General features: G+C 30.8%; 50 protein-coding genes (2 of these 50 cut by a window edge). 34 read left to right on the top strand and 16 right to left on the bottom strand.

What is annotated here, in order from left to right; all coding sequences use genetic code 11:
- Nucleotides 1-870: the 3' portion of a hypothetical protein gene (locus V9L05_RS03430; RefSeq protein ID WP_338814383.1), read on the top strand. It extends 462 nt beyond the left edge of the window; only the last 870 of its 1,332 coding nucleotides appear in the window; the start codon falls outside the window, past its left edge; it ends in the stop codon at nucleotides 868-870.
- Between the two features lie 131 nt (nucleotides 871-1,001).
- Here V9L05_RS03430 and V9L05_RS03425 read toward each other — a convergent pair whose 3' ends face one another.
- The gene (locus V9L05_RS03425; RefSeq protein WP_338790315.1) at nucleotides 1,002-1,460 is read right to left on the bottom strand and encodes a hypothetical protein; all 459 of its coding nucleotides are present in this window, start codon (nucleotides 1,458-1,460) and stop codon (nucleotides 1,002-1,004) included.
- A gap of 287 nt (nucleotides 1,461-1,747) precedes the next feature.
- On the opposite strand from V9L05_RS03425, the gene V9L05_RS03420 reads away from it, so the two are divergent.
- The 5 genes from V9L05_RS03420 to mscL (V9L05_RS03400) all read left to right on the top strand — a co-directional run bounded on the left by V9L05_RS03420 (nucleotide 1,748) and on the right by mscL (V9L05_RS03400) (nucleotide 4,968).
- Nucleotides 1,748-2,347: a NifU N-terminal domain-containing protein gene (locus tag V9L05_RS03420; RefSeq protein WP_338790316.1), complete on the top strand. Its 600-nt coding sequence runs from the start codon at nucleotides 1,748-1,750 to the stop codon at nucleotides 2,345-2,347.
- 163 nt (nucleotides 2,348-2,510) lie between these two features.
- Nucleotides 2,511-3,092 carry a sigma-70 family RNA polymerase sigma factor gene (locus V9L05_RS03415; RefSeq protein ID WP_338790317.1) on the top strand — a complete coding sequence of 194 codons (582 nt, stop codon included), beginning with the start codon at nucleotides 2,511-2,513 and terminating at the stop codon, nucleotides 3,090-3,092.
- Nucleotides 3,093-3,162: 70 nt separating this feature from the next.
- The gene (locus tag V9L05_RS03410; RefSeq protein ID WP_338814382.1) at nucleotides 3,163-3,810 is read left to right on the top strand and encodes a hemolysin III family protein; all 648 of its coding nucleotides are present in this window, start codon (nucleotides 3,163-3,165) and stop codon (nucleotides 3,808-3,810) included.
- A gap of 123 nt (nucleotides 3,811-3,933) precedes the next feature.
- Nucleotides 3,934-4,395, top strand: a complete 462-nt coding sequence (mscL, locus tag V9L05_RS03405) for a large-conductance mechanosensitive channel protein MscL (RefSeq protein ID WP_338790319.1) — start codon at nucleotides 3,934-3,936, stop codon at nucleotides 4,393-4,395.
- A 156-nt stretch (nucleotides 4,396-4,551) separates the two neighbouring features.
- Nucleotides 4,552-4,968, top strand: coding sequence for a large-conductance mechanosensitive channel protein MscL (gene mscL, locus V9L05_RS03400; protein WP_338790320.1), 417 nt, complete (start codon nucleotides 4,552-4,554; stop codon nucleotides 4,966-4,968).
- 120 nt (nucleotides 4,969-5,088) lie between these two features.
- Here mscL (V9L05_RS03400) and V9L05_RS03395 read toward each other — a convergent pair whose 3' ends face one another.
- The 4 genes from V9L05_RS03395 to V9L05_RS03380 all read right to left on the bottom strand — a co-directional run bounded on the left by V9L05_RS03395 (nucleotide 5,089) and on the right by V9L05_RS03380 (nucleotide 9,148).
- The gene (locus V9L05_RS03395) at nucleotides 5,089-5,658 is read right to left on the bottom strand and encodes a GNAT family N-acetyltransferase (RefSeq protein ID WP_338790321.1); all 570 of its coding nucleotides are present in this window, start codon (nucleotides 5,656-5,658) and stop codon (nucleotides 5,089-5,091) included.
- Between the two features lie 89 nt (nucleotides 5,659-5,747).
- Complete coding sequence (locus tag V9L05_RS03390; RefSeq protein WP_338814381.1) at nucleotides 5,748-7,613, bottom strand: sodium:solute symporter family protein; 1,866 nt, start codon at nucleotides 7,611-7,613, stop codon at nucleotides 5,748-5,750.
- 118 nt (nucleotides 7,614-7,731) lie between these two features.
- On the bottom strand, nucleotides 7,732-8,631 hold the full coding sequence (locus V9L05_RS03385; protein WP_338814380.1) for a glycosyltransferase family A protein: 900 nt from the start codon (nucleotides 8,629-8,631) through the stop codon (nucleotides 7,732-7,734).
- A gap of 100 nt (nucleotides 8,632-8,731) precedes the next feature.
- Nucleotides 8,732-9,148, bottom strand: coding sequence for a hypothetical protein (locus V9L05_RS03380; RefSeq protein ID WP_338790324.1), 417 nt, complete (start codon nucleotides 9,146-9,148; stop codon nucleotides 8,732-8,734).
- A 336-nt stretch (nucleotides 9,149-9,484) separates the two neighbouring features.
- Here V9L05_RS03380 and V9L05_RS03375 point away from each other — a divergent pair, with 336 nt between their 5' ends.
- Complete coding sequence (locus V9L05_RS03375; RefSeq protein WP_338811837.1) at nucleotides 9,485-10,285, top strand: IS5 family transposase; 801 nt, start codon at nucleotides 9,485-9,487, stop codon at nucleotides 10,283-10,285.
- A 378-nt stretch (nucleotides 10,286-10,663) separates the two neighbouring features.
- Here V9L05_RS03375 and V9L05_RS03370 read toward each other — a convergent pair whose 3' ends face one another.
- Complete coding sequence (locus V9L05_RS03370) at nucleotides 10,664-11,491, bottom strand: alpha/beta hydrolase-fold protein (RefSeq protein WP_338814379.1); 828 nt, start codon at nucleotides 11,489-11,491, stop codon at nucleotides 10,664-10,666.
- 78 nt (nucleotides 11,492-11,569) lie between these two features.
- Here V9L05_RS03370 and V9L05_RS03365 point away from each other — a divergent pair, with 78 nt between their 5' ends.
- The 5 genes from V9L05_RS03365 (at nucleotide 11,570) to rpsA (ending at nucleotide 19,345) form a co-directional block, all read left to right on the top strand.
- Nucleotides 11,570-13,060 (top strand): aldehyde dehydrogenase family protein, encoded by a 1,491-nt coding sequence (locus V9L05_RS03365; protein WP_338790326.1) that lies wholly within the window; start codon nucleotides 11,570-11,572, stop codon nucleotides 13,058-13,060.
- A gap of 142 nt (nucleotides 13,061-13,202) precedes the next feature.
- The gene (locus tag V9L05_RS03360; RefSeq protein ID WP_338814378.1) at nucleotides 13,203-15,227 is read left to right on the top strand and encodes a DUF262 domain-containing protein; all 2,025 of its coding nucleotides are present in this window, start codon (nucleotides 13,203-13,205) and stop codon (nucleotides 15,225-15,227) included.
- A 117-nt stretch (nucleotides 15,228-15,344) separates the two neighbouring features.
- Complete coding sequence (locus V9L05_RS03355) at nucleotides 15,345-16,640, top strand: serine hydrolase (RefSeq protein WP_338814377.1); 1,296 nt, start codon at nucleotides 15,345-15,347, stop codon at nucleotides 16,638-16,640.
- 75 nt (nucleotides 16,641-16,715) lie between these two features.
- Nucleotides 16,716-17,237, top strand: coding sequence for a gamma carbonic anhydrase family protein (locus tag V9L05_RS03350; protein ID WP_338790332.1), 522 nt, complete (start codon nucleotides 16,716-16,718; stop codon nucleotides 17,235-17,237).
- A gap of 275 nt (nucleotides 17,238-17,512) precedes the next feature.
- Nucleotides 17,513-19,345 (top strand): 30S ribosomal protein S1, encoded by a 1,833-nt coding sequence (gene rpsA, locus V9L05_RS03345; protein WP_338790333.1) that lies wholly within the window; start codon nucleotides 17,513-17,515, stop codon nucleotides 19,343-19,345.
- Nucleotides 19,346-19,493: 148 nt separating this feature from the next.
- Here the strand turns inward: rpsA and V9L05_RS03340 are convergent, their stop codons facing one another.
- Entirely contained in the window at nucleotides 19,494-19,994 is a 501-nt protein-coding gene (locus V9L05_RS03340) for a hypothetical protein (protein ID WP_338814376.1), read from the bottom strand.
- A 521-nt stretch (nucleotides 19,995-20,515) separates the two neighbouring features.
- On the opposite strand from V9L05_RS03340, the gene V9L05_RS03335 reads away from it, so the two are divergent.
- From V9L05_RS03335 to V9L05_RS03315, 5 genes are all read left to right on the top strand, one after another.
- Complete coding sequence (locus V9L05_RS03335) at nucleotides 20,516-21,682, top strand: AMP-binding protein (protein WP_338814375.1); 1,167 nt, start codon at nucleotides 20,516-20,518, stop codon at nucleotides 21,680-21,682.
- A gap of 86 nt (nucleotides 21,683-21,768) precedes the next feature.
- Nucleotides 21,769-22,764 carry a peptidoglycan DD-metalloendopeptidase family protein gene (locus V9L05_RS03330; protein ID WP_338814374.1) on the top strand — a complete coding sequence of 332 codons (996 nt, stop codon included), beginning with the start codon at nucleotides 21,769-21,771 and terminating at the stop codon, nucleotides 22,762-22,764.
- Nucleotides 22,765-22,813: 49 nt separating this feature from the next.
- Nucleotides 22,814-24,124, top strand: a complete 1,311-nt coding sequence (locus tag V9L05_RS03325; RefSeq protein ID WP_338814372.1) for a carboxypeptidase-like regulatory domain-containing protein — start codon at nucleotides 22,814-22,816, stop codon at nucleotides 24,122-24,124.
- A gap of 69 nt (nucleotides 24,125-24,193) precedes the next feature.
- Nucleotides 24,194-24,724: a hypothetical protein gene (locus V9L05_RS03320; protein WP_338814371.1), complete on the top strand. Its 531-nt coding sequence runs from the start codon at nucleotides 24,194-24,196 to the stop codon at nucleotides 24,722-24,724.
- Entirely contained in the window at nucleotides 24,721-25,233 is a 513-nt protein-coding gene (locus V9L05_RS03315; RefSeq protein ID WP_338814370.1) for a hypothetical protein, read from the top strand. The genes V9L05_RS03320 and V9L05_RS03315 overlap by 4 nt, the downstream gene beginning before the upstream one ends.
- A 67-nt stretch (nucleotides 25,234-25,300) precedes the next feature.
- On the opposite strand, the gene V9L05_RS03310 is transcribed toward V9L05_RS03315, so the two are convergent.
- The 3 genes from V9L05_RS03310 to V9L05_RS03300 form a co-directional block, all read right to left on the bottom strand.
- Entirely contained in the window at nucleotides 25,301-26,122 is an 822-nt protein-coding gene (locus V9L05_RS03310) for an SDR family oxidoreductase (RefSeq protein WP_338814369.1), read from the bottom strand.
- 124 nt (nucleotides 26,123-26,246) lie between these two features.
- Nucleotides 26,247-26,819 (bottom strand): TetR/AcrR family transcriptional regulator, encoded by a 573-nt coding sequence (locus V9L05_RS03305; RefSeq protein WP_338814368.1) that lies wholly within the window; start codon nucleotides 26,817-26,819, stop codon nucleotides 26,247-26,249.
- Between the two features lie 131 nt (nucleotides 26,820-26,950).
- Nucleotides 26,951-29,719: a DUF5686 and carboxypeptidase regulatory-like domain-containing protein gene (locus V9L05_RS03300; protein ID WP_338814367.1), complete on the bottom strand. Its 2,769-nt coding sequence runs from the start codon at nucleotides 29,717-29,719 to the stop codon at nucleotides 26,951-26,953.
- 248 nt (nucleotides 29,720-29,967) lie between these two features.
- On the opposite strand from V9L05_RS03300, the gene V9L05_RS03295 reads away from it, so the two are divergent.
- Entirely contained in the window at nucleotides 29,968-30,369 is a 402-nt protein-coding gene (locus tag V9L05_RS03295; protein WP_338790342.1) for a hypothetical protein, read from the top strand.
- A 336-nt stretch (nucleotides 30,370-30,705) separates the two neighbouring features.
- Here V9L05_RS03295 and V9L05_RS03290 read toward each other — a convergent pair whose 3' ends face one another.
- The 3 genes from V9L05_RS03290 to gatB form a co-directional block, all read right to left on the bottom strand.
- Nucleotides 30,706-31,218 carry an alpha-ketoglutarate-dependent dioxygenase AlkB gene (locus V9L05_RS03290; RefSeq protein WP_338814366.1) on the bottom strand — a complete coding sequence of 171 codons (513 nt, stop codon included), beginning with the start codon at nucleotides 31,216-31,218 and terminating at the stop codon, nucleotides 30,706-30,708.
- Between the two features lie 100 nt (nucleotides 31,219-31,318).
- The gene (locus V9L05_RS03285) at nucleotides 31,319-31,657 is read right to left on the bottom strand and encodes a hypothetical protein (protein ID WP_338814365.1); all 339 of its coding nucleotides are present in this window, start codon (nucleotides 31,655-31,657) and stop codon (nucleotides 31,319-31,321) included.
- A gap of 19 nt (nucleotides 31,658-31,676) precedes the next feature.
- Entirely contained in the window at nucleotides 31,677-33,179 is a 1,503-nt protein-coding gene (gene gatB, locus V9L05_RS03280) for an Asp-tRNA(Asn)/Glu-tRNA(Gln) amidotransferase subunit GatB (RefSeq protein WP_338815409.1), read from the bottom strand.
- A 232-nt stretch (nucleotides 33,180-33,411) separates the two neighbouring features.
- On the opposite strand from gatB, the gene V9L05_RS03275 reads away from it, so the two are divergent.
- On the top strand, nucleotides 33,412-33,774 hold the full coding sequence (locus V9L05_RS03275; RefSeq protein WP_338814364.1) for a hypothetical protein: 363 nt from the start codon (nucleotides 33,412-33,414) through the stop codon (nucleotides 33,772-33,774).
- Nucleotides 33,775-33,922: 148 nt separating this feature from the next.
- Entirely contained in the window at nucleotides 33,923-34,804 is an 882-nt protein-coding gene (gene hisG, locus V9L05_RS03270; protein WP_338790347.1) for an ATP phosphoribosyltransferase, read from the top strand.
- Between the two features lie 15 nt (nucleotides 34,805-34,819).
- Here hisG and V9L05_RS03265 read toward each other — a convergent pair whose 3' ends face one another.
- The 3 genes from V9L05_RS03265 to V9L05_RS03255 form a co-directional block, all read right to left on the bottom strand.
- Nucleotides 34,820-36,310 (bottom strand): SpoIIE family protein phosphatase, encoded by a 1,491-nt coding sequence (locus V9L05_RS03265; RefSeq protein ID WP_338814363.1) that lies wholly within the window; start codon nucleotides 36,308-36,310, stop codon nucleotides 34,820-34,822.
- Between the two features lie 237 nt (nucleotides 36,311-36,547).
- Nucleotides 36,548-37,210 (bottom strand): porin family protein, encoded by a 663-nt coding sequence (locus V9L05_RS03260; RefSeq protein WP_338790349.1) that lies wholly within the window; start codon nucleotides 37,208-37,210, stop codon nucleotides 36,548-36,550.
- Between the two features lie 49 nt (nucleotides 37,211-37,259).
- Nucleotides 37,260-37,946 carry a hypothetical protein gene (locus tag V9L05_RS03255; protein ID WP_338814362.1) on the bottom strand — a complete coding sequence of 229 codons (687 nt, stop codon included), beginning with the start codon at nucleotides 37,944-37,946 and terminating at the stop codon, nucleotides 37,260-37,262.
- 400 nt (nucleotides 37,947-38,346) lie between these two features.
- On the opposite strand from V9L05_RS03255, the gene V9L05_RS03250 reads away from it, so the two are divergent.
- The 14 genes from V9L05_RS03250 to V9L05_RS03185 all read left to right on the top strand — a co-directional run.
- A complete protein-coding gene (locus tag V9L05_RS03250; protein WP_338814361.1) occupies nucleotides 38,347-43,185 on the top strand; it encodes a gliding motility-associated C-terminal domain-containing protein in 4,839 nt (1,612 codons plus the stop codon).
- A 104-nt stretch (nucleotides 43,186-43,289) separates the two neighbouring features.
- Nucleotides 43,290-44,399, top strand: coding sequence for a PorP/SprF family type IX secretion system membrane protein (locus tag V9L05_RS03245; protein WP_338814360.1), 1,110 nt, complete (start codon nucleotides 43,290-43,292; stop codon nucleotides 44,397-44,399).
- A 444-nt stretch (nucleotides 44,400-44,843) separates the two neighbouring features.
- Complete coding sequence (locus V9L05_RS03240) at nucleotides 44,844-45,875, top strand: ion transporter (RefSeq protein WP_338814359.1); 1,032 nt, start codon at nucleotides 44,844-44,846, stop codon at nucleotides 45,873-45,875.
- Nucleotides 45,876-46,182: 307 nt separating this feature from the next.
- Nucleotides 46,183-46,941 carry a phenylalanine 4-monooxygenase gene (gene phhA / locus V9L05_RS03235; RefSeq protein ID WP_338790354.1) on the top strand — a complete coding sequence of 253 codons (759 nt, stop codon included), beginning with the start codon at nucleotides 46,183-46,185 and terminating at the stop codon, nucleotides 46,939-46,941.
- Nucleotides 46,942-47,061: 120 nt separating this feature from the next.
- On the top strand, nucleotides 47,062-48,156 hold the full coding sequence (gene hppD, locus V9L05_RS03230; protein ID WP_338794202.1) for a 4-hydroxyphenylpyruvate dioxygenase: 1,095 nt from the start codon (nucleotides 47,062-47,064) through the stop codon (nucleotides 48,154-48,156).
- A 285-nt stretch (nucleotides 48,157-48,441) separates the two neighbouring features.
- Nucleotides 48,442-48,585 (top strand): hypothetical protein, encoded by a 144-nt coding sequence (locus V9L05_RS03225; protein WP_338790355.1) that lies wholly within the window; start codon nucleotides 48,442-48,444, stop codon nucleotides 48,583-48,585.
- Nucleotides 48,586-49,073: 488 nt separating this feature from the next.
- Nucleotides 49,074-50,108: a lanthionine synthetase LanC family protein gene (locus V9L05_RS03220; RefSeq protein ID WP_338790356.1), complete on the top strand. Its 1,035-nt coding sequence runs from the start codon at nucleotides 49,074-49,076 to the stop codon at nucleotides 50,106-50,108.
- 477 nt (nucleotides 50,109-50,585) lie between these two features.
- Nucleotides 50,586-50,789, top strand: a complete 204-nt coding sequence (locus V9L05_RS03215; RefSeq protein ID WP_338814358.1) for a hypothetical protein — start codon at nucleotides 50,586-50,588, stop codon at nucleotides 50,787-50,789.
- Nucleotides 50,790-50,977: 188 nt separating this feature from the next.
- Nucleotides 50,978-54,133: a lantibiotic dehydratase gene (locus tag V9L05_RS03210; RefSeq protein WP_338814357.1), complete on the top strand. Its 3,156-nt coding sequence runs from the start codon at nucleotides 50,978-50,980 to the stop codon at nucleotides 54,131-54,133.
- A gap of 164 nt (nucleotides 54,134-54,297) precedes the next feature.
- The gene (locus V9L05_RS03205) at nucleotides 54,298-55,071 is read left to right on the top strand and encodes an ATP-binding cassette domain-containing protein (protein ID WP_338814356.1); all 774 of its coding nucleotides are present in this window, start codon (nucleotides 54,298-54,300) and stop codon (nucleotides 55,069-55,071) included.
- 204 nt (nucleotides 55,072-55,275) lie between these two features.
- Nucleotides 55,276-55,857, top strand: coding sequence for a hypothetical protein (locus V9L05_RS03200; RefSeq protein ID WP_338790360.1), 582 nt, complete (start codon nucleotides 55,276-55,278; stop codon nucleotides 55,855-55,857).
- 237 nt (nucleotides 55,858-56,094) lie between these two features.
- Nucleotides 56,095-56,478 carry a DUF1987 domain-containing protein gene (locus V9L05_RS03195; protein ID WP_338790361.1) on the top strand — a complete coding sequence of 128 codons (384 nt, stop codon included), beginning with the start codon at nucleotides 56,095-56,097 and terminating at the stop codon, nucleotides 56,476-56,478.
- 47 nt (nucleotides 56,479-56,525) lie between these two features.
- Complete coding sequence (locus tag V9L05_RS03190; RefSeq protein ID WP_338790362.1) at nucleotides 56,526-56,741, top strand: hypothetical protein; 216 nt, start codon at nucleotides 56,526-56,528, stop codon at nucleotides 56,739-56,741.
- Nucleotides 56,742-56,984: 243 nt separating this feature from the next.
- On the top strand, nucleotides 56,985-57,671 hold the 5' portion of the coding sequence (locus tag V9L05_RS03185) for a hypothetical protein (RefSeq protein WP_338814355.1). It continues 237 nt past the right edge of the window; 687 of the gene's 924 nt are visible here — the first part of the coding sequence; the start codon lies at nucleotides 56,985-56,987; its stop codon lies off the right edge, out of view.

Below are 57,671 nucleotides of genomic sequence, written 5' to 3'. Positions count from 1 at the left end.
AATAATATTTTAGATTATCAGTTATTTTCTAAAACTAACTCGCATGCTCAAAAACAAGCTGCTATTCGTTCAGAAATAGAAATTCAAAATTCGTTAAGAGTTATTTTACAAGAAAAATATGAACTTCAAGAAAGAGACTATGAGTTGAGCAAACAAAAATATATTACCGATTCATTATTGTATAAAAGTGAAGCAATTGCCAAACAAGAATTTTTACAAACAAAGAGCGCATTTCTAAACAAAGAAAGTAGTTTTTTGCAAAATAAAGAAGCAAATCTAAATGCCCAAATGCGAGTTAGTCAGCTCAATCAACAGCTTGTAGAAGTTTCTATTGCTTATCAAGAGCAAGCATTTAAGTATAAGCAACAATTACGAACTAGTTTTGCAACTCTAAAGAAAATGTTAGAAGATTGGAAAACCTCTTATCTGATTATTAGTCCGATAGAAGGTAAAGTTAATTTCTTTAATCCTCTTAATTTGTATCAATCAGTTGGTATGGATAAAGAGATTATTTCTGTTATTCCTCAAAAAAATGCTATTTATGCCTATACAAAAGTAGACTCAAAACATATTTCTAAGCTCAAGGAGGGAAAAGAAGCCAATAAAGCAAAAATAAAATTAGAAGCCTATCCTTTTGCTCGTTATGGTTGGATAGAAGCAGAAGTTGCACAGATAAGCCTTGCGCCACAAGAAAATAAATATTCTGTCCAACTAAAACTAGACAATGGTTTACAAACCAACAGAAAGGTCGAAGTAGATTTAGATTCTAAGAATGAAATTTATGGAACAGTAGAAATAGTTCTAGAGGAAAGAAGTCTACTAGATAAATTTTTGGAACAGACAGTCTATTCTGTTGAAGCCTTTGAATAATAATAATACAGATAATACAAAAAAAGCCTTTTTTCGTGAAAAAAAAGGCTTTTCAGTTTTATAATGATAATAATTTCTAGTTAGTCAAATTGTGATAGTTATAGTTAAAGAGTATAATATCTAATTTAAGATTAATTAGTCATATATTGACTCAAAATTGGGTTATCTCCCAAAATAGCGATTCCGACCATTAAAATTACGAGTACAACTCCCATTACAGTCATTGCACTTTTAAATTTGAATTCTTTCTTCATTACGTATGCAAAACCTGTAATCATTCCAACTGCGCCCCCTAAAAGTGCACTACCAATAGCTAAAACAGCTATTCTACGAGCTAAGTTTACATCTGGATTATCCATAACAGAGTGCATAACAAAAACTTCTAAACCCACAGCGACCAAAAATACAACCATGCTTGTTAACATAACACGCATAATAAATGAAGGTGCTTGACCTGCTGGTCGGGATTGTACTTCATCAGAATCCAATTGATTAAGTTTTGCTTGTGCCGTTTCTTCAGATTCAAATTTAGAATCTCTGTCCATTGAGGTATAAGAAGTATCTTCTTGATTTGCTTGATAAGTTGCCATAAAAATAAGTGTTCAAAAAAGTGAGGTAAAAAAAATAGACTACTATAAAATTTGTAATCTACCTATATAACATAGAAATATGTATATTGTTTTGGAAAATTAATTTTATTTGACTATAAGTTGATTTTATGGTTTTTTAGATAGATTATAGTTTCTATACTTAATTTTGGTTTTATTTTATGGTATCTTTGTAGTAAAAACAAATAAAAAGCGATTTTGATAGAACTCAAATGCTTTTTTATAGTTCGATAAATAAGTAACCAGTTAATTTTAATCTATAAATCATTATGGCAGTAATCACAGATAACAACCGTGCGCCCCACGTACATATATATGTAGAAGAAAATCCAAATCCTAATTCAATGAAATTTGTGATGAGCTTTATGCTCATGGCAGATGGAATAGTAAAAGATTATGCAAGTAAAGAAGACACAACAGATTCTCCTTTGGCTGCTGCTCTTTTTAATGAATTTGATTTTGTAGAGCGTGTATTTTTGAGTAAAAACTTTATTACAATTACCAAAACTGAAAATGTAGAGTGGGTAGAAATCAATTCTATCCTTCGTAATTATTTGAAAGATTATTTTGAAGCTCAAAAGCCTGTTTTTTCAGAAGATTTGCCAGACTCAAAAGTCGAACTCAATGATGATCCAACTATTGCAAGAATAAAAGATATTTTAGACCAATATATTCGTCCTGCTGTAGAAATGGACGGAGGAGCAATTTCTTTTTCTCAATTTGATAAAGAAACAGGAAAGTTGAGCGTTTTGCTTCAAGGTTCTTGTAGTGGATGTCCATCTTCTTCAATTACTTTGAAGGCTGGAATTGAAAATCTTTTCAAAAATATGATGCCTGAGGTAAAAGAAGTAGTGGCCGAAAATGGCTAAGTCAGTCAGCAGTAAAGTAGTAATCAGTTACCAGTTTGTTTCATTGTTAGATGTAATTATTCATTTTTATAAAAAATCTAAACAGTGTTCTAATTAAAAATCTGATGCTTACGTAGTTGTATTCATTTATCATTCATAATTAATAATTTACCATTCCTAATTTATGGCTAAATCACTTCCAGAAAAAGAAAAACTACATATTTTCAATACCGAATTTATGCCTCATGCAGATGCTATGTACAACTTTGCTTACAAACTTACCTTTGATGAAGACGATGCCAAAGATTTGGTACAAGATGCTTACATGAAGGCATATCGTTTTGCAGGTTCGTATGAAGTAGGTACAAATGCAAAGGCATGGCTTTTTCGTATTTTGAAAAATAGTTTTATCAATAATTACAGAAAAAAGACAAAAGAACCTTCAAAAGTAGATTATCAAGACGTTGAGAATTATTACAATTCGGCTTCGGTAGAAACGGCTGAAATGAATCATACTGTTGATTTACGTACTTCGACAATGCAAAATAAAATTGGTGACGAAGTTACGGGAGCTTTAAATTCTTTGCCTGTTGATTTTCGTACTGTGATTATTCTTTGCGATTTGGAAGGGTTTACGTATGAAGAAATGGCTGTAATTTTGGATATTCCTATCGGAACAGTTCGCTCTCGTTTGCATAGAGCGAGAGGTGTTTTGAAGGAAAAACTCATCGAATATGCCAAACAATTTGGTTTCGATGTTGATTAAAATAAGTAAACAATCGAACACTTAACTCAAATAAATTAACCCTTTATCAATAAAAACATTTAAGAATACCTTGACAACTCTAGAAAAATTACAAAAATTTAGCAACAAACACCAAGAACTTGCCAATACAATCACACACGGATTAGGCATTGTTCTGAGTGTCATTGCTCTTATGCTTCTTGTTAATTGGGCAAGTGAAGCACAAGATATGTGGAAAATAATTAGCTTTTCCATTTTCGGAACTACACTTGTTTTGCTTTATACAGCTTCTACGCTTTATCATGGAGCAAGAACAGTTAAACTAAAAAAGTTTTTTGAAAAAATAGACCACATGGCAATTTATCTTCTAATTGCAGGTTCTTACACTCCTTTTACACTTGTTACATTGCGTGGGGCTTGGGGCTGGACGCTTTTTGGTATAATATGGGGAATTGCTCTTTTAGGAATTATTTATAAAATGTTCTTTTTGGGAAGATGGAAACGCTTTTCTGTTATTCTTTATGTTTCGATGGGATGGATGGCAGTGGTGGCGATACAACCTTTCTTTGAAAATTTACAAACAGGAGGACTTATTTTGCTCGGAATTGGTGGGCTTTCCTATTCATTAGGTGTAATCTTTTTTATTTGGGAAAGACTGCCTTTTAATCATGCTATTTGGCATCTATTCGTTTTGGGAGGAAGTTTGTGTCATTTCTTAGCTGTTGGATTATATGTCTAAAAATTTTGATATAGCTCTTTTTTGAACCAAAGAAAAAAAGTATTTTTGAATCCGAAAATTATGAAAGTAGTTTTCGGATTTTTTATGTAAAAAAATAATTCGAATACATTAATTATTTAGAAAATGGGCTTTATAAAAGAATTTAAGGATTTTGCTGTCAAAGGAAATGTCATTGATTTGGCTGTCGGTGTAATTATTGGAGGAGCTTTTGGGAAAATTGTAACTTCACTAGTCAATGATATTATTATGCCTCCTATCGGAATATTGACGGGAGGAATTGATTTTGCTAATCTAAAATTTGTACTTAAAAGTGCTGTTTTAGATGAAACAGGAAAAGTGATTGAAGAAGCTGTTTCTATCAATTACGGCAATTTTATCAATATTGTAATTCAATTTCTCATAATTGCTCTTTGTGTTTTTGCTGTTGTAAAGGCTTTTAATGCCTTAAAAAAGAAAGCAGAAGACCCAAAAAATGTAGAAGCACCAACCCCAAAAGATATTCTATTGCTTACCGAAATTAGAGATTTACTAAAAGGAAGTTCTTCAAATAATATAGAAGAAGAAGACAAACTGAAAACAGAGTAAAAACAAACTATAAATTTGAGTAAATCTATTTTTTTCCATAAATAAGTTTGTGAAATTTAATAAATTAAAAATTAATTGCAATAAAATGCGTTTATTGCCTGTGAATATGTTTTTAATATTTTCTCTTCCTTTTACAAACTTGACTAGAATAAACTTATGGGATTAATCAAAGAATTTAAAGATTTTGCTGTTAAGGGCAATGTAGTCGACCTTGCTGTCGGTGTGATTATCGGTGCTGCTTTCGGAAAAATTGTTACTTCGTTTGTCAATGACATCGTTATGCCACCTATCGGATTGGCAACTGGAGGAGTAGATTTTGCAGACTTAAAGCTAGTATTAAAAGAAGCTGTTGTAGATGCAGCAGGCACAGTTACTACCGAAGCTGTAAGCATCAATTATGGTAATTTTTTGAATATCATAATTCAATTTTTGATTATTGCGCTTTGTGTGTTTGCTGTTGTTAAAGGCTTTAATTCATTAAAGAAAAAAGCAGAAGACCCAAAAAATCCAGAAGCCCCAACACCACAAGATATTTTGTTACTTACCGAAATTAGAGATTTATTGAAAAAATAAATTTTCAATTTTCATAACCGCAAAAAAGTCTGAAACTTACAAAAGTATCAGACTTTTTTTGCAAGCTAAAAGCAATATAATTTTTTCTATTCATTTCTGATGTTTCCATTAGCGACATAATTATCTAAAAATCTCATAATAAACATATTCTTTATGGATATAATCTTGTTCACTTGCCACAAAACCTGCTCTTTGAAGTAACTCAATTGTAGCAACATTTTCTTTTGTGGTATAAGAAAGAATATAATTTTTATCTAATTGATTGAAAATTGCTTCTTTAAATGTTTCGATGGCTTCTAATGTATAATATTTTTCTCGGTGATTTTCTGTTGTTGCAAAGCCTATCGTGCAGCGTTTGTGATTGTCATTTAGCGTTTCTTTACTCAAATCATAGAGATTAAAAACACCAATATACTCACCTGTATTTTTGTTTTTATAAAACCAATCTGCTGCACCTCGTTTATAAGAATATTGAGCAAAGTTGAGTTGATAATCTATATATTCTTCTAATTGATCTATTGTTTTGTAATCATTCATAACAAAAATACTCCTATCTTTTTCAAACATAGTGAGTAATTTTCTATAATTGTGCCAGTCTATTTGTTCGTATTCTAACCGTTCTGAATCTTCTAAAACTGGAAGGGTAATCGGAATAGAGCTTATCATTTTTCTATCTTCTTTTTTAGTCATTTTTGCAAAAGTATACGTACAGTACGTATTTGCACCTTAAAAGGTACGCTACACTATTTCGAAGATAACAAATTTTAGATAAAATTGTCTTATTCTTCTGCAATTTTTTTGACAAGCCAATTTATAGCTAAAACACTTCCTATAAAAATTCCAAAAGAAATTCCGAAAAGCATCCATTTAGAAAAAATAGCATATCCAATTCCAAACAAAAAGCTATATCCTAAAGCAATTCCGACAAACCAAGCTGCAATCATATAAGGCAACTGATTTTTTGGTTTTGGAAGATTCAATGAAATACGAATTGGTTTCCAGCTTCCTTGAGGGCGAACTCGCTCATAAAATTTTTGTAAGGTTTGCTCGTCAGTAGGTTTTGTCAAAAATGTAATCACAATCCAACTAATCGTTGTAAATCCTAAAATAAGAAATAGAGAATAAGGAGATTCTATTTGAATATTTTTAATTATATCTTCGTGTATTTTATTTTGGATGAGTAATGCTTGAGAATTAAAAGTAATCATACTATAAAATATTCCTTCCACATGAAAAAAGCCACTGTTCCAAATACGAATAAAAATAACTCCAATAAGAGGTGTAATAGTCGCAGCGAGTTCACTAAAAACATTTATTCTCCACCAATACCAACGCAAAATCAAAACTGCTCCTAGTCCTGCTCCTGCTTCTATCAAAAATACAAAAGCAGCTTCTAATGATGTGATTTGTGTAGTAACCAAGATTCCAAAAAGCATAATTACAAATGTTGCAATTCTTGAAGCTGTAACAAGTTCTTTTGAGCTTGCTTTTGGCTTATAAAAACGTTGATACAAATCATTAATTATATAACTTGCTCCCCAGTTTAATTGTGTAGAAATGGTACTCATATAGGCTGCAAAAAAAGCAACCAATAAAAGACCACGCAAACCAGTAGGTAAAAAGTCCTTCATAGCCAAAACATAACCTAGTTTTTCTTCTCCTGCTATCGGATTTGGATATAAAATAATAGCTGATAAAGCCACCAAAATCCATACCCAAGGGCGCAGACCATAATGTGCCAACTGAAAAAACAAGGTTGCTTTAAAAGCGTGTTCTTCATCTTTAGCAGACATCATACGTTGAGCCACATATCCACCTCCCCCCGGTTCTGCCCCTGGATACCAACTTGCCCACCATTGAATGCCTATATAAGCAAAAAAAGTAGCCAAACTAATACTAAGCATTTGAAATCCATTTTTTACTAATTCTGTATTACTAGAATCTTCAATTTGAGGGAAAAAATTAAGTGTATTTGCTGGTAACTTTTCTATCAAACCAGATACTCCCCCAATTTTTGGACTATCCAACACTAAATAAGTAAGAACAACACAACCTGTCATTGCCAAAACAAACTGCAAAACATCAGTAATAGCAACACCCAAAAGTCCCGAAAGACTGGAATAAATAACTACAATAACCATTGCAGCAGCTACATAATAAATAGTCTGATTTGCAGGAATATCAAAAAACACTTGCAAAAGAGCTGCAAGTGCCACATTTACCCAAGCAATAATGACAGCATTAAAAAAAAGCCCTAAATAAACAGCACGAAAACCACGTAAAAATTTAGCAGCTTTTCCAGAGTAACGCAATTCTATTAGCTCCAAATCTGTAATTACCTTTGCTTTTCTCCACAAACGAGCAAAAAGAAAAGTAGTAAGCATTCCTCCAATTAGTCCGTTCCACCAAAGCCAGTTTCCACTAATTCCATTTTTTACTACTAATTCTGTAACCAAAAGAGGTGTATCGGCTGCAAACGTAGTAGCGACCATAGAAGTACCTGCCACCCACCAAGGAAGATTGCGACCACCTAGAAAAAAATCTTCGGTTGAGCCACTTGCTTTTTTGGTGTAATAAATTCCGATTCCTAAAGTAAGAAGTAGAAAAGAAAAGATGATGAGCCAGTCGGCAAGTTCAAGTATCATGACAAATTGAGAATGGATAATTTAGAAGGAAAATCTTTTTTATAAAAATAATCTGAAAGATACGGATTTTAAACAAACCAAACCTATAAGGTTTTCAAAAACCTTATAGGTTTAAAGATTACTTCAATTTCTCAATAAAACTTTTCCCTACCAAAATCTTCATTCCTAAAATTAGTGTATTTTTATTATAACCTAAATAAGACACCATTTTTTTCCAAAAATAAAAGGCTTGTTTTCTGTTTTTATCGATATAGGAATGAACAGCACAAAACTGATAGGAATGACCTTTTAAAATAATCAGTTCAGCATCTGAAAGGGATACTTCATTTTCTAAAAAAGTAGTGGCTTCTAATCTTGCTGAAATAACTTTTTGATTATCTGCCATCGAACGATTGGGGTGGTCGTTTACCGTAATTGTTGTTTTATCAATTACATAAATCGGAATGTTGTGAGCAAATAGATTTCTAAACAAAAAAATCCAATCTTCACAAATATTAAATTCAGTTGGAAATGGTTTTAAGCCTTCTTTAGTTTCAATCAATTTTCTATCAAAACAAACTAAAGTACCAAAATAAGAACCTTCTAAAATCAATTTATAATCATAAAAACCTTCCTTTAAGTGTGAAATGTGAGAAGGAAATATTTTACCTTCATTCTCAAACTCAAATTTTGTTGCCAAAAACTGTGCTTTTGGATTTGCTTTTATTGCTTCATAAAGCGTCTGCAAATGACGAGGCTGCATAAAATCATCCGAATCAAAGAAGAGAATATAATTTCCTTTAGCTTTTGAGATACCAAAATTTCGTGCTGCCGAACGCTCTTCATTTTCTTTTTGAAAGTAGCTCAAACGGCTTTCAAATTTAGTAGAATTTTCCTCTAAGAAAGTTTTTTCAATGATTTCTTTTGTATTGTCTGTACTTCCGTCATCTACTACAATTACTTCATAAGAAATAGTTTTGTCTTCTACTTCCGAGTTAAAAACCTGATTAAAAATAGAATCCAAAGTAGCTACAATCAAATTTGCACGATTGTAGGTGGGAATTATGACGGAGAAAAAAGGAGTTTTGATAAAATTGAAAATTAGAATTGAAAATAATAGCTTAACATATCACAACTTGCTAAAGTGAGAGTAAAATTAAAACTAAAATCAGAGGAACAAAAATTAAACCTCCTACAAGTAATAAAACACCAAGTAAAATTTCTCCAAATGCAAGAGCAATAATTCCTCCTATAAGTCCTCCCAAAATAAGTAAAACTGAAATTAAAATGGTAGCAAAGAAACCATCTCCATCAGATTTTATTTTTTTTGCCTGTTTTTTCTGTGCTTTTTTGATTTTCTTCTTGACAAGTTTTAAAGCTAATCTCTCTTTGAAATTGAGCTTTTTCTGTTTTTTTATACTAGTTTTTTCTGATTTTTTTACAATTTGATTTATAGTAATTTCTTTTTGAGTTGAAGTTTTAGAATCGCTTTCACTTGCAAAAGTAGAAAGCGAGAAAAAGAAAAATAGAAGAGTAATAAAGTAGGTGGTTTTCATAGTAGTCAATAAAATGTAAAAATTGTATTTGACTTTTTAGATGTTACTTTTTATCAAAACGTTGCGTCAGTCAATGTAAATGAAGCATTTATCAATTTTATTTATAATAACCATTTACTCAAAATAATTCTTCCATCTAATAAAATAGGAACATATTGATAAAATCCTCTTTCACTGTGCATAAACTTTGCAATTATTACCCAGTTTTTATTTCCCTCTTTTTTAGATGTTATTCTGTTAAGAGCCTGTTCGAGTTTAGATACATAAAAAAGAACATCAGATTTTTTTATTAGTTAAGTTATTGATTTTCAGTTACTAATTAAAATATCAATGACTATGTTTACTAATGAATATTTATCTGATGCTCTTTGGCAATATATGAAAAAATTTATACCTTTTTCGTACTTGGAAAGAAAACGCAAACACAGTTTGTATAATATCTTTTCAGGACTATTTTACATCACTCGTTCTGGCAGTAGTTGGCGTTTACTTCCCAGTAGTTATGGTATTCCTTGGAGTAGTTTGTATGACTACTTTAGCAAATGGCAGAAGATGGGTTGGTACAAAAAACTTTTGGACAAGTTGGTCACAAGAGAACGGTTGGCTCAAGGTAGAAATGCTAAACCCTCTTTGGGTTCTATAGACTCTCAAAGTGTACAAAGTGTATATGGAGGGGAAGCTATAGGTGTAGATGGTTACAAGCTCAAAAAAGGACGTAAACGGCATATACTGGTAGATACGCAAGGAAATTTACTAGAATTAGAGATTAGTCCAGCCAATGAAGCTGACGTGAATCAACTTGCTTATCTAGCTTATTTAGCTCAATTTAGAGGAAGAAAATTCTTTAAAATTCTTGCTGATGCAGGCTATAGAAGTGCTAGTTTGGCTGCTGAAATATTTAGTCAAACAGGAGTACAAATTGAGATTGTCAATAGTCCAAGAAGAGAAAAAAAAGAGGATAAAGCATTTGTACCTCAACCCAAAAGGTGGGTAGTAGAAAGAACTTTTGCTTGGCTTAATCAAAACAGAAGACTAAAAGTAGATTATGAGAAAACTGTAGATTCTGCTAAAGCATTTGTGTATTTAGCTATGATTTTAAACCTCATAAATAAAGGGGCTAGAAGAAAGAAAAAATAAAAACTCGAACAGGCTCTAAAGGTTATTTCTGTTAAAATATACTCCTTAGTTGAGTTTGGAGAATAATATCTATTTTCTAAATACAATTTCGCATTATCTGTAACTTCTCCTAAGTCAAGTATCATTTCACTAAGTGAAGGCAAGCTATCCAAGAGGCTTTTATCTACACCCCAAACTTCAGTTGTTTCTGTTTTACTTCCAGAAGATAAGACGTTATAGTAAGAAGTTGTATCTGAATAATCACATTTGTAAAATTTCAAATGACTAATATTTGGTTTTTGTGCAGAAACAAAAGATGTTACAAGAAATATAAATAACAGAGTTGATACTAAAAAACGCATAAATTTAAAGTTTAACTTTTGAAATAATATTTTTATTCTACAAACTCTTCTCAAATAACCACTTCCACATGCTTTCATCTTCATAAGCAGGTTTCCAACTTCCGTGTCTTACTTTTTCGTATTCTGTATAATAAATGTCTTTATTTCCTGTTTTCTTCACTGCTTCTACCATGTTTCGGCTGCGTTGTGGTTTTACGGTTTGGTCTAATGCTCCATGAAAAACCCAAATAGGCATATATTTTAAAGAATCTGCTGTTTTTTCATCTGCACCTCCACAAATAGGTACAATAGCTGCAAACTTTTGAGGGAAACGTGCAGCCAAGTCCCACGTTCCATATCCTCCCATAGATAATCCTGTAAGGTAAATTCTATTCGAATCTATTGGTAGTTCTTTCTCTAACTCTTCCAAAAGCTCAACTGTCAAGTTCATATACTTACTCATTTCTTTAGGTTGATTGTGTGAATCTGCCGACCAATCTACTTCTACCCATTTATTCTTCTTTTCACATTGAGGAACAAGCACAAAACATTCATAATCTTTTCTATTTTTTTCTTGCAATGCCCAAGCTCCTATATGTTTGACAGTAAGCGAACTATCGCCACGTTCTCCTGCACCATGAAGGAATAAAACTAAAGGATATTTCTTTGTAGAATCATAATTTTTTGGAAAAAGCAAACGATAAGCCATCGAATCTGTTTCATTTGTAGAATTATTATGCATGACGAACAACTTATGTTCAAAAAGTTCGTATCTTAGTAGTTGAGGCTCTGTTTGTTGTCCAAAAACTGGAACTGACAAACTAAGCGCAAACACACACAATAACAGACACAAAGAAGCACTAAAAGAATACATTTTATTTTTCATAAAGGAAATTATTATAAACCCTAAGGGTTTTGAGAAACCATTAGTTTTTAGAAACTACTTAGACAACCAAAATTAATTATGAGCGAAATTCAAGCCGATTCCGTTTCTTTTGCAGGTCAAGACTCAAATTCAGGCGCAAAAGATAATTCAAAAGAAGATTTTAAAAAACAAATAGACGAAATTTTTGAAGCACAACAAAATAATCGTTGGGCAGTTTCAAAAACAACATCAAAAGAGCGTATTGAAAAACTAAAACGTTTGCAAGATGCACTCTTCAATTATCGTTCAGCTTTTCATCATTCTCTTCGTCAAGATTTTGGAAAGCCAGAAGCAGAAACCGATTTATCAGAAATTTATCCTACATCAAACGAAATAAAACACGCTATTTCGAATCTTGAAAAATGGATGAAAGACGAATCTGTAAGCACGCCTGTGGCTCTTTTAGGTTCAAAATCCTATATTCGTTACGAAGCAAAAGGTGTTTGTTTGATTATTGCACCTTGGAATTACCCAGTAAATTTAATCTTAATTCCTCTTATTTCTGCCATTGCAGCAGGAAACTGTGTAATTTTGAAACCTTCTGAATATACGCCAAATACGAATGCGATTATGGCACAACTTATCAAAGAAGTTTTTGCAGAAAATGAAGTAGCCTTTATAGAAGGTGAAGTAGAAGTATCAAAATATTTGACTCAACAGCCATTTGACCATATTTTCTTTACAGGAAGTACAGCTGTAGGAAAAACAATTATGAAGGCTGCAGCAGAAAATTTGACTTCTGTAACCCTTGAACTTGGTGGAAAATCACCCGTTATTGTTGATGAAACAGCAAATATTAAAGAGGCTGCCAAAAAAATTGTTTGGGGTAAATTCTTAAATGCAGGTCAGACTTGTATTGCTCCTGATTATGTGTTGGTTCATGAAGACATTGAACACGAACTTATCCAACAAATGCTCAAATATTTAAGTGAATTTTACGGACAATCTTCTGGTGAGCGTTTGGATTCTCCAGATTATGCACGCATCATCAATGAAAAACAATATAAAACACTTGTTGAGCTTATCGGAAAAGCAAAAGGGCAGGGTGCAGTTATTCATACAGGAGGAACGGTTGTAGAAGAGCAGCGTTATATTGCTCCAACAATTATGTCAGAAGTTCCTTTGGATTCGGAAGTAATGCAACAGGAAATTTTTGGTCCAATTATGCCAGTTATTCGATATAAATATCTGAATGACGCACTAGATTTAATCAATAAAAAAGATAAGCCATTAGCGTTGTATCTTTTCTCACAAGAGCGAAAAACGATTGATAATGTGCTTGCTTCTACTTCTTCGGGTGGAGTTTGTATTAATGATACTGTTATTCATTATTTCCAACATAATTTACCTTTTGGTGGTGTCAATCATAGTGGAATTGGAAAAGCGCATGGTATTTTTGGATTTAGATCTTTCTCTAATGAACGTGCTGTTTTGGAACAACCAACTCGTTTTAGCGCACCTCAACTGATGTACCCTCCTTACAAATCAGAAGTTCAATCACTTATTGATTTTACTGTAAAGTGGATTTAATATAGTTTTAAGGTCGTTGGTGAAAATACCAACAATGGCAAAATATTTTTATAAAAACCTATTCTTTCTTTTTTGAGAGAATAGGTTTTTTTGTATATTTAAAAATTGAATTTTAAATATTAATCTTTTTATATGGAAAAATATGGAACAAAGTGAATCTATAAGAGAACTTACACAAAGTATTGAAAAAGGAACGATTTCTTTACCAGAATTTCAGAGAGATTTTGTTTGGGATATTACCAAAACATACGATTTATTTGACTCAATTATTAGAGGTATTTTTATTGGTGCGATTATATATGGAAAACCTTCTTTTGAAATTGCAGTAAGAGAAGTAGACGACCGACCAAGAAAAGGACAAGGAAAGAATCGTAAATTAAAAATAGATAAATTTACTCGTGAACAGATTGCAAACAAAGTAAAAGTAGATAATTATAGAATTGTTTTAGATGGACAACAAAGAGCCACTTCCATGTTTAGAGCTTTCACAGGTATTGATGAAGTTTGGTTTGTTGCTAAAAATGAATCAGATTATGAATATAGTGAGGTTTTAGATAAAAGTCTTTCTGAACAGAGTTTGGAAGAAATATTATATGAAATTAGTGGAAATCAAGATAATGAACGCATTTCTGTTAAGTTAAGTGATGTATATAGCATGATGCAAGAAAATTGGAGAGAATCTAAGATAGAGAAAGAAATTTTCAAACTGCAAAAATATAATGGAGATGATGATGAAGGCTATAATGATAATTTTGAAAAATATTTAACAATTTGTGATAAGTTGCAAGATATATTTAAAGAAAGTAAGCTATTAAACTACTATCTTTTAGATATGGATGTAGATAAGTTTGCATTATTTTTTGAACGAAGTAATAGTAAAGGAATAAATTTAAAGTTTACAGATATTTTAGCAGCAAAATTATATGCTGGAGATTTTAATCTTAGAAGTAAAATTGATGAATTTAAAGAAAGCAATCCTAATTTTGCAAATCACTTTAATCAAGAAATTGTAGTGAGAACTTTGGCTTATATAATTGGAGATGGAAGAGAAAAAATAGATAAGTCATACATTCTTAAAAAGTTAAATCATGAACATTTTACAGAATATTGGGACAAAATATGTACTTGGTATAAAGAAACCCTCAATTTTTTATTTGATAATCATTATATCGTTTCACAAAGTTGGATGCCTTATGAAAACATGATTATTCCTTTAATAATTTTTAGATGGGAATTAGGTAGAGATTTCTCACAAATGAATGAAAAACATAGTGAATTTATACAATATTGGTACTGGTCTTCTATTTTTTCACAGCGTTACACAGGCTCTTCTAACGAAATGATAATTAAAGATGCTAATTATTTAAGAAAAGTAGCTAAGGGAGAAAGAATATTAGAAAAAGCTTATTTTAATCGTTTAGCTAGACTTCAAATTAATACCAAAGATGATTTTTACGATTACAATAGAAAGGCAAGTGCATTATATAAAGGAATTCTAAATCTAGTTAATTTTCAATCAAAAGGTTTAGTAAGTTGGGAGAATAACAATAAATTAAATTTTAATGACAATAGGTTAGAAGACCACCATATTTTTCCTAAAAACTATATCAAGAAGAAATTCAAAGATGACCTAGAAGCGCAAGATAAAATGTCTTCTGCTATAAACAGAACACTAATTCCAAAAATATCTAATATTCTAATTTCAGATAAAGCTCCTTCTAAATATTTAAAAGAAATAGAACTTAAAAATTCTTCATTAAGAGAAAGTTTAAAGAAACATCTTATACCATTAGACATAATGGAAGTAGATATGGATGAGTATTTCTTAGTAATTCTTGATGAAAGAGCTACAAGGTTATTTGATATACTTCAAAAAATGTTAGTAGATAAACAAACTCATATTTTACAGAATCACTATAAAGAGAGAGAGAACCAAAAAGGAAGCATAGAAATATTTGCTACTTACCAGAATCAAGAGATACAAGCACGTTTGGACTTGGAAACTGAAGAAGTCATATATAAAAATGAACATTACTCTCCTTCTGGTGCAGCATCTAAAGTAAAAGAAGAAATTTCAGGAAAAGCAACTTCAACAAGTGGATGGCATTTTTGGAAATATAAAGATGAGGAAGATGAAGTAAAACTAATTAAAGAGTTAAAAGAATAATAGAAAAAAAACAAAAAACCTATTCTCTCAAGAGGAAAGAATAGGTTTTTGCTTTTAAAGCAATTTATCTAAATTTGCTTTCAATCATTAAAAATACACCCAAACTTATTTACTCTAATGTTGCAAAAAATAGTATATCTTATCTTCGTCATTGTATTTTTATTTTCCTGTAAATCAAATACAGAAACAAAAGAAATTGCATCCAGTCCAAGTGAAGAAACTACAAATTATGATAATCAGATAGCTCAAATTGATAAAATCGATAGTTTGGCAAATCGGTATCTTGATTTAGGGCGTTTTAGTGGTACACTATTGATTGCTCAAAATGACTCTATCATCTTTAATAAAAGCTATGGTTTGGCAGATTATGTCACTATAAAAGAATTTACAGACAGTACAGCTTTCAAAATTGGGCATCTTTCTGAGCTTTTTACAGAGGCTATTATTAGAGATATGATAAATCAAAATTTGATACAATCAAATGAAAAAATAGCTACATATATTCCTCAAATAAAACAGAATTTTACAGTCGAAGAGTTATTAAATCATAAATCAAACCTTCAAACAATTGCTCAAATACAAGAAGTAAATCCGAATAAAACCTATTCGTTAATTGATTATGTAAATCTATCAAATAATGAAAATGATAAAGCAGCAGAAATTCAATCTGAACTAGATTATAATATTTTAGGATTGGTTATTGAAAAAGTCACGAAAAAAACATTTTCAGAAGTTTTGGAACAGTACGCTCAAAAATGGAATTTGGAAAGCACTTATTTTCATAAAACAGACACAACACATCTTGCAATTGGTTATTTATTTTATAATTATCGAAACCAAGGGTTAAAAATAACACCATCACCAAAGTATCAAGATAGTATGGCTTTTAGTAGTAGAGGAATAAAAGCAACAGTAAAAGATATTTTTAAGTTTGTAAATAATTTTGAAAATCAAAGTTTGGATAAAGAAGGGTATTTAATGAATGATGGCTTTAGTTATTCACTCAAAAAAGATAATGATAAAAAACGAACAGTTCTTATTTTGAGTAATCGTAAGCATCCAGTTGCTAGAGAAATGTCTGAAAGTATAGAAAAAATATTGAATAATGAAGAATATGAGCTTCCTTTAATTCGTCAAGAAATAGCTATTAACCCAGATTTATTGAAAGAATATGAAGGCGTGTATGCAATGAATTCAACTATGAACTTGACTTTTGTAGCTGAAAATGATAGTTTGTTTGTAATCATGGGAGAAAATAAGGTGGAGCTAAAACCACAATCTGAAAATCAGTTTTTTATGAATGAGAGTGATGCTTCTATTCGCTTTGAGAGAGATGAGAATAATAAAGTTGCAAAAGCTATTTTATTAGATGGCTTTTTGGAAGGAAATACAATTTTGAAAGTTAAGGGATAGTTTGCTAATTTGAAATTAAATGTATTCTTAAAACAACCTTCTAAGTAAATTCAAATCTTTAAAACTCTAAAAAATATGGCTTTAATTCTTCCTGTTCGTGGTTTTTCTCCAAAATTTGGCAAAGATTGTTTTCTTGCTCCCAATGCAACTATTGTAGGAGAAGTAGAAATGGGTGATAATTGTAGTGTTTGGTTTAGTGCTGTTATTCGTGGTGATGTAAATTATATCAAAATTGGTCATCATACCAATATTCAAGACAATGCCACTATTCATGGAACTTATCAAACTGCTCCGACAACTATCGGAAATTATGTAAGTATTGGACATAATGCTATCGTTCATGGCTGTACTATTGAAGATAATGTTTTGATAGGAATGGGTGCAAGATTGATGGATGGTGTAATTGTCAGAACGGGAAGTATCGTAGCAGCAGGTGCAGTCGTTTTGGAAGGAACAGAAATTGAAAGTGGATTTATTTATGCTGGAGTGCCTGCAAAAAAAGTAAAACCAATTGGAGAAAGAGGAGAAATGCTAGAGCGAATTGCTACCAATTATATAAAATATTCTAGCTGGTTTATGGAAAATAAAGAAGAATAAAACAAACAAAATTTCCTTTTCCTATCAAAAGTTCTTATCTTTGTAACTCATTTTCAAACAGATATGTAAAATTCTGTAAATCAATAACTTACTTTGTTTTATTCTGAGTTTTATTTCTTTTTTAAATGAATTTTATTCAAATTATTTTATCACAGTTAATTAAACACCTTATAAGCATAATTTCTTTTAATTGATTTTATTACCAGTTAAAAAAAATGCTATAAAGGCAGGCACTACGACAAGCCTGAAAGTAATTGTCTTTTTTATTTTATTATATGAGTAATTCAAACACTTCAGCAGGCGAAATCAATTGGGAAGAATTAGAGTCTAACAAAACAGGCTTTGGTGCTGGCTATAAAGATTCACGTCAACAAGAACTTGCAGACCTTTACGAAGAAACACTTACTGAGTTTTCAGAAAATGAACTTGTTACAGGTACAATTGTAGGCGTTACAGATCGTGAAGCTATCGTAAATATCGGTCATAAATCAGACGGACTTGTGTCTCTTTCAGAATTTAGAGATTTACCAGAACTTAAAGCTGGTGACCAAGTAACTGTTTATGTAGAGAAACAAGAAGACGCAAACGGACAAATTTTACTTTCTCGTCGTAAAGCAATGGCTCTTCAGGCGTGGAAAAAAATTGAGCAATCGCATCAAGGAGATGAAGTTATCGAAGGAATTATCAAACGCCGTACAAAAGGTGGTTTGATTGCAGATATTTTTGGTATTGAAGCATTTTTACCAGGTTCACAAATTGACGTTAAGCCAATTCGTGATTTTGATGTATATGTGGATAAGAAAATGGAATTGAAAGTTGTCAAAATCAATTATGCAAATGACAACGTAGTAGTTTCTCATAAAGTTCTTATTGAGAAAGATCTTGAAAAACAACGTTTACAAATTCTTGACAACCTTGAAAGAGGACAAGTATTGGAAGGTGTGGTTAAAAATATCACTAACTTTGGTGCTTTTGTTGATTTGGGTGGCGTAGATGGATTACTTCACATTACTGATATTTCTTGGGGACGTATTTCTCATCCAAATGAAGTATTAGAACTTGACCAAAAACTTAATGTTGTTGTTCTTGATTTTGATGAAGACAAAAAACGTATTTCATTAGGTATGAAACAACTTCAAGAGCATCCTTGGGATTCGCTTGAAGCTACTTTAGAAGTAGGTACAAAAGTAAACGGACGTATTGTGAATGTTGCTGATTATGGTGCATTCTTAGAAATCAAACCAGGTGTAGAAGGTTTGATTCACGTTTCAGAAATGTCTTGGTCGCAACACTTGCGTAACCCACAAGAATTCTTGAGTATCAATGATACAGTAGATGCAGTTATCTTGACTATTGACCGTGAAGAGCGCAAAATGTCATTAGGTATCAAACAACTTACTGAAGATCCTTGGACGAAAGAAGAAGTTAAAACTAAATATGCTTCTGGTGAGCGTCACACAGGTACAGTTCGTAACCTTACTAACTACGGTTTATTCTTAGAGTTAGAAGAAGGAATTGACGGACTTGTTCATATTTCTGACCTTTCTTGGACTCGTAAATTCAAACACCCATCTGAATTTATCAAAGTAAACGAAAAATTAGAAGTTCAAGTATTAGAACTTGATACAGAACAACGTCGTTTGGCTCTTAGTCATAAACACATGGAAGAAAATCCTTGGGATACTTTCGAAACTATTTTTACACCAAACAGTGTACACAAAGGTACTTTAGTGAACAAAAATGACAAAGGTGCAAATATCGAACTTCCTTACGGTGTACAAGGATTTGCTTCTACAAAACACCTTACTTTGGAAGAAACAGGTAAAACTGCTGAGGTTGGAAACAACATCGACTTCAAAGTAGTAGAGTTTTCTAAAGACGAGCAACGTATTATTCTTTCTCACGTAGCTACATACCGTAGTGGAAAAGAAGAAACTGCAGCTCCTGCAAAGAAAGCAAAAGCTCCAAAAGGAGAAGCTAGTAAAGAAACAGCTTCAAAATCTAAAGACATGAAAAACTCTAAAGATTTGGAAACTACTAGTTCATTAGGAGACAATTCTGCACTTTCTCAATTGAAAGATGACATGAAAAATGACGAAGGTAAATAATCTATTTTTATTTGAATAGAATTGTTTCTTCAACTATAAAAACCCTTATTTCAATAAAGAAATAAGGGTTTTTGTGTTTTAGGATTTGTTGAATTCATGACAATCAATTCTGAGAAGCCCTTGTCGGTGTCTCACGATGATACAAAGCCTATGAAAGCACGTTCTGAAAATAACGTTTGAGCCACGTATTAGAAGCCTTATTTTGCCACTGAGAATCTAGCTGTTCTTTTATTTGAACCAAATTATCAAAAATAATTGTATCAGAAGTGATTTTTTGCTCAATAACTAATTCTTTAAGTTTAGAAAGAGAGGTAATAGTTATTTTATCTTCTTTATCAAAATAAGCTACTTTAGTTCTGTCAAAAAGTGAAATTTTGAATTCATCTTCAATAGCTTTCATAAGTGCTACAGATTTGTCAATAGAACATCCTGTTGCTTTTGTAAGTTCTTCGTTTACTGCCAAAATTAAAAAACGCTTATGACGAATTTCGAAAGATGAAACTAGAGAGTTACCATGGGCTTGCCAATTTTCAATAAAATTTGTTAAAACATTCGTAATTGCCACAACTTCACTATCTGTAAGTTCTCTATCAGACTGATAAATCCAAATACGAGAATAAGAAGGCATTTTTTCAAAAGAAAGAAACATAATAATATTATTTTATCACTATTTTGTTGTAAAAAAATAGTTTGAATTAATTTAAAAGATTAAAGTTTTTATAATGTAGATAATCCTATTTTAGTAAAAAATTATAGAAGCAATATAGAAATAAGATAAAAAAAATGTTTCAAATTAATTATAAATAGAAAATAGCCATTAAAATAGTTGATTTATTAGAATAATAACACAACTCTACAAAGTTATGTATTTTATTAGAAAGTTGCAAGATTAAAGAGGCTGCTTTTGTTTTATGTTTATAACATATTGATTTCAAGTAAGTTCAAATATTCACTATTTTTCTATTACCAATTACTATAATAATTTAAGCAATATTACCTACATAGCAAGGTTTATGTGTATATTATTAAAATATGTTTATTTGTACTTCCTTTAACAAACTACGCTCATTTAAAGTTATATAATTGAGTTCATTTTTTTAACTTATTAAACTTAGACCTTAACAAAACAATTTAGGCAAAACAATTCTATCATTATTTTTATAACTCATTATGTCAGAATCTCTATTAAAAAATACTACTATTACTCATTCTCAATCTAGTCTATATTTTCCTCTTGAAGTTTGTAAAGGAGAAATAGGTAAAAAAGTTCCAATTTCAGAGCTTTCTCAAACCGTTCTGTGTAGTTCTTATAACCAGCTTGTAATTAGCTTTTGTATGGAATGGCAAAGCAATAAAAAAGAATTTATAGTTCATACATCAGGCTCAACAGGCATTCCAAAACCAATTACTCTTACTAGAAAACAAATGCAAAATAGCGTTTTGGCAACAGCTAAAGCATTGAATTTGAAGCAAGATGAGCGTTTTCTAGTATGTTTAAATACTGAATATATTGCAGGGAAAATGATGCTAGTTCGGGGAATGGAATTAGATGCAGAAATGATAATAGTTCCTCCCAAACGAAATCCCTTAGAAGATTTTGATGAAAAAATGTGGTTTGATTTTGCTGCTTTTGTTCCCATGCAATTACAAACTATTTTAGACGAAACACCTGAGAAAATTGCGATTTTGCGTCAGATGAAGGCAATTATTATTGGTGGTGCGCCTGTTTCATATTCTCTTCTCAAAAAAATTCGTTCTATAAAAGCTCTCAACCGAGTTCCAATTTATTCTACTTATGGAATGAGCGAAACTGTTACTCATATTGCATTGAAAAGGCTTAATGGAAAAGGAAAAAAAGAAATTTCGGATACCTACAAAACACTTCCAAATGTAAATATAAAAACGGATCAGCGTGGTTGTTTAGTTATTTCTGCGCCTCACACTTTGGGAAAAGAAATCACAACAAACGATTTGGTAGATATAAAAAATGACAATGAGTTTGAGTGGCTTGGGCGTGCAGATTTTGCTATCAATACAGGAGGTGTAAAAGTTTTTCCAGAAAAAATAGAAGCTTTTATTGAAAGAGCTTTTTATGAATTAGATTTACAAAAACGCTTCTTTATTTCTTCTATACCTGATGAAACATTAGGCGAAAAAGTGATTTTGATTATTGAAGGGTTACCATTTGATAAAAATTTTGAAAATGACCTTTTACAGCATCTCAAAACAAATCTGCCTGCTTATCATACTCCCAAACAATGTTTTTATATTTCTAATTTTGCTATGACACAGACAAGTAAAATAGATAGAACAGAATGTCTGAATTTAATTTTTTAATAAAACTTAAAATAGAAATATAACTAAACTACTTTTATTTTTTTGTAATTTTCGTTTCAAAATTATAATACCTAAATTTTATCTGTATGAAGTTATTTTCGTTTTTTGCGCTCTGTTTTGTGTATCTTTTTACGCTTTCAAATTCATTTTCTCAAACCAATAACGACTTTAAAGAAACAGAGAGTTATGAAAAGGTAGCACAAAATTTTGATAATTATTTCAATAATTCTGATTATGATAGCATTTTTGAGATGTTTTCTTATGGAATGAAAAAAGCAATGCCTTTGGAAGAAACTAGATTGTTTTTGAAAAATTCATACCAACAAACAGGAAAAATAATAAAAAGAGAGTTCTCTAGGTATGAAAAAGGAAGTTATGCTGTCTATAAAACGAAATTTGAAAAAGGAACAGCAGCATTAAATATTTCGGTAGATAATCAAGGCAAAATAAATGGATTATTTATTAAACCCTATGAAGAAATTACTGAAATACCTACACCTGAACGTAATCAGACTAAACTCATCTTGCCTTTTGAGGGAAAATGGACGGTTACTTGGGGAGGAGATACAGAAAAGCAAAACTATCATGTAGAAAGCCAATCACAGAAGAATGCGTTTGATTTTTTGATTATGAAAAATGGAAAAACCTATACAACAAATGCAGAAAAGAATGAAGATTATTATGCTTTTGGACAAGAAATTTTTGCACCTTGTGATGGAGAAATTGTTCTGTCAGTAGATGGAATAAAAGATAATAAGGTAGGAGAAGTCAATAATCAGTTTATTACAGGAAATACAGTGATTCTGAAAACAGAAAACAATGAATATTTATTTTTTGCTCATCTCAAACAGAATTCTATAAAAGTAAAGGAAGGACAAAAAGTAAAACAAGGTGATAGGTTAGCACTTTGTGGAAATTCTGGTCATTCTACTGAACCTCATTTACATTTTCACATTCAAAATACAGAAAACTCAAATCAAGCAACAGGAATAAAATGTTATTTCGATAAAATTATTGTTGATGGAAAAGAAAAAACAGATTATTCTCCAATTCAAAATGAAGTAATCGAATACTCTAAATAGAAATAATTATTTTTGTATTTATCTCAAAAAAATACAGACTCATTATAAAATGAAAAGAGCAAAAATCGTATTATTATTTACTTCATTTCTTTTAGTTTTATTATTTGGATTTGAAGTTTTAGGGCAAACAAATTTTCTTATAAAAGGAAAAGTTATCGATTCTGAAACCAAAGAGCTCTTACCTTTTGCTTCCATTGGAATTGAAGGAACAAGTGTAGGAACGGCAAGTAATTCGGCTGGAATCTTTGAATTTCGCCTCAATCCTATTTGGAAGGATAAGTTTATTGTTTGTTCTTTTGTAGGTTATCAGCCTTTAAAAATAAAAGTTTCAGAAGCATATCAGTATTCTAAAAGTAATCAATTAGTTTTAGAATTAAAATCTAGTGAATCTCTCAAAACAGTTACGATTAGTTCAAAAAGAATTCCTAAGGTAGAAAAAATAATGAAACAGGTCATAAAAAACCTACCTGAAAATTATCCACAAACTCCTTATAATGTAGATTTTTTTTATAGAGAATATCTCAAAGATTCGACAGCTTATGTTCGTTTGGTAGAAGCTGCACTTCATGTATATGACAAACGAGCGTATGTTCCTATTATCTATAACTACAAAAGTAAAAATAGTTTTGCTCCTACTATTTTGAACCTAGAAGAAGATTATTTTGCACAAGTAAAAGAGAGAAGAGCATCTTATGATTATTCAAAATCAAAGATAAATAATTTTTTTATTGATGTAGAATACGGCACAAAGTACAATTGGATAAGAAAAAATCAATTCATTTTTGATAAAATGATGTACGAAAAATTTGACTATGAACTAGTAAATCTGACTTCAATAGGCAAAAAAACAGTTTATGAAATCTCTTTTTCTTATAATGCAACAATTGACCGATTTAGAAAACTTAAAGGAAAACTCTTTGTAAATGACGAAGATTATGCTGTTCTCCAACTTCATTTTTCTTATCTTCCTGTTGGTGCAATGGGGGGCTATAATGCAAAAGAACGTTATGGATATAATATTTATTTAGAGAACGAAGAGCATTTTTATTTCAAGAAATACGATGATAAATATTTGGTAAGTTATCAATCGTTGCGCTCCATCGAAAAATATTATGAGAGTCAAGAAGCCTTTGAAGAATCTGTTTCTGAATATTTTGTCGAACAACTTACAGTAAATGTAAATCAAAAAAATCCGACTCCACAAGATTTGCAAGACGATTCGAAGCTAAAAGAAATTGATTATAATACTGCTTTTTGGGAAAGTTATAATGTGTTAGCAGACTCTCCTCTAAATATAAAAATCAAAGCTGATTTGGAAAAAAGACAGTCTTTAGAAAAGCAATTTGAATTAGAGAAGTAATTATTTTTTTGGATAAAGTTTTGTATTTTGTATAACAAAAACTTATTGAGTCCAAAAATTATTACTTGTATGAATATTATACCCTACGAAAATCTGACTTATAAAACTCATTTATCTAAAGATGAAATTCTAAAAAGAGTGAGAAATGAAACAGAGCCTAAACAATGGATTCGAATGACAGGTATTTTTTCAAGTGGAAATCATAAGGCTTATGAGGGAGTTGTAAATGAAAATTCTTTCAAAATAAGTCGTATTATTAGTTATCGAAATTCATTTTTGCCCCGAATAGAAGGTGAAATAGAAGAAAATAAAGAAAGTACACTTATTCATATCAAAATGAGGTTACACACTTTTGTAATTGTTTTTCTTGCTATCTGGCTTTTTTTCATGTTTGTAGCTACTCTATTTTTGATTCCTATTTTTAGGCAAGAAATGGAAAACCAATCTATATTTAATTTGGCTTCTTTTACTCCTTTTTTGATGATACTAATTATTTCTGTAGTAACTGTTTTAGCATTTCATTATGAAGGAAATAAGTCTAAAGAGTTTTTTGAGAATATTTTTGAAGCAGAGAGACAAATAAACGATAAAAAAATATGAAGTATCTTCCTTACGAAAAAATCAGTTATATCACACACCTTTCTAGTGAACAAATAAAAAAGCGATTGGAAAACATAACTGAACCAAAAAAAATATTCCGTTGGAAGGGAATTTTTGCGAGTAGTAATCATGCGCCTTATGAAGGAAATGTCAATATAAATTCTTTTAAAATCAATCGTATTTTACACCGTAAAATGGGGTTCTTACCATTAATAGAAGGTGAAATTCAAAGTGAGAAATCTGAGGGCAAAGAAAAAACAACAGTTCATCTTACCATGCGACTAAGTAATTTTATTCTTGCTTATTTGATTATATGGTTATCTTACATGATAATTCTACTTCTTCCAAACTCTTTCATAAATGTAAGCTTAGATAATAATGTTAGAATTTTTATTTCGCTAGCAATAGTAATCTTTTATGTAATTTCGATAGTAAAATTTAATCAAGAAGTCAGTAATTCAAAAAAGGATTTAGAAGAAGTTTTTGGAGTAGAAAGTAAAACTAGGTAATAAAAAAATGCCATCATGCAGTTAAAAGATTGCATAATGGCATTTCTAAACTAATTTTTATGAAAAATTATCCTAACATATTTGTACGAATCATTTCTCTAAAATCTTCATACGGTTGATTTTGTCTCGCACCCCAAAGCTGTTGAGCATCATTTCCTAAGACATAACGAAGTTGTTTTTTGCCGTCTGTTGCTGCATCAAAAATTCCTTCTGCCATTTGTTCGGCTGTCGAATAGGTATCTGAACGTTCTGTTCCTTCAAAATTTTTCATCATTCTAGTAATTGTTTTTTGATAAGCTGCGTCATTTTCACTCTCAAACATATCCAAAGAACGCCCTGCAAAATCAGTTTTTACTCCACCCGGTTCAATGATTTTTAATTCAATTCCTAAAGGATTGAGTTCATATTGTAAACCTTCTGTCAAGCCTTCAACTGCCCATTTTGTAGCATGATAAATTGAAAACATTGGCAAAGTAATAAGCCCACCAATAGAAGAAACATTCATAAAAAGACCATTTTTGTTTTCTCTAAAGTGAGGCAAAAAAGCACGAATTACATCAATTAAACCAAATAAATTGACATCAAATTGTCTTTTAATTTGCTCATCTGAAGCACTTTCCAAAACACCAGCCGTTCCATATCCTGCATTGTTCAAGACTACATCTATTTTTCCGAAAGTTGCAATAGAATCTTTAACTGCTTTTTCTATACTATTTTTGTCCTGAACATCTAAAGCAAATTTTTTGAGATTGTCGGTTTCTGTAAGTGCGTCAGATGTATTACGCATTGTTGCTGCTACATTCCAGCCTTTGTCTGCAAAATATTCAGCTGTTGCTTTTCCGATTCCAGAAGATGCACCTGTAATGAAAATTGTTTTTTGGTTTGCCATAATTGTATTGAATTTGAGTTGAAATTAATTTATAAGTGAAAAAAAAGTCATTTTTGGTTTTAAAAAATAGACTATTTATTGAAATAGCCTAATTTATGTTTTCTGTGTTTTCTATATTGTTTTCTTACTTTCTGATTCCGTGCCAGTAGATTTCAAAGCTCTCTTCTATTAGTTTTGGTGTGTAATCCAGCTTTTTTTGAGTAATTTGAAGACCAATGTGATTAGCCATTCCTTGAAATACACTTATCAATAATTCAATATCTAAATCTTTGATGTCTGATGAATCAATTCCTTTTTGAAAAAATGATTTTGTCTTTTTCATAAATGAATCTGAAATACTTTTATTCGAATCATCTAAGATATTAGAACTTGCACATTGACTCATAAAATGTATTTCTATCTGATTATGAACTAAATAATGTAAATAATTTTGCCAAACAAGCTGCATTCCTTCCTTGATAGAATACTCTTTAATATTCTCTGGAAGAAGTTCTGCGCTTACTCTACTTTTGATTTTTTTATAGAGTTGATTAATAAGTTCTTTCTTGTTTTTGAAATAAATATAAAGCGTTCCGTGTGCTAAATCTGCTTCTTTTGCAATATCGGAAATACGCAAACCTGCTAACCCTACTTTTTGAGTAAGTTGCAAAACAACTTCATAAATACGCTCTTCTTTTTCTATGGATTTTATTTTCATAACTTGATTGTGTTACAAATATAAATGACTTTTTTGTCATTTTAAAATTTAACCTAAAATTTTTATACTCTTTTTTAGTTTTTAACCTTTACTAAGACAAATCTAGTAAAATCAATTTTCTAAATCTTAAATCAGATGCCTATACTAAAACGAATACCAATTTTTTTAATAGAATTAGGTCTACTTTCTAGTGTTCTGTCTTGTTTTAGAGAAGAATTCAGAGCAAACACAAAATCAGTTCGGATAACTTTAAAAATATTTTCAAAACCAATGCTTAATTCTGTATAATGTTTTGCAGCAGGTGTATAAAGGTAATTCGAACTAGCTACCAATTGCCAACCTAATTTTTTCATAAATCCTATTCGGTGCAATAAATATCCATTAAAATGCTGTTCGGCATGAACTTCTACAAATGGCTTAGTTGTGCTATATTCATAAAAAGGCAACAATAAAAACTGACGCAAATTGTTTTTTGCTACAAAAATAGGCGAAGTAGAAAAATGAAAATTATCTACAAAAGAAGTATAGTTATTCCACAAAAATGCTCCAGTTTGAATATCATAATTGATTGTACCTAAAATTCCTAAATTCATTCCATCACTAATATTCAAGACTAATTTTCCAAAATCTGCTTTACTTTGTGCTATGTTTTTTATGGCTTGTGTGTAAGTAAGTGCCAGCAAAGGATATTTACTAGATAAACTAATTCGTTGTTTGGGACGTAAAATATACTTTTCACCAATCAGATATTCAAAACGAGCTTTTATCAAAACGGCATTATGAAGTTCGAAAAAAACAGATTCACCTTTATAGTCAATAGGCAAATTAGATGTGAAAGCTATATCTTTTCTGTCTACAAGTGAAGATGCTTTTGGATTATTTTCTAAAGGAATGCGCCTTTCAAAACTTCCTTGCAAGCGAAAAAATGCACCTTGAAAAATACGTTGTCCTGCTCCGAGTTGAAAATAATTTTTCTGATAAATCTTCATTAAATTTTGTTCTCTGAGTTGTGTATAAACTCCATTTACAAAATATGGAATAGCATTTGGTTCAAATTGTTCTACGAAAGCTCCACCTTCTATAAAAATATATCTATCGTTTATTCGATTAAAAAGATGAGAAATTTCTCCTTTGGCTAAAAATTGTTTGCTTCCAAAACCATATCTAGCATCTGCACCTAGTTTGGTCTGACTCAAATCTTTTTCTCTATTTTTTATTCTATCTACTCCAAAATTAAGTGCCAGTCCTTCTACTGTATTAGATTGAATGACATTCAAAACAGAAGGAAATTTATAAGTCAATTCTTTTTTACGAATTTTGTAAGAATAGCCTACTAACAAATCTTTAAACTTAAATTTATTGCTTTGTCTATCCATTGAATCTAAATAAGAAGGTTGGCTGTGTGCTTCTTCTATGCTATCACTTCTATGATAATGGTTTGCTTCTTTTGTTGTAAGGGGAACAGGACGCACTTTTTGCCAATATGAGGTAGTTTTTTGAGTAGAACTATCTAACAAAATAGATAATTCGTTGCTAAAAAAATCCTCCTCAGCTTTAACCTGTTTTGTTGATAATTCTTTATTTTTTATTTTTTCTTCTAGTTTATCTAATGATACAGTATCGATAATGGAAATTTGTTGTTCATTCTGCTTTTGGTTCTGTTTTGTCCCCTGTTTTTCAGTAATTCTATTTTTATAAAATGAATCTTTGTCTAACTCATCTATATCTTTTTCTAATTGTGCAGAAGTAAAGTTTGGATTTAGATGGTAATTAAAAAAACTGCCTGTATAATTTCCCTTTCCTATCGCTTCAACACTAAACAAATTAATCTTATAATTAAACAAAAAAGATTGAGAAGAACACATCCATAATTTATCTGTTATAGGTGAAAAAAGTTGTTTTATCGCAAGTGTGTCAATAATTTCTATTCCTGCTTGACGACTAATTTTCAAATCCACACTATGGATTCTCCAAGTGCTATCTTGAATGTAAATATCTCCAAAAAATAGAGGTTGTCCTGTGTGTTTGGGTACGACTTTTATCTTATGGACTTTGACTTTTTTATCAGTTGTTATATTTTCTGTAAACTCTGCTTCATATACATAATCGTAATAATTAAAGGCATTTTTTGCAATAGGAGAAATAAATTTTCTGTCTCCAATAGGAAGTGATAGAGAATTTTGATACAAATCAAAAATTAGAAAAAACGAACTATTCCAAGCAAAACCTCTGCTATCACCATTTGCACGAGAAGAAATAATTATTTCTTTTTGATAATTGGGAGCTAAGAAATAATATTTGGACACTAATTCTGAAAAGTAAATTACTTTATCTGTTTGCCATTCTTGTTTTAGTTGCTTTACTTGTTTAGTAGAAAATAATTTAGGAATATGAAATGTATCTAATTGCTGTACATTTTTTATGTAAATATCACACGAAAAAGCCTGTGCTTGATTTCTATAAAATTCTCTTTTTTGTTGTGCTGATTGAATGATAGAATGAGCTTTATTTATTTCTTTTTTGTTGTCTTTATTTGAATCAATCACTATAGTTTCTAAAAGCATTGTCAAATGCTTCATTTGTATATTCAGCTCTATTTTTTCATCTTTTTGTACATTTTCTTTTGTAACAATTACTTCCTTAATTTGGGTTTGGTAACTGATAGAACGAAATACAATTTGATAAGTACCTTCATTTAGATGTAGAAAATAATTTCCTTCTTGGTTAGTGATAGTTCCATAGGATGTTCCTTCTTGATAAATGGTTATAAAAGGTAAATTTTTGCCTTCTGTACTAGTTACTTTTCCGAAAATTTGCACAGCTTTGGTATCAGGAGAAAGTAAAAAACAGGTAAAAAAAAGAAATAAAGCAAAGAAAAAATGTGCTTTTTGAGAATTCATCTTAGAAAGAAATTAGAAAAAAATAAACAGAGTTAGTTAAAAAACTAATAGATATATCATAAAGAAGAATTGGGGGAGAATTGTTTTTTAATCAGAAATACTTAAAGACCAGTAATACCATACAATCAATCATATTTTATTTTTTTTTCCAAAAAACAATAACAAATCAAATCTGTTAGTTACTGTAATTTAAATCGATTAATAATTTTTAACATTTTTTTATTTAATAACTATTAAAAGCTAAAAACATGATAGTAAAACAAACGCAATTTTTTGTCCTTAGTTATTTTCCTGAAACAGAACTTTTAGAATTAGAGTGGTTGGCAGCAACTGCTAATATGACCGTTGAAGAGTTTCAAGAACATGTTCGTTTAGAAAATGAAGTGCTATTAAAACACAGACCAAAGAAAATATTAGCAAAAACGCTTGACATGCAACATACTATATCTCCTGATGAGCAAGAAAAGCACAATGATATAATATTACCTACCTTTAAAGCAATTGAACTTGAAAAATTAGCTATAATAATAAGCAAAGATTTATTTACTCAGGTTTCCATTAGTCAGATAATAGATGACGATACTACTGCTGGTTACCAATCAAATTATTTTGAAGATACTGCTTCTGCAATGGAGTGGCTTAATAAGTAATTTTTATAGAAATAAAAACAAATTGGAGTTGTTAGGGAAATATAAAACAATTTTTTGCTCTTTAAAAGCATTTAAACTAAGAAAACATCTAAAAAAAGTATTCGTAATTTTTATTACAAATACTTTTTGGCTCTTCCGACTTTTTAGCGAAACATTGTGTGTTCAGTTCCTCAGAACTGAAAAAAACGCTTCCTCAGAAGCGTGATATTGCTTAAATCACGCTTCTGAGGAAGCGTTTCGTTCGTTTTTGAGAACGGTGTAACCCTCAGCGAAGCTAAAACGAACGCACACCCTTTTATAATTTCGCTAAATTGTCGGAAGAGCCTACTTTTTTAGTTACCTTAATTTTCTAAAAGTCAAACTCATACGAGAATTTTCTGTATTTGATTTTAGAATAGCGTGTTGCCAACTGTTTTGAATTTCTTGATTCATATAAAAAAGACTTCCAGAAGTGAGTTCAAATTCTTTGAAACTAGTTTTATCTTCTATATTTCTGAATTTTAAAAGCCTTGTTTCTCCTAAAGAAATAATTACAATTCCTGTATTTTCGGCTAAAATATCAATTTGGTCAGAATGATAACCCATTTTTGACAGTCCATTTTCATAATAATTTATCAAACAGTTATTTGGCTCAAAATTCAATTCTAGTTTTATATTCTGACGAATTTTTTCCAAAAAACTAGGAAATTCTTGAAAAGGATAGCTCATCTGAGAATAATTATAAGCCTTTCCAAAACTTGCTGTTTTGCGTGCTTTCATTCGGTTATCCCAAATTATAGAAATATTAATCAATTCAAATAGACTTTGAGGATTTTGTATGAAGTTTGGTTTTAGGAGAATGTCGTTCATTAGAGTTTAATTTTTATAAAAAAAAGGTTCAGAAATTACTTCAAAATAAAGCAGTTTCTGAACCATTAAGTTCATTTTCTAAAAGACAGAAAATTGGGTTTTATAGATTTGCATCTAAAATAGTATCGTCTTTGATGTAGGTTTCATCATCATTTGTTTTCCAATTTTTCTCTAAAATTTTATAAAAGCCCCAACAGGCTAAAACTCCAAAGGGAATAGCAATTAAGCCAATTATATTTTCATCTATACTTTCAATATTGTAGTAAGATGACAAGAAAAGATCAGAAACTACAAAAATAATAAATGCTCCTACCACAGTGCCTACATAATAGGAAAGCACGCCCAAAACAGCAAAAAACCATTTGTTCTTTTCTATTTCTTTAGCAAGTTTGAAAAAAGCTCTTCCTATAGACCATATTAGGAATAGACCAATTATCATAGTGTTATAAATTAAAGTTTTACTTCATTTTTTCTAATTCTTGTTCTATCAAAGCACTTGCAACTTTAGGGTCGGCTTTTCCTTTCGATTTTTTCATAACCTGTCCCATAAACATTCCTAACAAGCCTACTTTTCCACCGTTATACTCAGCTACTTTATCAGGAAATTGAGCCAAAACTTCTTTCACGATTGGCAAAATAGAATCTTCATCACTACTCTGAATCATATCTAATTCTTTTGCTTTTTCTTCTGGCGATTTGGTAGTGTCTTCTATTAGTGCAGGAAAAAGTTTTTGAGCAGCTAAGGCAAAACTTACTTTATTCGAATCTACAAGTTCGATAAGCTGTGCCATTTTATCTGTATTTATTTTTGAAGCAAAATCAGAAAAAGAGATTTTATTTTCATTCAAATACGATTTTACAATATTGGTAATCCAGTTGGAAGCAGCTTTGTAATTTTTTGTTTTTTGACATAATTCATCAAAATATAAAGCTGTTTCTTTATCATCAATCAAAATGTTTGTGTCATATTCTGAAAGTTCATAGTCTTTCATAAAACGTGCTTTTAGTTCACGAGGAAGTGCAGGAAGTGAGGCTTTCACTGTCTGTAAATATTCCTCTGTAACTACTAATGGCTGCAAATCTGGCTCTGGAAAATAACGATAATCATTCAACGTTTCCTTTGCACGAAGGCTGTATGTATTGCCTGTATTTGCATCAAACATACGTGTTTCTCCATAAATTTCGCCTGTTGTAGCTGGGTCTTCATAGAAATCTACTTGACGAATTACTTCAAAATCAATCGCTCGTTGTACATTTCTAAACGAGTTCATATTTTTTACTTCTACTCGTGTACGATAGGCTTCTTCTCCTTTAAGTCGTACTGAAATATTGGCATCACAACGCATCGAACCCTCTTCCATGTTTCCATCACAAATTTCTAAGTAACGCAAAAGACGACGCACTTCTTGCAAATAATAATAGGCTTCTTCACTAGAACGCAAACAAGGCTCAGAAACAATCTCAATCAAAGGAACTCCTGCACGGTTCAAATCGACAAGCGTGTCGACTTCGGCAGCCAAGTGCATTGATTTTCCTGCATCTTCTTCCATGTGAATGCGTGTCAATTCAAGGCTCTTTTCTTCGCCACTTGGAAGTGTAATCGGAATAAAACCACCTCTACAAATTGGCGTTTTGTCTTGTGTAATCTGATAGCCTTTTGGCAAATCGGGATAAAAATAATTTTTTCTATCAAAAATATTGTATTCTGTAATATCACAACCACAAGCAACGCCCATTTTGATAGCGTATTCCAATACTTTTTTGTTGCATTTTGGAAGCGTACCGGGGTGAGCGAGCGTAATTACGCTTACATTTGTGTTTGGCAAGCTGCCATATTCATTGGGGTCAGAAGAATAGGCTTTTGTTTGGGTAAGAAGTTGAGCATGGACTTCAAGACCAATTACAATTTCGTATTTTTCTAATGCTTTATCTAGCTTTTCTTGTAATTCTTGTGCTGTCATTTGTAGAGAACGTATATTTTCAGTTATTTTTATAGCAAAAGTAAGATGCAAAGATAGTTTTTTTCTTTGTAAAAGTTTTGAGTTTTGGAAAAACTACTTTTTAGTAATTTATTACAGTTAAGGATTTGTAGCTAAACTTATTGCCAGCGTTCTTTTGGATTTCCGAAAAGCTATTTGCAAATGTTGATAATATATCTTTATTTCCAAATCAAAAATAAATTAATCAAAAATAATGAAATACCTACTTATTTTACTTCTAGCAATTTTACTTTTTGTAAGTTGTGTAGATAATTCGAAAACATCAAATCAAACGGACTCTGAAACAGCAGAAAATGATACTGAAAATTTTCCCACTTTTCAAATTTATGGAGAACTATTACCAGTAGATTGTTTGAATGGTGAAAATTCAATTACAGAAAAATATGGATTTCGAATGGAGAGAATTGCGGGTTGTAACGTAGGAGTTTTTCAGGCTATAATAGCCAACATAAATAATAAAGTGGTATTAGAAAAAATGAACATAAAATATGGCAAGAATTGGCAAGCTAAGTTTGAGAATGAAACAGGATATAAATTATGGATTCCTCTTGATTAATCTTTTTTAAAAAGGCATTATTTTACTTCTGACCTTATTTTTTTGTAAGTTTGCTTTTTTTTAAGATAGAAAAATAAGTAAAATTTCAAGGAAAACCACCAATAATTAAAATAGAATTACTCACTAGAACACAGAAAAATAAATATCTATGTCGCCTAATAATACAGAAAACTCAAATCGTTTGAAAATAGCGATACAAAAATCGGGTCGTTTGAGTGAAAAATCACTTGCTCTACTTAAAGAATGTGGAATTCAAATCACAACAAGTCCTAATGCGTTGCGTGCAGAAGCATCTAATTTTCCCTTAGAAATTCTTTTCTTAAGAGATGATGATATTCCAGAATATGTACAAGATGGCGTTGCTGATGTTGGAATCATTGGCGAAAATGTAATGCTTGAAAAAGGTAAAAAATTGGAGATTGTGGACCGATTAGGTTTTGCAAAATGTCGTTTGTCTTTGGCTGTGCCTAGAGGAACAACTTATGATGATGTTTCTTTTTTTGATGGAAAACGTATTGCTACTTCGTATCCAAAAATCTTGGGTGATTATTTTAAAGAAAAAAATGTAAATGCTGAAATCCACATGATTAGTGGTTCGGTAGAAATTGCGCCTAGTATTGGTCTTTCAGAAGGAGTTTGTGATATTGTAAGCTCTGGAAGTACACTTTTGAGCAATGGACTAAAAGAAGTAGAAACGGTTTTGAAGTCAGAAGCTGTTTTGGTAGCGAATCCAGATTTTAATGGAGAAAAACGCAAGAATTTTGAGAAACTTTTATTTAGAATGCAATCTGTAAGACGTTCACACAAAAATAAATATATTCTTTTAAATGCGCCAAAATCAAAATTGGATGCTATTATTTCAGTTTTACCTGGTTTAAAAAGTCCTACTATTATGCCTTTGGCTGATGATAATTGGGTTTCTGTTCATACTGTTATTAATGAAGATGACTTTTGGGAAAAAATTGATGCACTACAAGGAGCAGGTGCAGAAGGAATATTAGTTATTCCTATCGAAAAAATGATTGTGTAAAAACTAAATTCTAGTTCAAGCTTCGATGTTTGGACTAGAATCTATTTTTATTCCTACAATGGTAACATCGTCGGTTTGTTTGGCAAAATCACACCATTCCATAAAGGTCAGTTTTAGGCGTGTTCGTTGCTTGGACATGGGAAGTTTATGTATTGTAAAAAATAATTCTCTCAAGTTTTTACTATAAAATTTTCTATTTACTTTTCCTCCAAACTGGTCTTGAAAACCGTCTGTGTACATGTAAACTGTTGTAGGTACAGAAATATCTATTTGGTGATCAGTAAATCTATTACCTATTTTGGACTTGAAATTTGAGTTACCAATACTCATTTTGTCGCCTTGAATGGTTTTCATTTCTCCGTTCTGAATATATGTAATTGGATTTCTAGCTCCTGCAAAATGTAATTTCTTTGTTTTATAATTAATTGTTGAAATAGAAATATCCATTCCATCTCTTATATTATGGACACTTCCACTAAAAAGAGTAGAAAAATAAACTTGTAAGGCATCTAAAATCAAAGCAGGTTCTGTAATTCCTTTTTCTAACACAATATTATTCAAAAGACTTTCTCCTATCATTGTTAGCATTGCCCCTGGAACGCCATGACCTGTACAGTCTGCTACTACGATTATTTTATTTTTGGCTTTTCCTTTTGCCCAATAAAAATCTCCTGAAACAATATCTTTAGGGCTATAAAAAACTATTACATTTTTTTCTCCAAACAGATTATCTAAATCAGAAAAAGAAGGTAAAACAGCTTCTTGAATTCGAAGAGCATATCTGATGCTATCAGTAGTATGTTTATTAGCATTTTCTAATTGCTCTGACTGTATTTGTAGTTCTTCTGTTTGTTGAGCAAGTTCATTATTAAAAGACATAACCTTTTGACTTTGCTCTTTTAATTTACTATTTAACTGAATTAAATCTTTTGAAGATTCATTAGATACATAACTATAATACATCGTAACAATGATTACTATTACAGAAACACTACTAATATTCAAAATTTCAAAAACAAATGCTTCTATTTCCTCAAGGGGAGCTATTGGATTTTCATAGTTAGTATAAGTTGCCAAAGCGATATAAAAAACTATACAAGTTACATTGATAATATGAGCAGCAATAGCATTGCTTTTGGAAATAACCAAAGCTGACAGAATAGGAATAAAGAAGTAAATATGAAAGTTAGGTGTCCATCCTAATAAAAAAATAGCAAAAGTAGTATGAACAAGTATCTCTAAACTCGCTAAAATAAGTAGAAGAGTAGGGTTTCTTGATGAGCTACGATTAAAGTAAAAAATGCAGGCAAAAGTTAGAATACTTCCTATATTCAGATACATCATAAAATGAGAATGAAACAGGAAAAAAAGAATAAAAAATACAATATGAGCTAAAAAACCTAATACGCCTGCCGTAGAGACAACAGCAAAGTCTTTGTGTTCTTCGATAGTTAAATCTAAATGATGAGGAACGTCAAATAAAACAGAAAGAGGATTTAATGACATAGACAATAATAAGTATAAAAAGATGTCAAATAAAAAGGGAATTGACTATTTTATCAGTTGAAATAGTGAAAGTATAAGGTATTGTAAGTGAGTGTTTTAATAAAGATAGTGAAAAAAAATCAAATAAAATGTTCTTTTTGAGATTTTATGTGAAGCTAAAATAGCCATCTTGAATTTATACAATAAAAAAAGAGTTTGATTTCTCAAACTCTTTCGGAATGCAAAAAATAATATCTTTTAGAAAAAGAAACCAATATCTAAAGAGAAATAATGTAATAAAGCTCTAGGTTGAATTTGAGCATCTTCATCCTTTTTATTAAAACGAGTAAGTCCATTATGATAACTTAGTCCGAAATCTAGTGTTCCGACAGATTCAATATCATATTCTACACCTGCACCTACCAAAAAATCTACACTTAATGGCTGATAAAAATCACTTGTCTTACGGCTTTCATCAGAAACGCTACCAAGTTTTGTAGTAGTTTTTGAAGAAACATTTAACCCAAGTTGTCCTCCAAAAAGCCCACGAATACGTAATCCCTCAGCAATATCTCCAGAACGCATTTTAAGAGCTAAAGGAACTTCTACAGCTGTGACTTTTGAAGTAGTGGTAATATCAAATCCTTTAACTTTAGTTTCATATCCTTTTGATACGATAAGTACTCCAGTATGAAAGGCTGCACGTTCAGAAAAATTAAAATCTAACATCAAACCACCCGAAAAACCAAGTTTTGAGCTTTTTTCAAGTCCATCAATAGATTTTTTGTCTTCGTCAGTTATTCGTGCATACGAAATAATAGGATTAAATTTTAAACCCAAACGAACAGGAGATTGAGCTAATGCTTTAGAAGAAAAGCCAATAAGAATAAAAAATAGGGCTAAAAAAGTTAGTTTTCTCATAAAAATTAAAGAGTAAATATGATAAAAATTGGATATTAAAAGTTCAAAATTACATAAAAAAACGTTTCACATCTTGTTTTATCAATTCAAAAGTAGAAATTGTCTTTTCAGAAAGTGTTACTAATTCAGAAGAAGAAACAGATGGTAAAGATAAAGTTGAAAAAGTTAAGGTAGTTGAATTATTCAAAAATTTATCTTTCTGCTTTTCTATACGATGACGAATGTCTATAAGTTGTTCGTTGAGAGTTTCTAAAAGGAGTTCTGTTTGTGCTAAAGTTTGTTTTTGTTTCTCTTCAAAAGATTCTTTTAGAGCTTTTGTTTCAAAATTTTGCGACGTTTGGGCTACTTGTTTACGTACTTTATCACGTAAAGAGGATACAGAAAGGGTAGTAAATAAAGCAAATTGTGTTTCTAGCTTTTGCATAAAATCTTTCATAAAAATCAGAAAATCTTCTACAAAAAATGGATTTTCTTCTATAATTGGAAGCATCAAATCATCTAAGAAACTAGCAATTTCTACAATCAAGACTTGCAATTGTTGTTTTTGAGCTTCAAATTTATCTAATGTGATTTCTTTTTTGTCTTGTAATTGAGATTGAAAAGATTGAAGTGTTTGTAATTTTGATTGAAGTGAATATTGAAAATTATTTAACATAGACTTAGAAATAGAACTAACAAATGAAGAATTAGTATTTACTTGTTCATCACTTTGAAAATTATTTTGAGAATCATACATAAAACGGAGTATTTTTAAATAAATGAATTTCTTTTTTTGTGTCTGTGTTCTTTTTTATTTCTATTACTTACAGCAAATTTACTGACCTTTTATCAATTTTGAAGCATTTTAAGTTCTATTGACCTATCAAATAAGCAGAAAATATATACCAAAATCAAAATAAAGAGCAAATAAATTGTGCTACTTTTCTGTTTTACAACTAGAAAACTGTAATTTTGTAGCTACAATTTCCGTTATACACATGTTACAAAGCTAATTTAAAATCAAGTAGCCATTTTGAGTGATGTAGAATCATTCTGTTTTACATCAAAAATTATCTTGCTTTTCAATTTTAGAAATTCTACGAAAAAATAACGTTCTATTTTTTATTTCTATAAATAAGACGTTTCTATCATACATTATGAATTCAATACAAATACTAAAACATCATTTCCCTAAAAGTTTACTCCTTAAAAATAAATTTTCTAATCTGCATACAGTTTGGCAATTTCTGTTCTTAGGTCTTTTTATAGTAGGAATAACAGCTTTTACATCTCCTTTGCTAGATAAAAAAGCCAAAAACTTTATTTTTGCTTCAAAAGTAGAAAACTCTTTTGCTCAAAATAAGGCTGTTCAGAATTATTTTCCCACTTCTTTTTCAAATTCTTTTCTTACCCCACTTTCTAAGGCAGAAATATATCGTTTGATGTGTTTGCCTGATGATTCTTTAGCATTAGTAGAGCTTTATAATGCTACTGATGGTGCAAACTGGACAAATCCGTGGACACTTACAGACCCTTGGACTACTTGGGCTGGTGTAGTATTGAACGCAAATGATAGTTGTGTCTTAGAACTAAATTTGAGTAATCGAAATATAATAGGACAGATTCCTGCATCTATGTTTGGAGGAGATAAATTGAATCAAATCAACCGAATTGATTTATCGAATAATCAATTAACAGGTTCTATTCAAACAGGGTTTGGTACTTTGCTTACTTTACAAGAATTAAATTTAGGAAATAATGATTTTACAGGAGAAATTCCTGCTTCATTAAGTGATTTGTTATTATTACAACGATTAGACTTGAGTTTCAACTCCTTGACTGGTAACTTCCCCACAGGATTGACTGATATTGGAACACTTTCAGCACTTACTTTTATTAGTATTGATTCTAACTTTATTGAAAATGTGCCTACTTTTCCAGTAAACCGACCTATTACACTCAATTTTTCGAATAATAGATTAAAACTAAATAGTCTTGTTCCGAATAATAAACCTGACTATACATTTACTTATTCTCCACAAGATAGTATAGGAAGTTTTAAAATTATTAATGTTCCACAAGGAGGCACTTTTAAAGATACAGTGTCAGTAAATCAAATAAATGGAACAACTACTTATCGTTGGTTTCGTGCAGCAGATTTAGTAAATGAACAAGATGATGATAGTGTTTTAGTAGTTAATAATGCTACTATTGCCGACCATGAAGGAATTTACACAGCACAAATAACTCATACAGGTGCGCCGAATATAACACTGAATAGAAAACGTTTTTTTGTAAATGTAATTGAATGTCCTTCTAATAATTTGATTACTACACCAGATACAACTATTTGTCAAGGTCAAACCTTGCCTACACTTGTGGGTTCGAATGCTATTTTGGGAGAAGTTTCGTTTTTCTCTTATCAATGGCAACAGGCTTTAAACGGAGATACAACAAACTGGACAAATGCAAATAATGGAAACGTTCCAAATTATGCCCTCAATAATGCAGGTATTACTATCGCAGACACAGCTTATTTTAGAAGAATTGTTATTCCTGCTGCTAATCAAGGGTGTAGTAATGATACAAGCGCAAAAGTAAGAGTGGTTACTTTACCTAATATTACTACAAATACACTTTTTCCATCGATTCAAAATGTTTGTTTGGGAGTTGTTCCGACTGATATTTATGGAACTACATCAGATTCTTCAGCTACAAGTTTGCTTCGTTATCGTTATCAAGTTTCTTTAGATTCAGGATTGACTTGGATTGATAGCCTTCAAACTCAAAATTTTGCTTTTACAGATACATTACAAAGTGCTGATACTGTTCAGTTTAGAAGAATTGTTACAGGAGCATGTGCGCCTGATACAAGTAATGTAATTACACTTAATTCGATTCCTAGGGTAGTTGCAGATTCTATTTTTGAAAGTCAGACAATTTGTATAGGTACTCGTCCTGATACAATTAGAGGAGATACTCCAACAGGAGGAGATAGAACTTATAAATATATATGGCAAATAGCGACACGATTAGATACAGCCGATTGGTTGGGCGTAGATTCGACAAGAAATCGTTTTGTTCCACCTATCGCCAATGATACTTTCTATGTTCGAAGGATAGTTCGAAGTGCCTGTTTTGCTGATACTAGTAATATTGTCGATATTTTTATTTCTCCAGATTTAGGAAATGATACTTCTGCTATTACAGCCACACGAACACGTATTTGTGTAGGAGATGCAATTCCTGTTATAAATGGAACTGCTCCAGTAGCACCAACAGGTTTTAGATATTTGTGGGAAGTTTCTTTAGATTCTACTGTTTGGACGAGTGTAGATTCAGTTCAAAATTATATACCAAGAGATTCACTGCTTTTTGATACTATTTTTATGCAAATACCTGATAGCTTTTTAGTAAGGCGTTCGGTAGTTGATAGTTGTAGAGCTTATCCAAGTAATGTTGTAAAATTATTTATGATAAAGCCAATCGATAGTGCTACTAATTTAATTTCTTATGACAGTACAGGTTTTTGTCAAACCGATACTACTTTTAATTGGGTAATTGATGTAACAGAACCAACAGGAGGAACAGGTAATTATAAATATCAATGGCAAGTTTCTTTTGATAGTATAAGATGGGCAGATAGAGATGATTCTATTCGTATTTCTGCTTTTGATTTGACAGAGTCTACTTACTTCAGACGTTTGGTAATTGATAGTTGTAGTACAGACACAAGTAATGTAGCCTTTATTCCTGTAGTTAATTCTTTTGGGTTGAATGAAATTAGCGTTCCATTTACAGATATTTGTACAGCAGATTCTGCTACCATTACTATTTCAGGTACAGACCCAGAAAGTACAGGTGAGTACAGTTATTTTTATCAACAATCTAGGGATACAATAGCGTGGTTTAGTAGTTCTACTTTTACATTCAGTACAGGTAGTTTTACTCAAACACATACATTTGTGCCTGACACACTTTTTGGAGGTTCAAACTATTTTAGAAGGGTTGTTTTAGGAGGTTGTAAAGTGGATACCAGTAACCGAGTTTTTGTTAATGTAGTTTCTGCAATTCGAAATAATTCTATTTCAGAAAGCTTTAGTGGGCAATCACTTTGTGAAGGAGATACAGCTTGGATAATTAGTGCTACTCAGCCAAGAGGAGGAACTGGCAGATATAGTTATCAATGGCAAGTCTCTTTTGATAGTTTGGCATGGGCAAATAGAGATGATTCTCTGAATATTTCTAACTTTCCTTTAACAGAACCTACTTATTTCAGACGTTTGGTAATCGATAGTTGTAATACAGATACTAGTAATGTTGTCTTTATTCCCGTACGAAAACCATTTGGAATTAATCAAATTACAGATACTTTCCGAGAAATTTGTGTTGGAGATTCTACTAAGATAACAATTACAGGAACAAACCCAGAAAATACAGGAGTATACAGTTATTTTTATGAGCAATCAAGAGATACTATTGCGTGGTTTAGTAGTGGAACTTTTACATTTAGTACAGGTACATTTACTCAATCTCAAACTTTTGTGCCTGATACATTATATGGGGGAGCAAATTACTTCCGAAGAGTTGTCTTAGGAGGTTGTCAGCCAGATACGAGTAATAGACTTTTGATAAACATAGTTTTGAATGCAAGAAATAATTTTCTTTTCGGAAATCAAACTATCTGTCAGGGAGATACAGCTGCAATCATTACAGCAACAAATCCCATTGCAGGAGAAGCAGGAAATATAGAGATATCTTGGCAGATTTCTACAGATAGTGCCAGTTGGATTCCTGTCGATACAGATACTATAACAGCCTATCAACCTGATATATTACAACAAACTACTTATGTTCGAAGGAGTGTTCGTTCAGGAAGATGTCCACCTAGTTTTAGTAATGTTATTACTATAAAAGTAATTCAATTCATAGAAAATAATAGAATATCATCACCTCAAACTACAGTCTGTGAAGGATTTGCAGCCGATACGTTACGAGGAACTTTTCCAACTCAAGGAGGAAATGATAGTACAGCTTATAGATTCTTTTGGCAATCAAGAAAACTAAATGATTCGACAGCTCTTTGGCGAACTGTTGGAGGTGACCAAAATTATTTTACAGGCAGAATCAATTTTGATACAGAATATCGTCGTATTGCTCGTGTTTCTTGTTTTGCAGATACTTCAAATGTTATTTCTCTCAGAATTAATCCTACCATTAAAAATAATGTTATTGATGCTGGTTTTGTAGATTGTAGTTTGGATACTTTGGGTAGGCTTACTGGAACGGTTCTCTTGGATACACTTAATGATATTGGACAGTTTCGTTATCAATGGCAAAACTCAAGAAATAGAATTAATTGGACAGATATTGCTAATACAAATACAGCTAGTTATCTGCCTACCCCAATTGATACCACTACATTTTATAGAAGGTTAGTAATTAATAATTGTTTTACAGATAGTAGTAATATTGCTGAAATTACAATCCGTCCAGCTCCGATTTTGGAAATTACTCCAGATACAACTATTAATATTGGTTATGATGTGCAGTTATTTGTTAATGGTGCAATAAATTATGTTTGGACACCAGACCCAACGCTAACAGGTGATTCTACTTCTACACCAACCGTAAACCCAACTATCAGTACAATGTACACAGTAAGGGCAGAAAATATTTATGGTTGCTTTACGTATGATAGTGTTTTTGTAACAGTAATAGGAACACCAAAAGTCAGAACAGTGGATGTAATTACACCAGATGGAAATGGACTCAACGATCAACTTTATATAGAAGAGATTGAACGTTATCCAGGTAACGAACTGGTAATTATCAATCGTTGGGGACAAGAAGTATTCCGTAAAAAAGGATACAGAAATGATTGGGAAGGAACAAATGAAACAGGAGGAGTACTCCCAGCAGGAACATATTTTTATATTATAAAATTTGACTCTGTCAAAACCATTTTAAAAGGTTCTTTTGAAATTATTAGATAATGAATGATAAACCTAGTTTATATATCAACATTTAAACTAGGTTTTAAAACAAAAAAAAGCTGTTGTTTGCGAACAATCAAACAATATAATTCGACTCTTATTTTATGAAACAGATAGTACGAACATCTTCAAAGTCTATTTTACATCTCTTATTAAATTTCTTTTTGAGTATTTCATTAGGAATTATGATTTTAGGAATAAATAGTTTTTCAAGTCAATCTTTAGCTCAACAAGTACCAGTGTATAGTCAGTATTTTTCACATCCTTTTGTGCAAAATCCTGCTTGGACAGGACGATCTGATTATAGTTCAGTTTTCTTGACCTATCGCTCTCAATGGGCAGGTTTTGAAGATGCTCCCAAAACAGTTCTCTTAACAATAGATTTACCTTTTTATGAATATCGTTCTGGCTTAGGTTTTTTTATTCAGCAAGATGAGATAAAAAGCACAAGTCGTACAAAGGCAATGGTTTCGTATGGTTATCACGTTTTAGGGCAATATGAAAACAGTTCAAAGTTATCTTTTGGTTTGATGGGAGGACTTGTTTATAATCAAATTAATTTTGATGATTGGTATATTAGGCATCCAACAGACCCTGTTTTACTCAACAATACAGGTAATTATGTAGGTTTTGAGTTTGGTTTTGGTGCAAGCTATACATTTAAAAAATATTTAGAAATAGGACTTTCTGTTCCTCAATTATTAAATCCTGCTTTTAGTCCTGAAGATGAAACAGATGATAATATTCGACTTCAAAATCATTTTATGTTATCTCTTCGTGGAATGATTCCTGCTGGTGCTGGAGAGTTTCGTCCAATGGCTGTTGTTAGGCAAGTGCCTAATGTTCCTATTCAATATGAAGGTGGCTTACAATATATGTATGATAATACTTTTTGGGTAAGTGGTGCATACCGTAGCAATTATGCAATTAATGTTGGAGCAGGCGTAAATTATGGGCGTTTTAGCTTTGGTTATGTTAGAGATTTTCCAATTGGAGATATAGTAGGAGCATTTGGAAGTACAAATGAACTGATGTTAGGATATAAATTTAATGAGCTTCCAACGGCAGATTATGAAGGAAAACGAGGCTATGGACGGGGACTTATTCGGAAGAAAAAATACCATCCTTCTCGTCCAGGACCTTTGATGAAAAAATATCCTAAGCAACCTAAAAAGAAAAAGCCAAAAGCAAAAGGAAAATATCGTAGGTTCTAATAATCTAAAAAACTTTATGAATGAGAGTAAAATTATAATCTTATTTATAAAGTTTTTTTTATGAAATCAAGTATTCCATCAAAACAATAAATCTATTTTCAATTTTCTACTAAAAATACTTTGTATTACCAAAATGAAAGTGTAAATTAGGTTAGCTTTTCGACAAAAGCTGAAATTAATAGATATAAAAAACCTAATGTTATTTTTGTTGTTAGTATAAAACTACTTCAGTTTGTTTTTAATCAAAAACTGTTTAAATAACTTAATCAACCATTTATTATAAAAAATAAATTATCGAAACAATTCTATCCTATCCGTATAAATCTAGTGTTTTTATTCGTTATCTCTTTTGAGACTAGTAAAGTAAGTTGAGCAAAATGACCTACACAAACTAAGAAATAAAGAAAAAATAGTATGAGATTTATATAAAATATATACGTATTTATGGAGTCTTCGACACTCAAAGAAAAAAAAGTTATCCAAACTAAACCACCACTAACAAAAATAAAAAAGAAAACCTCAAGTAGGTTTTCAAGAGGAAGGCGATTTGCCAAAAGTAAATGGCGTATGCGTCTTGACCGTCTGTTTTTTAAATCAAATACTATAGAAGGAAAAGTATTTGACACAGCTCTTTTGGCTCTTATCGTACTCAGTTTGATTGTTGTGATGATGCAAAGTGTATCTGAAATAGACCAACAATACGGAACTTATCTCTTAGCTATTGAAATGAGTGTTACGACACTTTTTGCTATTGAATATTTACTTAGGGTAGCTACTTCGCACCGTCCTATGCGTTATATTCTTAGTTTTTATGGAATTATTGATTTATTAGCCTTTGTGCCTGCTGTTTTTTCTTGGACATTTGCAGGAAGTAATTTTTTCCTTCTTCTTCGTGTAACTCGTATTATTAGTATTTTTAAAGTATTGGATATGAACCAGTACACAGGAGAAGCACAAATTCTTAGTCAGGCTCTGCGTGCTAGTCGTCATAAAATAACCGTTTTTGTAATTTTTGTAGCTACTAATGTTGTATTGTTAGGCTTTATTATGTTTTTAGTAGAGGGAAGAGATAATCCAGGTTTTTCAAGTATTCCCAAAAGTATTTACTGGGCAATTGTAACCCTTACCACGGTAGGTTATGGAGATATTGCCCCCCAAAGCGCACTAGGAAGAGCAATTGCAGCCGTTGTTATGGTGCTTGGTTATGGTGTACTTGCTGTTCCAACAGGAATTGTATCAGCCGAAATTGCTACCCAAGTAACTCACAAATCTGATGAAGATGAATTTGGAGAAGAAGAAAGAGAATTGAAAGAAGAACTAGAAAATGAAAAGCGAAAAACGCATTTAGCTCAAACTCAAAAAGAAAATGCTAAACAGGCATCTGAAAGTATAATTGAAGAATGTTCTCATTGTGGCGCAGAACATCATACAGAGGTGGCTAGTTTTTGTTATAAATGTGGAAACGAATTAATTTAAGTTTCTATATCCATAAAAAATAAATTTTACAAGGCATTTTTCTATTTTGAAGAATGCTTTTTTGTTTGAAATGGATGCCATTTAAAATGTGTTTTTGTTATTTTTTTAGTAGATTGTAAACAGATAATTTATTTTTGATTACTCTTAATATAAGTTGGTTAGTATTCTATTTTAAGATTTTTTCAGTGTCTATTATTTAAAGTAGTAAAATAAAAATCTAAAAATTCCGTATTTTTGAAATATTAGCGTAATAAAACAATAACACACACACTAATTAAATAACACAAACCTATTAACCACCAAAACAATGACGCAACAAGAACGTAGAGATAAACAACTTTCTCATCAACATTACGATAAATATACAGAAGAGAATCATCAAGTATGGCAAATTTTGTATGAAAGACAAATAAAAGTATTACCCAATCGTGCTGATGAAGCTTATTTTGAAGGAATGGAAGCCATAGGTTTTGAGCCTAATAAAATTCCTAATTTTGAAGAAGTAAATGAACATTTGAAAGCTATCACTGGGTGGAGTTTAGTAGTTGTTCCAGGTCTTATTGACAATGAGCCATTTTTTAACTACCTCAAAAACAAACAATTTCCTGCCACTACTTGGCTTCGTACAATGGAAGAATTGGATTATTTGGAAGAACCAGACATGTTTCATGATGTTTTTGCTCATGTTCCTATTCTAACAAATAAAAACTTTTGTCGTTTCTTAGAAGAACTTAGTCGAATGGCTCTCAAACATCTAGGAAATGCAGATTCTATTGAATTTATTTCACGTATTTATTGGTACACCGTAGAGTTTGGACTCATAAACAATAATGGTAGTTTAAAGATTTATGGAGCAGGTATTCTATCTTCGGCAGGAGAGTCTGTTTACTCTTTAGAAAGTGATATTCCAAAGAGAGTTCCATATAATGTAAATGAAATTTTGCATACTCCTTATATCAAAGATCGTTTTCAAGAAAAATATTTTGTTATTAATTCTTATAAAGAACTTTTTGATTCTCTTCCAGAAATTGAAGAAACATTAGATAATATGCTCGTTTCTAAATAACTATAAATTATTAATGTTGAATTATAAATGAATAAAAATTTTTATTAATTTGCCATTAAACCACTAAATCAATACAGGTGTCGGTGTTGCTATCGATGACTTTTAACACAAAAAATTATGATACAAGAAGATATTTTGCCATTAAAAGGCACAGACCATATAGAATTTTATGTAGGAAATGCAAAACAAGCAGCCTATTATTATCAAGCAGCTTTTGGCTTTGAAGTAGTTGCGTATGCAGGACAAGAAACAGGTGTTCGTGACCGTTCATCTTATGTTTTGCAGCAAGGAAAAATCCGTTTCGTTCTTACTTCGCCAATGACTAGCGATTCGCCTATTGCAGAACACATCAGAAAACATGGCGATGGTGTAAAAGTATTAGCTCTTTGGGTAGATGATGCTGAAAAATCATATTATGATACAATGAGTAGAGGCGCAAAATCAGCTTTAGAACCTACTCGTTTATCAGACGAACATGGAGAAGTTGTTGTTTCAGGAATTCATACCTACGGAGAAACAATTCATAAATTTGTAGAAAGAGGAAATTATAAAGGCGCATTTATGCCAGGTTACAAGCCTAAAAAATCATTTTTTAAGGTAAAATCAACAGGATTGAAATTTATTGATCATTGTGTTGGAAATGTAGAGCTTGGAAAAATGAATGAATGGGTAGAGTTTTACGAGAAAGTAATGGGATTCAATCTACTCGTAACTTTCGATGATAAAGATATTTCTACTGAATATACAGCTTTGATGTCAAAGGTAGTTTCAAATGGAAATGGCTATGTCAAATTTCCAATCAATGAGCCTGCTGATGGACGTAAAAAGTCACAAATAGAAGAATATATTGAGTTTTATGAAGGTGCAGGAGTTCAGCATATTGCCATTGCAACAGACGATATTTTGGAAACTATTGAGGATTTGCGTAGCCGTGGAGTAGATTTCCTTTATGTTCCAGATAATTATTATGAAGACCTTGCAGAAAGAGTCGGTGATATTAAGGAAGATATGGAAGAACTCAAAAAACTAAATATTTTAGTAGATAGAGATGATGAAGGTTATTTATTGCAAATCTTTACTAAACCAACAGGCGACCGTCCAACTGTTTTCTTTGAAATTATTCAACGCCAAGGAGCAAAATCATTTGGAAAAGGAAATTTTAAAGCTCTTTTTGAAGCTATAGAAAGAGAACAAGAATTGAGAGGTAACTTGTAACTATATGATGATTTTAACATTTTAATTGAAAAAGCCTATAATTCAAAATTATAGGCTTTTTTTGTACCATTTAAGTATTTTTTTTGCTAAAAATTAAACTTTGATGTTAGTATAGAGTAATGTTTTTTTGTATAAAGATAAAAAAAATTTGCATTAACAAATAAAGATACTATATTTGTGTATTGATTATATGGTACAATACTGATGTAAGCATATACAGGGAAATTCCGAAAATCCTTATTAATAAAGTAGGAAAACAACATCAATTTTATTTCTTCATAAATTATGAAAACGAACAAAAAATTAAAGCTTAGCACTAAAAAAATCACTATTTTGAGTAGTGAGCAGCAAACTCTAATAAAAGGAGGAAATATTGTAGAACAACCAACTGGAGGACACTCTCGTAAAGATTGTATCTTAACAAGATAAGTTTTTAAAGCATCTGATAAATAAAGGAGTATTCCGAAAATCCTTATAAATAGAGTAGGAAAACAACATCAATTTTATTTCTTCATAAATTATGAAAACGAACAAAAAATTAAAACTTAACACTAAAAAAGTAGTGATTTTGTCTAATGAGCAGCAAGATTCTGTACAAGGTGGAACAAAAACAGATGTCTCAAAATTAGGATGTGGTAATGAAACTGCAGTTACTTGTATACAAACTAGAGACTGCCCATCTTTCGTATGCCCAACAGTACTATGCTACTCACAAGTTCCACCTCCACCTCCTTATTCGTGTGTATAATATTAGTTTAACTATTTTATCTTTTTAGCATTATAAAACGGAACTTCAATAAAGTTCCGTTTTCTTTTACCTAACTATTTTACCTGTGTTATACTTATTTTCAGACTTGCAAGTTGACTTTTATAAACAGTTTAGTTACCTGACAAATTTAGGTAGTCTAAGCCTGATAGTGAATTTTGATAGTACAAAAACTGAAGAGCTATTAGCTAAGTTTTATGAACAAATAGAAGAAGTTCCTTATATCCAACCTAATATTTATGGCTTATCTAGTTTAGGAATTTTGCTTAATTATCTAGCTAAAGTAGACGAAAATCGTTTCATAGAATACGAAGAAGAGTTTGTCGCAGATTTTTCTGATGTAATTTTAGAAGCTAGTCAAGCTATGGCTGACAGATTGGAATATGATACCTTTACAGGTTTAGTATGTACACTTAATTTTTTCGTACTTACTAAGCAAACAGAAAATGTTTTGAAAGTAATGGATATGCTTCAAAAAGTTGCTCAAGAACTTTATGAAAAAAATGAATTAAATAATTTAGGCATTTCTCATGGAGTATCTGGAATTATTGCTGTAATGGCTAAAGCTCTGATTTTTTTAGAACAAAGAAAAATCTCAGAGGATAAGATTAAAAAATATAAAAATACTCTACAACTCATTACAAATCATGTCATAAATCAAAAGGAAGCCATTGGAAAATTTTGTTTTGCTTCTATGATTGGAGGAACTAGTAGCCGTTTGGCTTGGTGTTATGGTGACCTTTCTGTTTGTGTTGCGCTTACTTGGGCTGCATTAATCTTACCAAATAAGTCAGAAATTGATGAAGTAATCAAACAGACAATAAATAATGCTATTACTATAAAAGATGACGATAGACTTTTTAATAAGAATGAAGAAACAAATGAATATGACTTAGCATTATGTCACGGAGTTTCTGGAGTATATTTAGTTTTTAAAAGGTTGTACGAATTTTATCCTAGTGAAGAGTTGGCAGAAGAGATTAAAAGGCTAAAAAAAGAATTAGATAAAGAAATGGAAAAAGGTGTGAAGAATATTACATTTCCTGTATTAATAAATTTAGAGCCTCTAACTTTTAAGTGGAATAATCACTTGTTCTTTTTAGAAGGTTTATCTGGATTTTTAGCTGCTTATCATGATGACGAGCTTGTAAAAGGCTGGGATGCTCCTCTTTTAACTGATTTTTAAATTATATTTTGCTTGTTTATATGAAGTTGTTTTAAAATGAAAAAGTATTTTGGATACCCTAGAATATAAAAAGTCATTTTGAGTAATTTCATTATAAATCGATTTTAAAGCTATTCAAAAAAAGAAAGCCAAATTATTTGTAAAAGAAAGTTTTAAAGCTCTTTTAGAAGTAATAGAAATAGAGTAAGAATTAAAAGTAAATCTATAATTATTTTGATAATTAAATTAAAAGAAACATAATATCATTATGAGTTTTTTATGCTTTTAGAATAAGATTTATGTGTTTTTACAGGTTTTGTTATGATTATGTCGTGATTTTTTATGAAAAAATTAATAAAAAATTTGCATTGGTGGACAAAGCTACTATATTTGTGTTTCAAGTGTATGGTACAATACTAATACAAGAAAGCACAGGAGTATTCCGAAAATCCTTAAAATAGAGTAGGAACACAATGTCAATTTTACTTTTAAAAAAACATGAAAGCAAACAAAAAATTAAAACTCAATACTAAAAAAGTAGTCATTTTATCTAATGATCAGCAAAATGCTGTTCAAGGTGGAGGAGGTACTATGCCATCAATCCAAAATATATGTGTTTATACTGAATTGTGTGGTGCTTCAGTTAAAAATCCATGTATTCCTGCGACTGAATATAATTCATGCCGTTGTCCAGAGATGTAATTCTTTGTGTTATTTTTTTTAAAACGGAACTTCATGGAAGTTCCGTTTTCTTTTTTTATAATTATTCTATTTATTTTTATTACACTTATTGTCAGATTTACGCATTCATTTTTATCAAAAATTTAGCTTAGGGTCGTATTCTTTTAACTGATTTTTAAATTATACTTTACTTATTACTTATATAGCAAATGGATTATTTTTTCTTACGTAGCCCTTTATCTCCTCTTTTTTCAGAAAACCCAGCAGATGAGTTGGCTATTTTTTTATCTTCTCCTGACTTTCAAGATACAGTTCAGCAATATGAAGAAGGAAAACTAAAAGACAAAAAAGTAGAAAAGTTTTTACTTTCTAAAGCAAAATATGACTTGCGTTCTCGTTTTAGATGTACTCCTTTTGGAACTTTTGCAGGGATTTTAGCAGGCAAGCTTTCTTCAAATAATCAAGGTTTCGTTCACCAAGGAATAAAAAAATATCATTTGTCTTTAGATATGTCTGTTTTGGGAGCATGGATAGATAAACTGCATCAGATAACGGAATTTTTAGAAGTCCTTACTTTTTACCCAAACAATACACTTTATCAATTTGGAGAAGATAAACGCTATATAGAATCTTATTTTGAAGGAGAAAAAGCTAGAAAGTATGCCATTTCAAATATAGAATGGAATGAGTATTTGGAGAAAATTATAGAATTTGCAAAAGAAGGTAAAAAAATAACAGAAATTGCAGAGCAGTTAGTAGATGAAGATATTTCCTTAGAAGAAGCAAAAGAATTTATCTTAGAAATTATAGAAGCTCAAATTCTTGTTTCAGATATAGCTTTAAAAATTACTGGAGAACCTTTTGAAGATATTTTGAGAAGCAAGTTAGGGTTTTATTTAAAAAATAATCCTCAATTAGAAAATATAGAAAAATATAGTTTCATAAAAGAATCATTTCATCTTCTGTCAGAACTAAAAGAATATTATCAGAAAAACCATCCCAAAAGTGCTGAGCTATTTGATTTTTCAGAAAAAATCAAAAGTCTTGAAATTCCTTTCAAATTAAGTTCTTTATTTCAGATGGATACTGTTTTGAAGTTTGAAAATCCATCTCTTCATCATTCTATTAAAGAAGAAGTAGAAAAAGCAATTGATTTGCTAAAATATATTTATTCTTATCAAGAAATTTCTACACTAACCTCTTTTAAAGAAGCATTTTCTACTCGTTATGAATCAGCAGAAGTTCCTTTAATGCAAGTACTTGACCCAGAAATTGGTTTAGGTTTTCCCTTAAGAAGTCAAGCAAATAATGATAATGCACCTTTATTGAAAGGAATGCCATTAAATGGAGGTAGAAATAGCCAAAACCCTTCTCTTCAACAAACAAGATGGACACAGTTTTTACAGAAAAAATTTATAGAAGCTCTTCAAAATAAGTCTTCTGTAATTGAGCTTACTAATAAAGAATTAAAAGATGAAATAGGCTATATTCCTGAAAAGTATAGAAAATCCAAAAAGAATAAAAATGATACTACCAAAAGTAAAGAAGATAATAATATACCCTTCTCATACTCTTCTATGATTACTGTTTTAGCTTCCTCCTCTGAGGCAATTGAGGAAGAAAATTATAAAATAATTCATAAGGGAACAAATGGTTCTTCTGCTGTTACTCTACTAGGACGTTTTTGTCATGCAGACGCTCAAACAAATGAGTATGTATTGGATTGTATCCAACAAGAAGAAGAATTATCAGACAAGATTTTTGCCGAAATTGTACATCTTCCAGAAGCTAGAGTAGGAAATGTTATCGCTCGTCCACAACTGAGAAAATATGAAATTCCGATTGGGGTAAGAACAGCCGAAAATGCAAATTCTGTTACCTTAGATGATATTAGAGTTTCGGTAAGTGAGGGAAAAATAAAATTGCGTTCTCTCAAATATGATAAAGAAATTATTCCTAGAATGAGTAATGCTCATAATTATAGCATGACAGAAATTCCAGCGTATCATTTTTTATCTACATTACAAAACCAAAATGTCATAAGTGGACTTCAATTTAGTTGGCAACACTTAAATAATGAACCGTATTTGCCTAGAGTAGAATATGAGAAAGTTATTTTGAGTCCTCAAAAATGGGTTGTTTCTCTCAAAGAAACTAAAATAGATAAAAAAATAAATACAGAACAGGCTTTAGAAAAGTTGAGAAATTACTTCCAAGATAGAGATATTCCTAACCGTCTTACATTTGGACAAGGAGATAATATTTTACCTTTATTTACTGATGATGATATTAATCTAACTCTCTTTTGGCAAGAATTAAAAAAGATGCAACGTATATCTGTTCAGGAAATGCTTTATAATGAAGAGAATTTATTTATTAAAGATGAAGAAGGAAATGGTTACACCAATGAATTTATTATTCCTCATTTATCTCCTTTGGTAAAATCTGAACAAGAAAGTCAAAGTAATACTGCTACAAATTTAGATTCTACGTTACAAAGGGAATATACTATCGGTTCTGAATGGATTTATTTCAAAATTTACTGTGGTGTCAGTATAGCTGATGAATTATTAATACAAAAATTATTTCCTTTAGCCTCGCAGCTATTACAAGATAATACAATTACAGAATGGTTTTTTATTCGTTATGCTGATCCAGACCACCATTTGCGTATTCGTTTTAAAGGAACAAATGATTTTTATAAAACTGTTATTGAAAAGCTACACGAAAATCTCAATGAACTTGTAGACAATAAATCTGTGTGGAAAATTCAAATAGATACTTATCAAAGAGAAATAGAGAGATATGGTTCGAAGAATATGGCAAACAGTGAATTGCTGTTTCATAAAGAAAGTCAGCTAATTTGCTCTATTTTACAGAATATAAATGAAGATGATGACTTGCGTTGGAAATTGGCATTTTTGGGAGTAGACAATTTACTTACCAATTTTGATTTAGAAATAGGACAGAAAAAACACTTGATGGAAATATTATCAGAAAGTTTTCATAAAGAATTTGGCTTAGAAAACATCAATGACACTAAGATTCTTTCTAAAAGTTACAGAGAAAAACGCCAAACTATTGAAGAAATTATAGAAAACCCTGCTATCTATTCAGAATACAAAGAATTACTGACTCATTATTCTTTATCTATAAAAGAAAATGTAGATAAGGTACTTCAACTCGCTAAAAATAATGAACTAGAAATGAGTTTACCTAATTTGGTAGCCAGTTATATACACATGTTTTTGAACAGATATTTTAGAGCCAATCAAAGAAAACACGAATGTATAATCTATTATATGTTATTTCAACATTATCGTTCTGCCGAAGCAAAAAATAAAGCTAGTGTTTTAGCTGATTAAAAGTGGATTGAGATGAATAAAGAAATAAAAATTGGTTTAGTTTTGTATAGAATTAAACAAATCTAATTCATTGGCTGTTTTCCGATCAGTTTGTTATCTAGTAAGATTCTAAAATAAATAGGTTTAAAAAACACCAATTCATCTTCATTTAATCAATATAAACAGTGATTACAGTAAAAAACATAAAAAAAGCCTTTAACGGAAAAGAAATTTTGAAAGGAATTAGTGCTGAATTCAAACAAGGCGTTACTAACTTAATAATTGGCTCAAGTGGAACAGGAAAAAGTGTACTCTTAAAGTGTACAGTAGGACTAATAAAACCAGATGAAGGTTCAATTTTTTATGATGGAAAAAATTTATATGAATCTGACCGAGAAGAGCAAAGAGCTATACGAGAACAAATAGGAATGCTTTTTCAAGGCAGTGCACTTTTTGATTCCATGACAGTAGAACAAAATGTGCGATTTCCTTTAGATATGCGTAGTAAAGGAATGAGTGATGCTGACAAATTAGAACGTGTAAATTTCTGTCTGAAAAGAGTTGGCTTAGAAGGCTCAAACGATAAAAAACCTGCTGAAATTAGTGGAGGAATGATGAAGCGTGTAGGAATTGCACGAGCAATTGTTATGAATCCAAAATACCTTTTTTGTGATGAACCTAACTCAGGACTAGATCCACAAACTTCTATCATGATTGATAATTTGATTTTAGAAATCACAGAAGAATACAATATGACAACCATTGTAGTAACTCACGATATGAATTCAGTTATGGAAATTGGTAAAAACATTGTCTTTTTGAGTGAAGGGTATAAAGAATGGGAAGGAACAAAAGAACAAATTGTACACTCAGATGTAAAATCTTTAAATGATTTTGTATTCTCAAACTCGTTAATGGTAGCCTACAAAAAAAGTGAAGAAGAGAGAGCAAATCGATAAAAATAGAAACTCTAAAAAATGACTTGATAAGAGTAAAATCTGCCTCTAAAATAATAAACTACTTTAAAATTAGTTTTCTTAGTAACTTTTCAAAACTTTTAGCTCAAATTTTGTATTTTAGAAGATAGAAAGCCATAGTTAGTATAAAACGTAATAGTTGGACTAAAAAAAACTTTTATAATTTAAAGTAATAGAAATATGTTAATGAAAATCTTACTCATTTGGGCAGTAATTACTGGAGCAACTTACCTTGTAAGTGCCATTGCTTCAGAAGTAAAGCAGTGGGCGACTCGTCGTGCATTGCGTCATGTGAGTCCAAAGGAAATTGCTCAGCTCATCAAAGAAAATGAGGGGAAAATTACAGCACAAGAATTACATCAACGTACTGCAATTCCTTATTGGGTGGCACAGCTCGTCCTGACAGAACTCACAGAACAAAAACTTTTAGAAGAAAAGTACGAAAAAAATAGATTTGGAAGACGTGTCAAACAATTTGCACTTTCCGTATTTCCTACCGAACAAAATCTACGTTTTCAGTTACAAGGATTGAGTTCTACAACACAATTAAAAGCAAATGATCCTTTGTCAGATGCTGATGTGATTCGTCATGCTGTAGATGCAAAGGGAGATATTACAGCTACACGCCTTTGTTTGAAAGCAAGTGTAACCATAGAAGAAGCTGCCAAAAAACTTGATCAGTTGCACACAAAAGGTGTTTTTGATATACAAACAAGTGATGAAGGAGGATTTTTTTATAGCCTTAATGATAAAAGTTTATTAAGTTAAATTAGTAGAAGAAAACCAAAATAAACAATCAAATAGATTGATTTTGATTATTTGATTTTAATTATTTTTTTTCTAAATTTAGAATTGTCTTTTACAAAACAATTTTGTGTTATGTTCTATTACATAATTATTTTTTGTAAATTGGTTCTATCAACTAGTTAATTAGATTATTTCTTATAACTTGTTTCTATGAAATACTAGACATTTTATCACACTTGCTAACTTATCATAAAGTACATGAATCCACCTATTTTTTATATAGAAGGAAAAAAATATATTCCAGAAGTTCGTTTTGATTCTACAAAGGGACTTTTAGAGTTTTCGGGGCAATGTTATCACGAATATACAGAAGAATTTTTTGCTCCTATTTATAAATGGGCGAGTGAATATTTAGAAGAACCTGCTCGTACGATTACACTAGAGTTCAAAATGAATTATTATAATACAGTTTGTTCTCGTTGTTTTTTAGAGTTTTTGGAGATGTTTGAAGACTATGCACTCAATCAAGGTGGACAAGTTACAGTAAACTGGTATTATAAATCAAATGACTATGATATGATGGAAAGTGGAGAAGATTATCAAGATGATTTAGAGCTAGATATCAATCTTATTTCCCATTAATTTAGTATATATATTTTTTAATCTTTATTTTTTTAATTTATTATTTTATGAAAAAATCCGTCGGAATTATAGTATTAGTTATTGGTATTTTACTTGCAGCTTTTGGTTTTTATCAAAGTGAAGCCTCTTCAAAAACACTCTTAAAAATTGCAAATACAGAAATCAAGACTGAAAAAAATGCGCCAAGTACAAATCCTCTTATTATTGGAGGTGCAGTTGTAGGTCTTATTGGAGTTGTAGTAATTATTGTTGCTAAAAAGTAATTTTTATATATTCATATTTCAGAGTCTGATTTTTTATAGAAAAAATCAGACTTTTTTTATTTAATTTATAGTATTTTTTTATAAAATGCTATAATTATTCTAATCCTATTTATGATTTTTATAGTTAAAATTTATATAATTGAGAATGAATAGGTGTAATTTTTGTAAATTTACGGATATAGATAGTATCAAAGCTTCTTTTAGAAAAATAAAGTAAAAAATAAAGCATATATAAAAAACACTATGAAGTTCAACATAACTTATATTATTTTTGTGGGAATATTTCTTTCTATATTCTCTCAAATTTCATTTGCCCAAACCGATTCTCTTTCCGAAAATCTTCCCAATCAATTAACAACAGATACAAAACCTATTATTTTACTCAATGGAGATAAAAAAAATAGAGACGTAGCCACTCAATCAACTTCAGATGGTGAGGCCATGCTATTTTTAGATTTGAAAAAAAATGGTTCTACTTCTAAAAAAAGAAACAAGAAAAATAAAGAGCCAAAAGGCTATTACTACGGATTAGAAACAAAACGTATTTTTAGAAAGTACGAACAAGGACGCAAGACGATTGTAGAAACATTCTATTATCTTAAAGATTTTAGAAATCCTGATCCTTTGGTAGATATTTATTATGTCTTTGATATAAAATCTGAAAAAATAAAAACACTTCCTCGTATAAATGCTGAAAGTCACCTCGTTTTGCACGGTCCTTATGAGCGAAAAGAAAATGGAAAAGTGGTCGAAAGTGGAATTTATTATGCAGGTACAAAACACGGACGTTGGGAAAACTATCATTCTAGTGGTGTCCTGACAAATAAAGAGATTTATTATAAAGGTTTTCCAAAAAATACAAAGTTTGTCTATTATGACAAGCAGAAAACAAAAATAAAAGAAATAATTCCGATGGAAAGTAATTACATT

It is taken from the genome of Bernardetia sp. Wsw4-3y2 (assembly GCF_037126295.1).
Classification (GTDB): Bacteria; Bacteroidota; Bacteroidia; order Cytophagales; family Bernardetiaceae; genus Bernardetia.
Note: the sequence above shows the minus strand (reverse complement) of the source record. Positions and strands in the feature narration are given on the sequence as shown.

What these genes read in the sequence shown, in the direction of transcription:
- V9L05_RS03340 (WP_338814376.1), bottom strand. Translation starts at nt 19,994, where the DNA reads ATGTTTCTTTCTTTTGAAAAAATGCCTTCTTATTCTCGTATTTGGATT.
- rpsA (WP_338790333.1), top strand. Translation starts at nt 17,513, where the DNA reads ATGAGTAATTCAAACACTTCAGCAGGCGAAATCAATTGGGAAGAATTA.
- V9L05_RS03215 (WP_338814358.1), top strand. Translation starts at nt 50,586, where the DNA reads ATGAAAGCAAACAAAAAATTAAAACTCAATACTAAAAAAGTAGTCATT.
- V9L05_RS03420 (WP_338790316.1), top strand. Translation starts at nt 1,748, where the DNA reads ATGGCAGTAATCACAGATAACAACCGTGCGCCCCACGTACATATATAT.
- gatB (WP_338815409.1), bottom strand. Translation starts at nt 33,179, where the DNA reads ATGACAGCACAAGAATTACAAGAAAAGCTAGATAAAGCATTAGAAAAA.
- V9L05_RS03295 (WP_338790342.1), top strand. Translation starts at nt 29,968, where the DNA reads ATGATAGTAAAACAAACGCAATTTTTTGTCCTTAGTTATTTTCCTGAA.
- V9L05_RS03335 (WP_338814375.1), top strand. Translation starts at nt 20,516, where the DNA reads ATGTCAGAATCTCTATTAAAAAATACTACTATTACTCATTCTCAATCT.
- V9L05_RS03210 (WP_338814357.1), top strand. Translation starts at nt 50,978, where the DNA reads ATGGATTATTTTTTCTTACGTAGCCCTTTATCTCCTCTTTTTTCAGAA.
- V9L05_RS03305 (WP_338814368.1), bottom strand. Translation starts at nt 26,819, where the DNA reads ATGAAAATAAAATCCATAGAAAAAGAAGAGCGTATTTATGAAGTTGTT.
- V9L05_RS03285 (WP_338814365.1), bottom strand. Translation starts at nt 31,657, where the DNA reads ATGATAATTGGTCTATTCCTAATATGGTCTATAGGAAGAGCTTTTTTC.
- V9L05_RS03255 (WP_338814362.1), bottom strand. Translation starts at nt 37,946, where the DNA reads ATGTATGATTCTCAAAATAATTTTCAAAGTGATGAACAAGTAAATACT.
- V9L05_RS03360 (WP_338814378.1), top strand. Translation starts at nt 13,203, where the DNA reads ATGGAACAAAGTGAATCTATAAGAGAACTTACACAAAGTATTGAAAAA.
- V9L05_RS03200 (WP_338790360.1), top strand. Translation starts at nt 55,276, where the DNA reads ATGAAAATCTTACTCATTTGGGCAGTAATTACTGGAGCAACTTACCTT.
- V9L05_RS03320 (WP_338814371.1), top strand. Translation starts at nt 24,194, where the DNA reads ATGAATATTATACCCTACGAAAATCTGACTTATAAAACTCATTTATCT.
- V9L05_RS03350 (WP_338790332.1), top strand. Translation starts at nt 16,716, where the DNA reads ATGGCTTTAATTCTTCCTGTTCGTGGTTTTTCTCCAAAATTTGGCAAA.
- V9L05_RS03415 (WP_338790317.1), top strand. Translation starts at nt 2,511, where the DNA reads ATGGCTAAATCACTTCCAGAAAAAGAAAAACTACATATTTTCAATACC.
- V9L05_RS03390 (WP_338814381.1), bottom strand. Translation starts at nt 7,613, where the DNA reads ATGATACTTGAACTTGCCGACTGGCTCATCATCTTTTCTTTTCTACTT.
- V9L05_RS03225 (WP_338790355.1), top strand. Translation starts at nt 48,442, where the DNA reads ATGAAAACGAACAAAAAATTAAAGCTTAGCACTAAAAAAATCACTATT.
- mscL (WP_338790319.1), top strand. Translation starts at nt 3,934, where the DNA reads ATGGGCTTTATAAAAGAATTTAAGGATTTTGCTGTCAAAGGAAATGTC.
- V9L05_RS03375 (WP_338811837.1), top strand. Translation starts at nt 9,485, where the DNA reads ATGTTTACTAATGAATATTTATCTGATGCTCTTTGGCAATATATGAAA.
- V9L05_RS03290 (WP_338814366.1), bottom strand. Translation starts at nt 31,218, where the DNA reads ATGAACGACATTCTCCTAAAACCAAACTTCATACAAAATCCTCAAAGT.
- V9L05_RS03355 (WP_338814377.1), top strand. Translation starts at nt 15,345, where the DNA reads ATGTTGCAAAAAATAGTATATCTTATCTTCGTCATTGTATTTTTATTT.
- V9L05_RS03315 (WP_338814370.1), top strand. Translation starts at nt 24,721, where the DNA reads ATGAAGTATCTTCCTTACGAAAAAATCAGTTATATCACACACCTTTCT.
- V9L05_RS03245 (WP_338814360.1), top strand. Translation starts at nt 43,290, where the DNA reads ATGAAACAGATAGTACGAACATCTTCAAAGTCTATTTTACATCTCTTA.
- V9L05_RS03300 (WP_338814367.1), bottom strand. Translation starts at nt 29,719, where the DNA reads ATGAATTCTCAAAAAGCACATTTTTTCTTTGCTTTATTTCTTTTTTTT.
- V9L05_RS03310 (WP_338814369.1), bottom strand. Translation starts at nt 26,122, where the DNA reads ATGGCAAACCAAAAAACAATTTTCATTACAGGTGCATCTTCTGGAATC.
- V9L05_RS03250 (WP_338814361.1), top strand. Translation starts at nt 38,347, where the DNA reads ATGAATTCAATACAAATACTAAAACATCATTTCCCTAAAAGTTTACTC.
- V9L05_RS03370 (WP_338814379.1), bottom strand. Translation starts at nt 11,491, where the DNA reads ATGAAAAATAAAATGTATTCTTTTAGTGCTTCTTTGTGTCTGTTATTG.
- V9L05_RS03425 (WP_338790315.1), bottom strand. Translation starts at nt 1,460, where the DNA reads ATGGCAACTTATCAAGCAAATCAAGAAGATACTTCTTATACCTCAATG.
- phhA (WP_338790354.1), top strand. Translation starts at nt 46,183, where the DNA reads ATGACGCAACAAGAACGTAGAGATAAACAACTTTCTCATCAACATTAC.
- V9L05_RS03260 (WP_338790349.1), bottom strand. Translation starts at nt 37,210, where the DNA reads ATGAGAAAACTAACTTTTTTAGCCCTATTTTTTATTCTTATTGGCTTT.
- V9L05_RS03275 (WP_338814364.1), top strand. Translation starts at nt 33,412, where the DNA reads ATGAAATACCTACTTATTTTACTTCTAGCAATTTTACTTTTTGTAAGT.
- hisG (WP_338790347.1), top strand. Translation starts at nt 33,923, where the DNA reads ATGTCGCCTAATAATACAGAAAACTCAAATCGTTTGAAAATAGCGATA.
- V9L05_RS03265 (WP_338814363.1), bottom strand. Translation starts at nt 36,310, where the DNA reads ATGTCATTAAATCCTCTTTCTGTTTTATTTGACGTTCCTCATCATTTA.
- V9L05_RS03330 (WP_338814374.1), top strand. Translation starts at nt 21,769, where the DNA reads ATGAAGTTATTTTCGTTTTTTGCGCTCTGTTTTGTGTATCTTTTTACG.
- V9L05_RS03240 (WP_338814359.1), top strand. Translation starts at nt 44,844, where the DNA reads ATGGAGTCTTCGACACTCAAAGAAAAAAAAGTTATCCAAACTAAACCA.
- mscL (WP_338790320.1), top strand. Translation starts at nt 4,552, where the DNA reads ATGGGATTAATCAAAGAATTTAAAGATTTTGCTGTTAAGGGCAATGTA.
- V9L05_RS03395 (WP_338790321.1), bottom strand. Translation starts at nt 5,658, where the DNA reads ATGACTAAAAAAGAAGATAGAAAAATGATAAGCTCTATTCCGATTACC.
- V9L05_RS03380 (WP_338790324.1), bottom strand. Translation starts at nt 9,148, where the DNA reads ATGAAAACCACCTACTTTATTACTCTTCTATTTTTCTTTTTCTCGCTT.
- V9L05_RS03365 (WP_338790326.1), top strand. Translation starts at nt 11,570, where the DNA reads ATGAGCGAAATTCAAGCCGATTCCGTTTCTTTTGCAGGTCAAGACTCA.
- V9L05_RS03195 (WP_338790361.1), top strand. Translation starts at nt 56,095, where the DNA reads ATGAATCCACCTATTTTTTATATAGAAGGAAAAAAATATATTCCAGAA.
- V9L05_RS03190 (WP_338790362.1), top strand. Translation starts at nt 56,526, where the DNA reads ATGAAAAAATCCGTCGGAATTATAGTATTAGTTATTGGTATTTTACTT.
- V9L05_RS03325 (WP_338814372.1), top strand. Translation starts at nt 22,814, where the DNA reads ATGAAAAGAGCAAAAATCGTATTATTATTTACTTCATTTCTTTTAGTT.